56 protein-coding genes (1 of these 56 cut by a window edge) are annotated in these 57,391 nt (G+C 50.8%); 29 read left to right on the top strand and 27 right to left on the bottom strand.

Translation table 11 applies throughout. From position 1 onward, the window contains the following. Both McpAg1_RS01995 and McpAg1_RS01990 read left to right on the top strand, forming a co-directional pair. Positions 1-420, top strand: partial view of an ABC transporter ATP-binding protein gene (locus McpAg1_RS01995; RefSeq protein WP_338093615.1) — the 3' portion only. Its footprint begins 354 nt before the window's first position; 420 of the gene's 774 nt are visible here — the last part of the coding sequence; the start codon falls outside the window, past its left edge; its stop codon occupies positions 418-420. A gap of 65 nt (positions 421-485) precedes the next feature. After that, on the top strand, positions 486-1,514 hold the full coding sequence (locus McpAg1_RS01990; protein ID WP_338093614.1) for an ABC transporter substrate-binding protein: 1,029 nt from the start codon (positions 486-488) through the stop codon (positions 1,512-1,514). A gap of 188 nt (positions 1,515-1,702) precedes the next feature. Here the strand turns inward: McpAg1_RS01990 and amrS are convergent, their stop codons facing one another. Beyond that, on the bottom strand, positions 1,703-2,704 hold the full coding sequence (amrS, locus tag McpAg1_RS01985; RefSeq protein ID WP_338093613.1) for an AmmeMemoRadiSam system radical SAM enzyme: 1,002 nt from the start codon (positions 2,702-2,704) through the stop codon (positions 1,703-1,705). Positions 2,705-2,762: 58 nt separating this feature from the next. Between amrS and McpAg1_RS01980 the strand changes: the two genes are divergently transcribed. Next, positions 2,763-3,044 carry a DUF3795 domain-containing protein gene (locus tag McpAg1_RS01980; protein WP_338093612.1) on the top strand — a complete coding sequence of 94 codons (282 nt, stop codon included), beginning with the start codon at positions 2,763-2,765 and terminating at the stop codon, positions 3,042-3,044. Here the strand turns inward: McpAg1_RS01980 and McpAg1_RS01975 are convergent. Together McpAg1_RS01975 and McpAg1_RS01970 are read right to left on the bottom strand one after the other, a co-directional pair. After that, complete coding sequence (locus McpAg1_RS01975; protein ID WP_338093611.1) at positions 3,031-3,777, bottom strand: TrmB family transcriptional regulator; 747 nt, start codon at positions 3,775-3,777, stop codon at positions 3,031-3,033. The genes McpAg1_RS01980 and McpAg1_RS01975 overlap by 14 nt on opposite strands. Continuing rightward, positions 3,778-5,160 (bottom strand): MATE family efflux transporter, encoded by a 1,383-nt coding sequence (locus McpAg1_RS01970; protein WP_338093610.1) that lies wholly within the window; start codon positions 5,158-5,160, stop codon positions 3,778-3,780. Positions 5,161-5,255: 95 nt separating this feature from the next. On the opposite strand from McpAg1_RS01970, the gene McpAg1_RS01965 reads away from it, so the two are divergent. Then, entirely contained in the window at positions 5,256-6,434 is a 1,179-nt protein-coding gene (locus McpAg1_RS01965; protein WP_338093609.1) for an MFS transporter, read from the top strand. 23 nt (positions 6,435-6,457) lie between these two features. Further along, positions 6,458-7,126, top strand: a complete 669-nt coding sequence (locus McpAg1_RS01960) for a metallophosphoesterase family protein (protein ID WP_338093608.1) — start codon at positions 6,458-6,460, stop codon at positions 7,124-7,126. A 318-nt stretch (positions 7,127-7,444) separates the two neighbouring features. Here the strand turns inward: McpAg1_RS01960 and cyaB are convergent, their stop codons facing one another. Beyond that, positions 7,445-8,011 (bottom strand): class IV adenylate cyclase, encoded by a 567-nt coding sequence (gene cyaB / locus McpAg1_RS01955; RefSeq protein WP_338093607.1) that lies wholly within the window; start codon positions 8,009-8,011, stop codon positions 7,445-7,447. A 114-nt stretch (positions 8,012-8,125) separates the two neighbouring features. Here cyaB and McpAg1_RS01950 point away from each other — a divergent pair, with 114 nt between their 5' ends. The 7 genes from McpAg1_RS01950 to McpAg1_RS01920 all read left to right on the top strand — a co-directional run bounded on the left by McpAg1_RS01950 (position 8,126) and on the right by McpAg1_RS01920 (position 13,586). Further along, positions 8,126-8,416: a hypothetical protein gene (locus tag McpAg1_RS01950; protein WP_338093606.1), complete on the top strand. Its 291-nt coding sequence runs from the start codon at positions 8,126-8,128 to the stop codon at positions 8,414-8,416. Next, positions 8,413-8,691 carry a hypothetical protein gene (locus McpAg1_RS01945; protein ID WP_338093605.1) on the top strand — a complete coding sequence of 93 codons (279 nt, stop codon included), beginning with the start codon at positions 8,413-8,415 and terminating at the stop codon, positions 8,689-8,691. The genes McpAg1_RS01950 and McpAg1_RS01945 overlap by 4 nt, the downstream gene beginning before the upstream one ends. 151 nt (positions 8,692-8,842) lie before the next feature. Further along, on the top strand, positions 8,843-9,535 hold the full coding sequence (locus tag McpAg1_RS01940) for an FKBP-type peptidyl-prolyl cis-trans isomerase (protein ID WP_338093604.1): 693 nt from the start codon (positions 8,843-8,845) through the stop codon (positions 9,533-9,535). A 313-nt stretch (positions 9,536-9,848) separates the two neighbouring features. Next, on the top strand, positions 9,849-10,307 hold the full coding sequence (locus McpAg1_RS01935; protein WP_338093603.1) for a hypothetical protein: 459 nt from the start codon (positions 9,849-9,851) through the stop codon (positions 10,305-10,307). Between the two features lie 246 nt (positions 10,308-10,553). Continuing rightward, positions 10,554-11,192, top strand: coding sequence for a winged helix-turn-helix transcriptional regulator (locus tag McpAg1_RS01930; RefSeq protein ID WP_338093602.1), 639 nt, complete (start codon positions 10,554-10,556; stop codon positions 11,190-11,192). A gap of 143 nt (positions 11,193-11,335) precedes the next feature. Beyond that, positions 11,336-12,067, top strand: a complete 732-nt coding sequence (locus McpAg1_RS01925; protein ID WP_338093601.1) for a winged helix-turn-helix transcriptional regulator — start codon at positions 11,336-11,338, stop codon at positions 12,065-12,067. A 112-nt stretch (positions 12,068-12,179) separates the two neighbouring features. Then, complete coding sequence (locus tag McpAg1_RS01920; protein ID WP_338093600.1) at positions 12,180-13,586, top strand: RNA-binding domain-containing protein; 1,407 nt, start codon at positions 12,180-12,182, stop codon at positions 13,584-13,586. A 4-nt stretch (positions 13,587-13,590) separates the two neighbouring features. Here the strand turns inward: McpAg1_RS01920 and McpAg1_RS01915 are convergent, their stop codons facing one another. The 3 genes from McpAg1_RS01915 to McpAg1_RS01905 are packed head-to-tail and all read right to left on the bottom strand — an operon-like array spanning position 13,591 to position 15,990. Beyond that, positions 13,591-13,782, bottom strand: a complete 192-nt coding sequence (locus McpAg1_RS01915; RefSeq protein WP_338093599.1) for a hypothetical protein — start codon at positions 13,780-13,782, stop codon at positions 13,591-13,593. Continuing rightward, positions 13,769-15,754: a ferrous iron transport protein B gene (gene feoB, locus McpAg1_RS01910; RefSeq protein WP_338093598.1), complete on the bottom strand. Its 1,986-nt coding sequence runs from the start codon at positions 15,752-15,754 to the stop codon at positions 13,769-13,771. The genes McpAg1_RS01915 and feoB overlap by 14 nt, the downstream gene beginning before the upstream one ends. Continuing rightward, entirely contained in the window at positions 15,751-15,990 is a 240-nt protein-coding gene (locus tag McpAg1_RS01905) for a FeoA family protein (RefSeq protein ID WP_338093597.1), read from the bottom strand. The genes feoB and McpAg1_RS01905 overlap by 4 nt, the downstream gene beginning before the upstream one ends. Positions 15,991-16,189: 199 nt before the next feature. Between McpAg1_RS01905 and McpAg1_RS01900 the strand changes: the two genes are divergently transcribed. Together McpAg1_RS01900 and McpAg1_RS01895 are read left to right on the top strand one after the other, a co-directional pair. Continuing rightward, on the top strand, positions 16,190-16,597 hold the full coding sequence (locus McpAg1_RS01900) for a metal-dependent transcriptional regulator (RefSeq protein ID WP_338093596.1): 408 nt from the start codon (positions 16,190-16,192) through the stop codon (positions 16,595-16,597). Between the two features lie 41 nt (positions 16,598-16,638). Beyond that, on the top strand, positions 16,639-16,935 hold the full coding sequence (locus McpAg1_RS01895; RefSeq protein ID WP_338093595.1) for a hypothetical protein: 297 nt from the start codon (positions 16,639-16,641) through the stop codon (positions 16,933-16,935). 208 nt (positions 16,936-17,143) lie between these two features. Here McpAg1_RS01895 and McpAg1_RS01890 read toward each other — a convergent pair whose 3' ends face one another. Together McpAg1_RS01890 and McpAg1_RS01885 are read right to left on the bottom strand one after the other, a co-directional pair. After that, complete coding sequence (locus McpAg1_RS01890) at positions 17,144-17,824, bottom strand: small multi-drug export protein (protein WP_338093594.1); 681 nt, start codon at positions 17,822-17,824, stop codon at positions 17,144-17,146. A gap of 24 nt (positions 17,825-17,848) precedes the next feature. Beyond that, on the bottom strand, positions 17,849-18,604 hold the full coding sequence (locus McpAg1_RS01885; RefSeq protein WP_338093593.1) for a small multi-drug export protein: 756 nt from the start codon (positions 18,602-18,604) through the stop codon (positions 17,849-17,851). A gap of 109 nt (positions 18,605-18,713) precedes the next feature. On the opposite strand from McpAg1_RS01885, the gene McpAg1_RS01880 reads away from it, so the two are divergent. After that, the gene (locus tag McpAg1_RS01880; protein ID WP_338093592.1) at positions 18,714-19,199 is read left to right on the top strand and encodes a GNAT family N-acetyltransferase; all 486 of its coding nucleotides are present in this window, start codon (positions 18,714-18,716) and stop codon (positions 19,197-19,199) included. 4 nt (positions 19,200-19,203) lie between these two features. On the opposite strand, the gene McpAg1_RS01875 is transcribed toward McpAg1_RS01880, so the two are convergent. The 5 genes from McpAg1_RS01875 to McpAg1_RS01855 all read right to left on the bottom strand — a co-directional run bounded on the left by McpAg1_RS01875 (position 19,204) and on the right by McpAg1_RS01855 (position 22,927). Next, a complete protein-coding gene (locus McpAg1_RS01875; protein ID WP_338093591.1) occupies positions 19,204-19,614 on the bottom strand; it encodes a bactofilin family protein in 411 nt (136 codons plus the stop codon). A gap of 69 nt (positions 19,615-19,683) precedes the next feature. Beyond that, complete coding sequence (locus McpAg1_RS01870) at positions 19,684-20,544, bottom strand: geranylgeranylglycerol-phosphate geranylgeranyltransferase (protein WP_338093590.1); 861 nt, start codon at positions 20,542-20,544, stop codon at positions 19,684-19,686. 40 nt (positions 20,545-20,584) lie between these two features. After that, a complete protein-coding gene (locus McpAg1_RS01865) occupies positions 20,585-21,163 on the bottom strand; it encodes a hypothetical protein (protein WP_338093589.1) in 579 nt (192 codons plus the stop codon). A 1-nt stretch (position 21,164) separates the two neighbouring features. Continuing rightward, a complete protein-coding gene (locus tag McpAg1_RS01860) occupies positions 21,165-22,169 on the bottom strand; it encodes a TFIIB-type zinc ribbon-containing protein (RefSeq protein ID WP_338093588.1) in 1,005 nt (334 codons plus the stop codon). Continuing rightward, positions 22,166-22,927, bottom strand: coding sequence for a TFIIB-type zinc ribbon-containing protein (locus McpAg1_RS01855; protein ID WP_338093587.1), 762 nt, complete (start codon positions 22,925-22,927; stop codon positions 22,166-22,168). The genes McpAg1_RS01860 and McpAg1_RS01855 overlap by 4 nt, the downstream gene beginning before the upstream one ends. Before the next feature lie 265 nt (positions 22,928-23,192). Between McpAg1_RS01855 and McpAg1_RS01850 the strand changes: the two genes are divergently transcribed. Together McpAg1_RS01850 and McpAg1_RS01845 are read left to right on the top strand one after the other, a co-directional pair. Beyond that, the gene (locus McpAg1_RS01850) at positions 23,193-23,723 is read left to right on the top strand and encodes a hypothetical protein (RefSeq protein ID WP_338093586.1); all 531 of its coding nucleotides are present in this window, start codon (positions 23,193-23,195) and stop codon (positions 23,721-23,723) included. 308 nt (positions 23,724-24,031) lie between these two features. Next, entirely contained in the window at positions 24,032-24,964 is a 933-nt protein-coding gene (locus McpAg1_RS01845; protein WP_338093585.1) for a tetratricopeptide repeat protein, read from the top strand. 22 nt (positions 24,965-24,986) lie between these two features. Here the strand turns inward: McpAg1_RS01845 and yciH are convergent, their stop codons facing one another. The 4 genes from yciH to tes all read right to left on the bottom strand — a co-directional run bounded on the left by yciH (position 24,987) and on the right by tes (position 30,026). Beyond that, the gene (gene yciH / locus McpAg1_RS01840) at positions 24,987-25,292 is read right to left on the bottom strand and encodes a stress response translation initiation inhibitor YciH (protein ID WP_338093584.1); all 306 of its coding nucleotides are present in this window, start codon (positions 25,290-25,292) and stop codon (positions 24,987-24,989) included. 81 nt (positions 25,293-25,373) lie between these two features. Further along, on the bottom strand, positions 25,374-26,006 hold the full coding sequence (locus McpAg1_RS01835) for a DUF2115 domain-containing protein (RefSeq protein ID WP_338093583.1): 633 nt from the start codon (positions 26,004-26,006) through the stop codon (positions 25,374-25,376). A gap of 1 nt (position 26,007) precedes the next feature. Next, the gene (locus tag McpAg1_RS01830) at positions 26,008-28,155 is read right to left on the bottom strand and encodes a Tex family protein (RefSeq protein ID WP_338093582.1); all 2,148 of its coding nucleotides are present in this window, start codon (positions 28,153-28,155) and stop codon (positions 26,008-26,010) included. 386 nt (positions 28,156-28,541) lie between these two features. Then, a complete protein-coding gene (tes, locus tag McpAg1_RS01825) occupies positions 28,542-30,026 on the bottom strand; it encodes a tetraether lipid synthase Tes (protein ID WP_338093581.1) in 1,485 nt (494 codons plus the stop codon). A gap of 100 nt (positions 30,027-30,126) precedes the next feature. Between tes and McpAg1_RS01820 the strand changes: the two genes are divergently transcribed. The 4 genes from McpAg1_RS01820 (at position 30,127) to argF (ending at position 33,644) form a co-directional block, all read left to right on the top strand. Next, positions 30,127-30,684, top strand: a complete 558-nt coding sequence (locus McpAg1_RS01820) for a CDP-2,3-bis-(O-geranylgeranyl)-sn-glycerol synthase (RefSeq protein ID WP_338093580.1) — start codon at positions 30,127-30,129, stop codon at positions 30,682-30,684. Between the two features lie 194 nt (positions 30,685-30,878). Further along, positions 30,879-31,391 (top strand): orotate phosphoribosyltransferase, encoded by a 513-nt coding sequence (pyrE, locus tag McpAg1_RS01815; RefSeq protein WP_338093579.1) that lies wholly within the window; start codon positions 30,879-30,881, stop codon positions 31,389-31,391. A 46-nt stretch (positions 31,392-31,437) separates the two neighbouring features. Then, on the top strand, positions 31,438-32,730 hold the full coding sequence (gene purD / locus McpAg1_RS01810) for a phosphoribosylamine--glycine ligase (protein WP_338093772.1): 1,293 nt from the start codon (positions 31,438-31,440) through the stop codon (positions 32,728-32,730). Then, on the top strand, positions 32,727-33,644 hold the full coding sequence (argF, locus tag McpAg1_RS01805; RefSeq protein ID WP_338093578.1) for an ornithine carbamoyltransferase: 918 nt from the start codon (positions 32,727-32,729) through the stop codon (positions 33,642-33,644). Before purD ends, argF begins: the two co-directional genes overlap by 4 nt. Before the next feature lie 480 nt (positions 33,645-34,124). Here argF and McpAg1_RS01800 read toward each other — a convergent pair whose 3' ends face one another. Both McpAg1_RS01800 and McpAg1_RS01795 read right to left on the bottom strand, forming a co-directional pair. After that, entirely contained in the window at positions 34,125-35,273 is a 1,149-nt protein-coding gene (locus McpAg1_RS01800; RefSeq protein WP_338093577.1) for an energy-coupling factor ABC transporter ATP-binding protein, read from the bottom strand. After that, a complete protein-coding gene (locus McpAg1_RS01795) occupies positions 35,270-37,075 on the bottom strand; it encodes an energy-coupling factor ABC transporter permease (protein WP_338093576.1) in 1,806 nt (601 codons plus the stop codon). The genes McpAg1_RS01800 and McpAg1_RS01795 overlap by 4 nt, the downstream gene beginning before the upstream one ends. A gap of 178 nt (positions 37,076-37,253) precedes the next feature. Between McpAg1_RS01795 and McpAg1_RS01790 the strand changes: the two genes are divergently transcribed. After that, positions 37,254-38,585, top strand: coding sequence for a cobyrinic acid a,c-diamide synthase CobB (locus McpAg1_RS01790; protein WP_338093575.1), 1,332 nt, complete (start codon positions 37,254-37,256; stop codon positions 38,583-38,585). Between the two features lie 193 nt (positions 38,586-38,778). On the opposite strand, the gene McpAg1_RS01785 is transcribed toward McpAg1_RS01790, so the two are convergent. The 6 genes from McpAg1_RS01785 to McpAg1_RS01760 all read right to left on the bottom strand — a co-directional run bounded on the left by McpAg1_RS01785 (position 38,779) and on the right by McpAg1_RS01760 (position 47,582). Next, positions 38,779-40,236, bottom strand: coding sequence for a radical SAM/SPASM domain-containing protein (locus tag McpAg1_RS01785; RefSeq protein ID WP_338093574.1), 1,458 nt, complete (start codon positions 40,234-40,236; stop codon positions 38,779-38,781). A 373-nt stretch (positions 40,237-40,609) separates the two neighbouring features. Continuing rightward, complete coding sequence (locus tag McpAg1_RS01780) at positions 40,610-42,112, bottom strand: glutamine synthetase family protein (protein WP_338093573.1); 1,503 nt, start codon at positions 42,110-42,112, stop codon at positions 40,610-40,612. Between the two features lie 114 nt (positions 42,113-42,226). Beyond that, positions 42,227-43,894 (bottom strand): cache domain-containing protein, encoded by a 1,668-nt coding sequence (locus McpAg1_RS01775; protein ID WP_338093572.1) that lies wholly within the window; start codon positions 43,892-43,894, stop codon positions 42,227-42,229. A gap of 357 nt (positions 43,895-44,251) precedes the next feature. Beyond that, on the bottom strand, positions 44,252-45,922 hold the full coding sequence (locus McpAg1_RS01770) for a cache domain-containing protein (RefSeq protein WP_338093571.1): 1,671 nt from the start codon (positions 45,920-45,922) through the stop codon (positions 44,252-44,254). Positions 45,923-46,018: 96 nt separating this feature from the next. Next, positions 46,019-47,002 (bottom strand): GTP 3',8-cyclase MoaA, encoded by a 984-nt coding sequence (gene moaA / locus McpAg1_RS01765; protein WP_420847089.1) that lies wholly within the window; start codon positions 47,000-47,002, stop codon positions 46,019-46,021. Further along, positions 46,968-47,582 (bottom strand): RlmE family RNA methyltransferase, encoded by a 615-nt coding sequence (locus McpAg1_RS01760; protein WP_338093570.1) that lies wholly within the window; start codon positions 47,580-47,582, stop codon positions 46,968-46,970. Before McpAg1_RS01760 ends, moaA begins: the two co-directional genes overlap by 35 nt. 426 nt (positions 47,583-48,008) lie before the next feature. Here McpAg1_RS01760 and McpAg1_RS01755 point away from each other — a divergent pair, with 426 nt between their 5' ends. The 7 genes from McpAg1_RS01755 to McpAg1_RS01725 are packed head-to-tail and all read left to right on the top strand — an operon-like array spanning position 48,009 to position 55,480. Beyond that, on the top strand, positions 48,009-48,803 hold the full coding sequence (locus McpAg1_RS01755; protein WP_338093569.1) for a 2-amino-3,7-dideoxy-D-threo-hept-6-ulosonate synthase: 795 nt from the start codon (positions 48,009-48,011) through the stop codon (positions 48,801-48,803). A 5-nt stretch (positions 48,804-48,808) separates the two neighbouring features. Next, a complete protein-coding gene (locus tag McpAg1_RS01750) occupies positions 48,809-49,846 on the top strand; it encodes a 3-dehydroquinate synthase II domain-containing protein (protein WP_338093568.1) in 1,038 nt (345 codons plus the stop codon). Then, positions 49,843-51,261 carry a shikimate dehydrogenase gene (gene aroE / locus McpAg1_RS01745; protein ID WP_338093567.1) on the top strand — a complete coding sequence of 473 codons (1,419 nt, stop codon included), beginning with the start codon at positions 49,843-49,845 and terminating at the stop codon, positions 51,259-51,261. Before McpAg1_RS01750 ends, aroE begins: the two co-directional genes overlap by 4 nt. Continuing rightward, positions 51,258-52,106, top strand: a complete 849-nt coding sequence (locus McpAg1_RS01740) for a shikimate kinase (protein ID WP_338093566.1) — start codon at positions 51,258-51,260, stop codon at positions 52,104-52,106. The genes aroE and McpAg1_RS01740 overlap by 4 nt, the downstream gene beginning before the upstream one ends. Further along, on the top strand, positions 52,103-53,365 hold the full coding sequence (gene aroA / locus McpAg1_RS01735; RefSeq protein ID WP_338093565.1) for a 3-phosphoshikimate 1-carboxyvinyltransferase: 1,263 nt from the start codon (positions 52,103-52,105) through the stop codon (positions 53,363-53,365). Before McpAg1_RS01740 ends, aroA begins: the two co-directional genes overlap by 4 nt. Next, positions 53,362-54,435 carry a chorismate synthase gene (gene aroC, locus McpAg1_RS01730; RefSeq protein ID WP_338093564.1) on the top strand — a complete coding sequence of 358 codons (1,074 nt, stop codon included), beginning with the start codon at positions 53,362-53,364 and terminating at the stop codon, positions 54,433-54,435. The genes aroA and aroC overlap by 4 nt, the downstream gene beginning before the upstream one ends. Next, a complete protein-coding gene (locus tag McpAg1_RS01725) occupies positions 54,428-55,480 on the top strand; it encodes a prephenate dehydrogenase/arogenate dehydrogenase family protein (RefSeq protein ID WP_338093563.1) in 1,053 nt (350 codons plus the stop codon). Before aroC ends, McpAg1_RS01725 begins: the two co-directional genes overlap by 8 nt. Positions 55,481-55,798: 318 nt before the next feature. On the opposite strand, the gene McpAg1_RS01720 is transcribed toward McpAg1_RS01725, so the two are convergent. Then, positions 55,799-56,767: a replication factor C small subunit gene (locus McpAg1_RS01720; RefSeq protein ID WP_338093562.1), complete on the bottom strand. Its 969-nt coding sequence runs from the start codon at positions 56,765-56,767 to the stop codon at positions 55,799-55,801. Between the last annotated feature and the right edge of the window lie 624 nt (positions 56,768-57,391).

The raw sequence follows: 57,391 nt of genomic DNA, 5'->3' as shown, positions 1-57,391 counted from the left end.
AAAAGTCTTGCAACGATGCATGTCACTGATCTTGCCGACAGGTTCGTGAACGAACTCTCAGGCGGTCAGCGGCAGCGGGTGTTCATCGCACGGACGCTTGCCCAGCAGCCGGCATTTTATCTTTTTGATGAGCCGACAAGTTCTCTTGATCTCCGTCACCAGCTGGAGACCGCATCAACAATGCAGAAGATTGTTCATGAAGAGAACTCCTGTATGATCATTGCTTTACATGATCTGAATCTGGCTCTGCGGTACACAGACAAGGTGGTGATGCTCAAAGACGGCAGTATCTATTCCTGCGGAACACCTGAGGAGGTGCTGACCGAAGAAGCTGTCAGGGATGTGTATGGTGTTTGTGCGGAGATTGTAGAGAACGATCACGGCAGATTTATTTTGTCGTACGCTCCGTCGAATGTGTGAGAAGACCTGATTTTCGTAACACTGAAATAGCGTGTCCTACCACTATTTACTCAGGAGTGTGTACGATGAAAAAATATTCTCTTCTCTTTTTCTGCTGCATTGCGGCAGTGGCAGTGATCTGTTCAGCAGGTTGTGTAACAACTGATGTGCCCGCGGGTGCAGTGGTGGTGAATCAGACGAACGGCGAGCCGTTCACGCTTGCTCATGAGGCTGAGCGGATTGTTCTGATGAACTCAAATGCTGCTGAGATGCTGTATGTGATGGGGGCTGCAGGCAAAGTGGTTGGTGTGTCCCAGTCGATTTATGATCATGCTGAGCTTGGGCCGCTGTTTCCGAATGCGGTCAGTGTCGGTAAGTGGGATGTACCGGATATTGAGACGATCAGTTCTCTGTCACCTGATGTGGTGATTGCATTTTCTACTTCCAGGCCGCTGAATGCTGATGCGATTGAGGCAGGAGGTATTCCTATCTGCTATATTGACTGTTACAAGCCGACGACGATGGCAGCTGATGTTGAGGCGCTTGGTGTTCTGACCGGCAACTCAGACAAAGCCGCAGAGTTTGTTTCCTTCTATGAGGGTGTGATGGACTCGGTGAAAAACAGAACAGCACCAGTTTCGTTTTCACCGTCGGTCTACTGCGAGGGGTACACGGACTACTCAGGTCAGGCGAAAGGGTCAGGGATGGATATGCTGATAGAGTTTGCCGGCGGCAGAAATGTGCTCACGCAGGAGATGGGCGCAACGTCTCCGAAGGTTTCGCCTGAGTGGCTGGTTGCGGAAAATCCTGATGTGATGATCAAGATTCTCTCGGTGAAGAATATGGAAAGTGCAGAGGATCAGTATGCCGGATTTACCGGACGATATGGTTTTGCCAATCTGGACGCAGTTTCAGAGGACCGGACGTACATGATCCGAAATGATATCGCATATGGTCCCAGAACATTTGCCGGAGCGGTGGCAGTTGCAAAGATGCTGCATCCTGAAGCTGCATCAGATCTGAGTGTGCGTGCGGTGCTGGATGAGTATAATGCCAGGTTTGGTCTGAATGTTTCTGCCGGGCAGGTTGTCTACCCCGCCTCGCCGAAAATCTAATGTGAGGATTCATCCGCCCGAAGCGGGCGAAAAATCCTCACAGATTTTCTCACGATTGACTGAATTGAAACCGAATTTGTAAAAAATTGTTATTGGCGATTTTTTTTATTTGCGCTATTTTCACGAAACTGCAAAGCAGTGAGCACGACAAAACATCGTGTGAAAGGTATGCGATTCGTGTTCCGATCTCACATAATCCCCTCAAACGGTCTCCCGCATTTCCGGCAACATCCGTCAATAATTCCCGGAATTTTTGCAACATAGCCTGCCCGAAGAATCAGCAGTTCCCCGCACTCAGGACACAGCGTCTGTGATCCCGCGGCATGCATGATGTTGCCGATGTAGGGATAGTAGAGGCCGTGATCTTTTGCCTGCAAAAAGATCCGGTCCAGCGTCTCTTTTGGTGTAGGTGTCTCGCGATTCATCCGGTACATCGGAGTAAACCGCGTGAAGTGATGGGGAACCGCGAGTCCGAGATTCTCCACCTCCCACTCAAGCATCGAATCGATCTCTTCAGAACTGTCATTGTAACCGGGAATCACCAGCGTCACCAGCTCCAGATGAAGACCAAGCTCCTTTGCAAGGAGAATCGTATCCAGCACCGGAGGTAATCGTGCCCCGCAGACTTTTTGATAAAATTCATCAGTGAAAGCCTTCAGGTCCACACGAATCGCGCCAAGATGCAGAGCGGCAAGCTCGCGGAGCGCCTCCTCGCTGAGGTATCCGTTTGTGATAAATGCCGAGCCAAGGCCTGCCGGTCCTGCAAGCCGCAGCGTATCCAGCACGTACTCGCAGGTGATCGTCGGCTCGTTGTAGGTAAACGAGATGCTTTTTGCTGAAGTTGCCGTCGCCTCTTCAACCAGCTGTTCCGGCGAAACGTACGTCGCCGGCAGCTCCCGCACCTGCGAGAGCGTAAAATTCTGGCAGTGGCTGCAGGTGAAGTTACAGCCATAACTGCTCACAGAAAACGTCTGTGTTCCCGGAAGATAATGATAAAGAGGCTTTTTTTCGATCGGGTCAAGGCCAGCAGCCGTCAGATGACCATAGTTTCTTGAGTACAATACTCCGTCGACATTTTCCCGCACCCCGCAAAATCCCTGCTCACCTTCTGCAATCAGGCACTGACGCTGACACGCAGTACAGATAACCGCATCATCACTGACTGGTCGGGAGAGATACGCCTTATGCATATACTCAAAGTATAGTGAGAGAATCTATATCAAAGAGTGCATCAGAAAAAAATAGATTATGAGATTAGCATGCTGCGGCATGGACTGCGATGCCTGCACGTATCCCGGCAACTGTCCCGGATGCCGCGAAGTTTGCGGAAAACCGTTCTGGACCGCGTATGCAAACATACCGGTCTGTAAAATCTTTGACTGCTGTGCAAATGAACATGCCTGGGCCAACTGTGGAAAATGTCCAGAGGTTCCCTGCGAGCGTTACTTTGCCAACCCTGACCCGTACATGAGCGAGGAGGATGCAAAAAAGACTCTGGAAAAAAAGATGGAAAATCTCAGATCGGTTTGATCTCATCCAGGATGCAGTGATAGAGATAGCCTGAGAAGAGATCGTTCGAGAGAAAAATTCCCAAAACATCTCCGCTGTCCTCCACAATCTGGAGAAAATCACGCCGGTCAGCATAAATTGCGAGCCTGAGTTTAATGCTCCTGTCATCAGGGACATGCGGAGAGAAAAATCCGTTCTCAATCTCACGACCACCAAGATAGCACTTGAGGCTGGTATTTTCTGCGAGTTTTCTGTTTCGCAGAACTACATAGAGATCGAGTCGTTTCTGAAGATCCACCAGATCAAATGCGTAGCGTTTGAGAAACTCGGCGTCGTCGCAGAAGATGATCATCTCTGACTTCGCCCGCTGAAACATCAGACGAATCTGTGACTCGATTGCATGAGCATTCTGCAGTTCATATGCCTGCGTCAGTCGTGCGGGGCGGTCGCGTTCCAGATCCGTCAGATACTCGCTCAGCTCGTTCAAGGCTGACATGGTATCGGTCTTGATGTGTTCAAAAGTTTTTGCGACATCATTCACATGATACCGGACGGGTGATGCCCCCGAACAGCCGACGAAACGTTTTTCCATCAGACGATCCAGCGTTTCGTAGACACGTCCGCGGGGGATGGAGGTGAGGTCATGGACCTCTCTTGCGCTTGCAACCCGTAGTTCGAACAGGGACGAGTAGACTTTTGCTTCATACTCGTTCATGCCGAATTTTTTTAAGCGGGATACAAGCTCCTCGTTCATTTACGCGTCTTCTCCACCAAGGTCCAGCTTTTTTCTCTTCCAGTCGCCCTTGCGGTAGAAGTAGTAGTCGCAGATACACATAACAATGGAACCACAGACGATCGCATACCAGATGTACTGGATCGGATAGCCAAGGTAGGCAAACATCGCGGAAAGTGCAACCTGTGTACAGATCTGTCCGGCGATTGCCGAGTACATCCCGGGACGCGTCATACCTGCACCATTCATTGCAAAGCCGAGCGTCATTGCCGCTGCAATGATGAAGTAGGAGAACGGGATGATGTGCATGAAGAGGATGCCGTCAACAAGCGCCTCGCCTTCCGCGCCGAAGAATGCCAGCAGCATCTCTGCGTTGAAGAAGTAGAAGACGGCAACACATGCCATGAAGATGGCGTTGATGACAACTGCGTACTTCACTGAAAGTTCAGCACGATCAGTGCGTCCTGCACCAAGATTCTGACCAACCATCACAGCAATTGCAGTACAGAATCCCATCACAATGATGAGACCAAGCATGTCCAGACGAATCGAGATTCCATACGCTGCAACTGCTGCAGTTCCGTAGAACGTGGTAACAATTGCGGTCATCATCAGAAAACCAAAGCTTCTCACTCCGCTCTGGATTGCACTCGGGATTGCAATGAACACAATTTGTTTGATGAGATCAGTCTCAAAGGTCCACTTCTTCGGCAGTCTGACCGGACTGTTTTTGAATGACGGGTGAAGGTAAATGATGCCAAGCAGCAGGAAAATTCCTGCACCACGTGAGAGAAGGGATGCATATGCTGATCCTGCGATGCCGAATGCGGGAAATCCTGCAAGACCCTGAATAAGGGTGGGGTTGAGGAGAATGTTGACGATGTTTACCACGATCATGGCAAACATCGGCGTGCGTGAATCGCCGCTGCTCTGAAATGCAGTGACAAGGGTCATTAAGATAACCATCACAAACAGACCCATCAGCATCGGCTGGAGAAACTTCACTCCTTCAGCAAGAGCGCCAGGGTCTGCCCCAAGCAGCAGAAGGAGTTGTTCAGACCAGAAGAAACCGATAACTGCAATTATTGCGGAGATGATTAAAGCCAGATACAGAGAGTGAGCGAGAATTACCTGAATGCGTTCATACCGCTGCGAACCGTAAGCTCGTGATATGAATGCGGCGGTGGCGGTGACAATACCAAACAACACGGTTGTGAGAACCATGATGATGGAGATACTCATCGTTCCCCCAGCAATTGCATCCTGCCCGAGGTGTCCGATGAAGTACATGTCCACTACTTCAAGAACACTCTGCAAAATGTTACTGATGATGATTGGGATAGCGATGATAATAAGGGCTTTTGTGATACTGCCCTCGGTGATGATGTTTTCCCTTTCGGTCATGAGACTATACATGTGTGGTCTGTAAGGCAATAATAGTACTGCTACTGAGTTCAGGTGCACCACGCATTTATGAGAGATGGCTTTAATGAGTAAAGATGAAAAAGACGTTTGTTCCAACGAGATGGACATTGGTATTTCTGCTGTGCGCAGCAATGCTTACTTTGATGGGAGGAGCAGCGGTCGCTCCGGCACTTCCTTTGATCAGTCAGGTTTTCCCTGACGTGCCAGAGTATCTGATCTCGATGATCATTACACTGCCAAGCCTCGCAGTTGCCTGCACCGGATATTTAGTCGGGATGGCATGCGACCGGTTTGGAAGAAAACCGATTCTTCTTCTGTCGCTGGTGATCTTTTCGGTTGCCGGGTCTGCGGGATTTTTCCTTGATTCGTTTCCGGCAATTCTTGCAAGCCGCGCCGTTCTCGGTATTGGTATTGCAGGTCTTATGACGGCAACGACCGCACTTATCACCGAGTATTATACCGGTGCATCCAGAGTAAAGGTGCTCGGCTACCAGTCGGCTGCGATGGGTCTTGGCATTCTGATTCTTGAAACCGGAGGAGGAACTCTTGCGGAGATCTCATGGAGAGAGCCGTTCCTGATTTATCTGGTGGGTTTTGTGATCCTCCTTGGAGCTATCTTTGCAATCAAGGAACCTGCCCGTGAGCCGACTCACGGTCTGCGCGACAGCTCGGTGAAGCTGAACATGCGGGCGCTTCTGCCGATTTATGTAACAATTTTTATCGGGATGGCGATTATTTTCCTGATGCCGACCAAGCTGCCGTATCTGATCTCAGCGGTCAGCAGTACTTCTCTGATGGGAACCGGAGTCCTGCTTGGTCTGATGGGTTTTTGTGCAGCGGTTACCGGAATTTTTTACGGCCGGATTGCAGCAAGGATGCCAAGAATGCAGGTGATGTTTTTGTGTTTCCTCGTGCTCGGCGTGGGATGCTGTCTGATGGGTTTTGCAGAGTCGGTCGCGGCGATTGCTGTTGCGGTAATTTTAGTCGGAGCAGGAAACGGCGCATTGATTCCGACAATTGTAAACTGGATCTCAAATGAAGCACCGATTCGGGCGATGGGAAAAGCGACCGGAATTTTTTCGATGTCGCTGAACCTCGGACAGTTCGGCTCGTCGCTTCTGGTGGTGCCAATTCTGGTAATCGTCGGGTCGTACAGTAATCTGTTTCTGGTTACTGGCCTTTTTGCAATTCTGATCTCCTTAATCTATGCGGTTGTGTGGCGGCGGGGCGGACAGTCTTCTGAAACTTCATAACCTCTAAGACGAAATAGATAGTCATGACCGATATTGTATTTATTACTGATGTACATGGGAAGTATGAGGTAATTCCTAAAATTTTTGAGGAGGAGGAGCCGGATTATGTTCTCGTAGGCGGGGATCTGACGGACTTCGGACCTCTGGACGGAGTGATCCCGGCGCTTGAGGAGATCCCTGCACCAACTCTGGTGATCCCTGGCAACTGTGATCCAAAAGAGATTGTGCAAATCATTGAGGCGTCGGACGCTGTGTCGCTGCATCTGAAGAGTATTGATCTGGGGACAATTACGGTCACGGGTCTTGGCGGATCAAACACGACTCCGTTCAATACGTTGTTTGAGTTTTCTGAGGAAGAGATTGCAGCGGCTCTTGCCGGTGTTCTTGCAAAGATGAAGAAAAACCGATGGAATATTCTGGTGACGCACGCTCCGCCAAAAGGAGCACTCGACGGAATTGGCGAGGACGGATCGGTTCACGTGGGTTCGGAGTCGGTGGCGGCTGTTGTCCGCGAGTTTGATATCATCTGCTGCGGACACATTCATGAACAAAAAGGCGTCGTTGAGTTTGAGCGGCGCATCTGTGTGAATCCGGGACCTGCGTCCGAAGGAAACTATGCGGTGATCACTCTCACTGATGAGGATGAGCCGGTCATTGTTCTGCGCAATGTGCATGATGAAAAAAATGAGTGAGAAAATTCTCGCGAAATTTTTTTGAAAATTTTTTTTGAATAGGATTTACGCGGTGTGAGTTCTAAAACGCGAATATCGCGAATAAAAATCGCCAATGGCGATTTTTAAGAAATTATCAAAATTATTTTTATGGACACATCCATCCATTTAGAGATGCATAGGAATTTTTTTTGAAAAATCGCCATTGGCGATTTTTTATTCCGCGAAGCGGTGAGCAGGCCAAAGGCATGCGATTCGCGCTATTCGTGTTATTCGCGTTTCGAAATATTCACCACCGCGTAACTCCTATTTGAAAAAAAATTTCGAGCCGCTTGGCTCTCAAACTTTTTTTGCTGCCTGAGCATCAAGCAGGATTTCAAGATAGGATTTGGTGAGCCGTTCACCCGTGATGCCTGCCGCTGCCGCGACGCTTTCGATTGCAGCGATCGCTTCATCTTCGGTGAGAGAAAAGTCTGCTTCGATCTCAGAGAAGGTGCCAACACCAGCAACATTGTCAAGGGTGACGATGGCTTTTTCGCACTGATAGATCTCACGGTGCTTGACAACCTCTGCGGTTTTTCTGAAGTTGAGCCGTTCAAGAATTACGCCGAACTCTTCTCCTGAAGAGAGGTCAACGATTACCTCTTCGCGTGCCTTGAATCCTTCGTGGCCGACTTTCGGGCCTTTGTAGGTGACGTTTGGCGGCATGATTTTTCCGCAGGTCTGGTTTTTGGTGTACCGGACACGGAGGGCTTCGTCGGTCTGGGCGAAATCTTTGTGCGGGGCATTGTAGTAGATGTCGTGCTCGTCCTGTTCGGCGATGAGGACTGCTCCGTATTTTTCGAGATTGTTCCTTATGGGTTCGAGTGCCGGGACTTTGACTTTGATCTCAATCTCCAATGCCATGATGTTGTAGTATTCGGACTTGAGGGGATATAAGGGTAGGGGATTTTGCGGAGGGGAGAGGAATCGACCGTGACAACAAAACCTATTATCTCATCACCCCTATTATCTGATATCATGCAGGTTCAGGAGAAAAACGGAGGGAAAAAAACCATAACCGTTACTCCGGATATTCACCGGAAAATTGTATCCCTGCGACGCGGAAACCAGACGTACGGAGATGTGGTTGCTGCATCAATTGCCGCACTGGAAAGGGAAAGGGAACGTCCCGATATTTCATGTATTGACGATATCGATATGAATGAGCTGGACAAACAGGTTGATGAGTGGGATAAAGAACCGGATAAACACTACATCACCCTCGAAGAGTCCAGAATACGGTACGAAAAGAAACACAAGATAGCGTGACATTTACGATTTGTGTTTCCAATATCGTTCAGGGAGAGTTGGAAAAACTTTCGCAAACAGATTACGACTTCTGTATTAAAAAAATCAGGCGGGCACTGGAGGAGAAACCTTACCCCGGGCATGGCGGGGATAAGGAAAAACTCGCAGAGAACAAATACCGCCTGCACATCAGTCGTACATACACGGCGTTATATCGAATTAACGAAGAGAAAAAAATTGTTCGCGTGTATCTATTCGGTACGATTGGTAAGATGCACAAACGTTACGACGACTAAGAATAATTCCTCCATTATAATTGCGGCCTGCCGCGTTTTTCGTTCTGATGATATGAGCAGGATCGAACTTTCCAAGAAAATAGATATATCATTGTCGGATGAATTCGCAAAATCTCTTAATGTATGAGGGCGCATAGTATAGGGAATTCGTATGGCTATTGAGAATGGCAACTATATTAAAATCAGCTACACCGGTTCTGTAAACGGTTCAGCTTTTGATACGACCGATGCTGAGGCAGCAAAGACGGCAGGAATTTTCCGCGAGAATGCGATGTATGGCCCGGCAGTGGTAAAGGTCGGCGCAGGTCATGTACTTGTAGGCGTTGACGAGGATCTTGCAGGAAAGGAAGTCGGCAAGGAGTACACAGTTGTTGTTCCGGCAGAGAAGGCATTCGGCGAGCACAAGAAGGATGAGCTGAAGGCTGTTGATAAAAAGGCTCTTCCAGAAAAAGTTTCCATGTTTGACCGCGTGACGGTTGAGGGACGCGAGGGTGTTGTGGTAAATAAGATCGGCAACCGCTATCTGGTTGACTTTAACCACCCGCTTGCAGGCCAGGACCTTACCTATGTCTACACGATTGAGTCGGTTGTTGAGGATCCGATCGAGAAACTCACCGGAACCATCCGCCTGTTTACCGGTCGCGAGATGAAGGTCAGCAACGCACACAAAGCGTTTGTGTCTGTTGAAGTCCCGCCGATGATGGCAATGTACAACCAGAACTGGATGATGACCGAGTACATGATCACGCAGGAAGCCTTCGGACTTTTCCCGGAGATCGAGTCGGTGAAGTTCGTCGAGACCTTCCCGCGCCCGAACCTCAAGACGGAAGAGAAGACCGAGTAATTTTTTTCTCATCAGACAGATCTCCGGAAATATCCGGATAACTTTTTTGTGATTTTATTGGTGAGAAGGTAACTTTGTCACGATATAAGAGTATTTATAGGAAAATTTGGACAAATATTAGGTTTTGGTAAGCCGAAACAGACGGTTTATCAAGAGGTTGGACATTCAGAAATTATTGATAAATAATGCCGTAAAATACTAAATACGTCGACATAAAAGGTATTTCAATTAAATTCCACACTGGTTTAGGAAAACCTAAACCTAATATTTGTCCAAAGTTAATATAACAGGATAACGAGAACAAACATATTGTATGAGAAAGAAATTAGTTGTAGTACTCGCACTGCTGTGCGTACTCGCATTCTGTATGGCTCCGGCCGCGGCAACGACGTCATCTGATCAGACGACAAAGAAAACCGGCATGACCGTGACACCGATTGTCGGGGATGTGATGTGGCCGAAAGGATCAAACTCAGGTACCGTCACGCAGGGTGAAACAAAAACCTATTCCTATACGGTACCTGCAGGATCAACAACACTTTCTGTAAAAGTTGTATGGGGAACCACTGCAAGCAATCTGGGACTTATCGTCCAGACTCCAAATAGTATAGGATATGGTGAGTTTGATGACGCAACCGATGGAAGTACGAATGGTAGCCTTGCACTGCAGTTTCAGGATAACCCGCTCCAATCCGGACAGTGGCTGTTCTTTGTCAGAGGGAAGTCAGTAACAGGCTCACAGTCATTCACCATCACCATAGTCAGCTCTTAACTGGAAAAATCTATGAAAAACATCAAACCAATTTTTATTTTACTGATTATACTATCACTACTGTGCACACCAGCCATAGCCGATGAAACTGTAATTTCGGATGGGAGCCTGATCATCTATACTATCCCAGACGATTTTGAAGATGACGGTGCGTTGGTTGTTGAAGATGTTTGGTTCGTAAATCCTACAGTAAAATTGCGAAACATTCTAACCATACTCTACACTGGAGCATGGGGTCTGCCTTCAATGCTCATTTTACAAATTCTTGGAACATGTACTCTTCTCCTCGGAGCCGGTGCTCTCGGTTTCCTCATCACCCGCAAGAATCTCCCTGATGATCCTGAATCCCGCCCGATGATCGTCTACAACGCAATCAAGGAAAATCCGGGAATGACCATGGCGCAACTGCAGAGACTCACCGGAATACCAAGAGGATCAATTAACTACACCGTTCATCGTCTGAGTCTTGCAGGCAAAGTCAAAAAGATCACAGACAATGGAGCGGGAAGTTATTATCCGGCCCACGTCCAGATAGAAGGACACGAAGAGTTCATGCACAAAGTTCTCACCGAAGAAAGGCCGAACAAAATATTTCAGACCATTATCGACCATCCAGAAATTTCCCAAAAGATCTTGGTCGAAAAAACCGGCATTCCTCAGACAACACTGCAGTGGCATCTCTCCCAGCTGGCAAAATACCAAGCAATTAAGAGTGTTCGCAACAAAAATACCATTCACTACACCGCAATTCCTGACTACGTCCTGCTGTACACTCAGTTTGTCGAAGGAAAAAAACAGGAAAACGAAACAGAAAATCATGAAAATGTCGACAAAATTTCCGAGGAAAAACAAACAAAAAACACAGGCAACACAAACGAGTCATAACCCATTGACCCATGGCTGAAAAAAAAATGATTGAAGGCAGTATGATCTTTTATCCAAAATTACAAAACAAAGCATTACCGCTGCTGACTATTTTCCTTGTATGTTCGGTTTTTTGTACCGGTGTCTCCGCAGAAATGGAGGAAATGTACTATCCTCTCTCAGGACTGACGATCTCTCCTCTGCCCGTGGACTTTGAGTACATCGATGACGGAATTCCCATCGTACTTGTGGAAAATCCTCCGTTCGATCTTATGGGAACGTTGCAGGAGTACGTTTTCATAACATACAGCCATATTTTTGGTCTCCCTCCCGTGATTTTCACAGAATTTGTGTGGATCATTTTCCTCTTTCTCACCACCGGTGCCCTCACCGGCCTTATGGCACGGGACCCGTTCTCCTTCAAACCCAACTCCCGGACAACAAAACTCTACAATGAAATAGTCGAAAACCCGGGGATTACCGCAGCCGAACTTGCAAAAATCATCGAGATCCCGCGGGGGACCATGAACCACCACATCAACAAACTCGAGACCGCAGGAAAAATCCGAAAAGTTGCAAGAAAAGGAATGACCTGCCTGTATGCGGGGACATGCAGTGAGGATGAAATCCGCGAGTTCATGCAGCGTCTCATCGTACGGGAAAAACCGCATAAAATATTCACCACGATTGCAGAAGCTCCGGGAATCTCCCAGACCGATCTCATAGAAATAACCGGCATACCGCACTCAACCCTCCAGTGGCACCTCTCACAGTTCGCACGCTACAATGTGCTGGAGACCTATCGGGAAAAAAATTTCACCCACTATATCATTCCCTCTGAATACCTCAGAATCTATCAGAGCCTCACGAGTAAAAACGAGAGCATCGCAGAATAATTTATCCTTAACACAGGAATCTGCACTCAACTGGCGAACAAAAAATATTTTCAGAATCCCACACCATGAACAATACTTATCATCGAAAAAAACAACATACTCTACAAGAATTGTGAATACATTACCCATTGCAGAGGACAACAGAACAGAGTTCAAGGCTATGCTCACCGAAAAACTCGAAAAAGAAGTTGTCGCATTTTTAAACTACAAAGAAGGCGGATACCTGTATATCGGCATAGCTGACGACGGAACAGTCTGCGGAATTTCTGATCCTGATGCAACACAGCTTACAATAATAAACAGAATCAAGGACAACATCTCCCCTTCAACTCTCGGATTATTTGATATTGAAACATACCATCACGACGAAAAAGCCTATTTGAAAATAACCATCTCCAGCGGACCGGAGAAACCCTATTACCTGACACGATACGGCATGTCTCCCCGCGGTTGTTACCTTCGCGTGGGTGCCGGCATTCAGCAGATGTCGCAGCAAAAAATCGATGAATATTATGCAAAACGAACCCACAACACCCTTGGACTCATGGTCTCACCAATCCAGACGCTGAGCTTTGCCCAGCTGAAAATATATTATGAGGAAAAAGGGTACACCATCAACGACACGTTTCTCAGAAATCTTGGTCTCATCAACCGCGATGGAGAATATAATTATGCAGCCTATCTGCTCGCAGACACAAACGGCGTATCCCTGAAAGTCGCACGATATTTTGGCTCTGACAAAATCGATCTCATCGAAAATGAAGAGCTGGGATACTGTTCGCTGGTAAAAGCCACAACCCAGATGCTTGACAAACTTGAACTGATAAACATCACCCGCACGAAGATAACAGGGAAAGAACGTATCGAAAAACGCCTTGTTGACTCGCGTGCACTGCGGGAAGCCGTGATCAATGCAATCGTACACAACGACTACTCGCGAGGTACAGCACCAACCGTAGAAATTTTTTCAGACAGAATAATGATCACATCAGCAGGAGGGCTCCCGCAGAATCTTACCGAGGAAGAATTTTTCGCAGGAATTTCTGCTCCCAGAAATCAGGAACTGATGAGAATATTCCGGGACCTGAATCTTGTAGAACAGCTTGGTTCAGGACTCAGGAGAATACTTGCAAAGTACGACAGATCCATATTCGTGTTCTCTCCAAATTATCTCCGTGTAACCTTCCGGTATGATGAACCTCAGGATGAGACTATAAATGAGACTATAAATGAGACTATAAATGAGACTATAAATGAGACTATAAATGAGACTATAAATGAGACTATAAATGAGACTATAAATGAGACTATAAATGAGTCATTACACAACGAGTCCACGCTGGAAAAACTGGTTTTAGACTATCTCAAGAAAAATCCGAAAGCAACCTATGCGGATATTGCCCGTGAAACAACCCTCAGTAGGAGTACTGTCGCCCGCCTGATTCAGATGTTACAAAAAAATGGTTCAATCATCAGAGTCGGCTCAAACAAAACCGGACACTGGCAAATAATCCCCTAAAAAATTATTCTTTTTTCAAAGAAGTTTCGCGGGAAGCCGCCGCACACTGGCAGCATCCCCCCTTCTCCTTCTTCGAACAACCGCAGCAGCATGACCCCTGAGTGAGGTTCCGCTTCAGCATCAGGCCGAACACCAGCAGAATCACAACCGCCAGCAGTACAAACAGCACCGTCCAGAGAGGATCACCCGAATCCAAGAAGAACACCTCCCTGATAGATGATGAAGGAAACAATCCAGGCAACTACGCACATCATCACAGCTGCGCCGACCGTAATTTTCCACGAGTTTGTCTCCTGCTTAATCGTCAGCATCGCCGCAAGGCAGGGCATATACAGAAGAATAAACACCATGAACGAGTAGGCGGAAAGCGGCGTGAACACATTCATCAGCACATCACCCAGAGCCTCATCGCCCACACCGAACAGCGTGCCAAACGTTGCTACCACAACTTCTTTTGCAATCAGTCCCATGATCACTGCAATTGCCGCCTCAGGAATACCAAAGCCGAGCGGTGCAAAGATGGGAGCAATCGCAGAACCTATCATGCCGATGATACTTTCAGAAGATCCGTACTCAACACCGAACGGCAGCGAGGCAAGCAGCCACATCAGAAGTACCGCCGGGAAAATAATCACTCCGGCCTTCTTCAGAAACAGACCCGCATGCTCGAACGAATGAATGAGGACACCTTTGATTGTTGGGATCCGATACGGCGGCATCTCCAGAACAAACGCCGAAGACTCACCCTTGAAGAGCGTCTTGCGAAGCAGGAGCCCCACAATCAGCGCAACGAGAATGCCCAGCAGATACAGCGAAAACATTACCAGACCCTGCACTTGCGGCACAAAGAAGATGCCGACCAGCAGAAGATAGACGGGAAGCCTTGCCGAGCAGGACATAAACGGTGTCAGAAGAATCGTCAGCAGCCGCTCACGCTCGGTCTCCATCGTACGCGTCGCCATAATTGCCGGAACGCCGCAGCCGAACCCAAGCATCATAGGAATAAAGGATTTTCCGTGAAGACCAAGCCGGTGCATAATCCGATCCATGATCACAGCAACCCGTGCGAGATATCCTGAGTCCTCAAGAATTGCCAGAAGGATGAACAGCAGAACAATGTTTGGCAAAAAGATCACAACTGATCCGACACCGCTGATCACACCATCACAGACAAACGAACTTACCCAGTCAGGAGCACCGCTCGAGGCAAGAGCGTCACCGGCAAATTCAGAAAGTGTGCCAAAGATGGTGTCGATCATATCCATGAACGGCGCACCGAGCATAAACACAATCTGGAACACCGCATACATCACCACAAGAAAGATCGGAAAACCGAGCCACTTGTTCGTCACAAACCGGTCGATTCGTTCCGACTGATTTTTTCCTCCAGAGTCTGCATGAAGACTCACCGACTCGTGAAGAATGCCTGCGATGTATCCGTAACGCTGGTCGGCAAAAACTTCCTGCGGGGTTGTGCCGAAAATTTCCTCCAGATGTTTTCTGGTCTTTTCAATTTTTGTTCGGATCTCATCCGAAAAATTTTCCGGAGCTCCATGGATCAGATACTGAATCAGATCCCAGCGGGAAACCTCAGGCAAAATATTGGAGAGCTCTGCAAGGTGCTGCTCGATCTCGTTTGAGTAATGAGGGAAGTTTGCAGTTGCCGCAGGTTTTTTCAGGATTTCCTGAATCAGCTGATCTTTTCCGGTGTCATCGATCGCTTCAATCCGCACGACCGGAACGCCAAGGGATGCGGAGAGTTTTTTGGTGTCGATGATGATGCCTTCAGCGTCAGCATATCGGTTCAGATTCAGCGCGAGAATCAGCGGGACGCCGAGCTCGATCAGCTGAAGGGTCAGGTAGAGGTTTCGTTCGAGATGTGCGGCGTCCACAATGTTGACCACGACGTCCGGCTTTTCGTGCAGGAGGTACTCAACGGTAATCTCTTCTTCGAGAGATCGGCTGCTCAGGCTGTAGGTCCCGGGGAGGTCAACGATCTCAAGGGTTGTTCCTTCATAGGTTGCCTTTCCTTCTTTTCGTTCGATGGTGACGGTTTTTCCCGGCCAGTTCCCCACATGGTGGCGCATGCCGGTAAGGTTATTGAAAAGAGTGGTTTTGCCGCAGTTCGGGTTTCCTGCAAGGGCGACGATGATTCGCTTTTCGCTCATGCAATCTCCATGAGAATATTTTTTGCTTCGTTTTTGCGGATTGCAAACTGACATCCGCGGACACGGACAATCATGGGGTCACCAAGTGGGGCGTTGCCAAGTACGGTGATGTCGGTTCCGCGGGTGATGCCGAGTTCAAGAAGGCGTTTGGTTATTTCTGCACCATGTTCAAGGGATGCGACCGTCGCAGACGAGCCGCAGGGAATGCAGTTTAGGGTTACGAGAGGTGATGTCATTTGCATACTACTTTGTTTGCGGTTAGGTGGGTATATTCCGCCGCCTAATTTTATTCGGGAGCGATGATGCAGCCGAAGATGTTTCGGGTTTTTTCAAAACATCCGAAAATTCGCAAAGCAAATGCTCATAATCTTGCGTGAGAAAACTTAGTAGCACATGGATGTGATCCCGCAAGCGCCACATTGTAAACGCCTGACTATGAAGGAGGAGGATTATCTTGAGGCAATCCTCAATGTTTCAGCAGAGAAGGGTTATGCTAAAACACGGGACGTCGCTGACGAGCTGGATCTGTCGCCTCCTTCGGTTGTGGAGATGTTTGCAAAGCTTGATCACAAGAAACTGGTGGTCTACCGCAAGTACGAAGGGGTCACGCTAACAGATTCGGGCCGGGCGATTGCTGAGCAGATCAAGTACCGCCATGATGTGCTGGTGGAGTTTCTCCGGCTGATTGCGGTGCCCGGGGAGATTGCTGAGAAGGATGCATGTTTCATGGAGCATGAGCTGAACGCGGTGACGATTCGGAAGATAAAACAGTTCGTTGAGTATGTGGGCAGCACGAAGTCCGCCCATGCAGAGCTGAAGCGGTTTACTGAGTTTTGTAAGTGATTATTTTTTGAAACGCGAAGAACGCTAATAGCGCGAATCGCATGCCTTTGGCCTGCTCACCGCTTCGCGGAATAAAAAAATCGCCAATGGCGATTTTTCAAAAGAAAAAAATCATCTGCATTTTTTCGAACAGAGAAATTTGTCTAAAAAATAATTTTGGTAATTTTTTAAAAATCGTCAATGGAAATTTTTCAAAAGAAAAAAATCATCTGCATTTTTCGAACAGAGAAATTTGTGCGAAAAATAATTTTGGTAATTTTTTAAAAATCGCCAATGGAAATTTTTCAAAAGAAAAATCATTTGCATTTTTCGAACAGAGAAATTTGTCTAAAAAATAATTTTGGTAATTTTTTAAAAATCGCCAATGGAAATTTTTCAAAAGAAAAATCATTTGCATTTTTCGAACAGAGAAATTTGTCTAAAAAATAATTTTGGTAATATTTTAAAAATCGCCATTGGCGATTTTTTATTCGCGCTATTCCGCGAAGCGGTGAGCAGGCCAAAGGCATGCGATTTGCGCTATTCGCGTTTCATCGCAGTTCCTCATCACGACCCGAACCGTTTCTGCGTGTACCGCTGCCAGAGTTTCCAGCACCCGACCGCAAAACCAATCACCACAATCACCGCAATAACCGCAAACAAGGGATTCATCATCCACAAATTGATGATGAACTGCATGCCAACAGCCATCGTCAGCGTTGCAAGAACACTTCCCACGAACACAATTGTTAACAAAATCCGCGGTGGCACAGACAACAGTCTTCCAACAATAGTTGTGTTGATCGCACTCGAACCCATGAATGGAATGTACATAAACAGAAACAGACCGATCAGCGACAGCCCTTCAATCCAGCGATGCTTCTGTAAAATCTCATTCGTCTTCTTCGTAAAGTATCGAAGAAGCCTGCCCAGAAGCGGAATGCGGAGCAGCAGATCAAAATTGTACGCGATAATTACTCCAAGCACCATATCGCTCGCAATAACACCGACCGTAATCTGCCACCAGGAGATACCAAGCGCCATGGCAATTGGCACGATACTTTCCTTGCCAAACCCGGGCATGATGTAGGCAGCAAGACATCCTGCCAACTTGTAGAACTCGCCGGCAGGCGACGTCAGATAAAGCAGCAGCAGCACAGCACCAAACACTGCCAGAACTCCGCCCGACATCAGCAGCCGAATACGCAGGGTCGGCTGATAATATGGAGTAATGGCGTCTTCGGTCATAGAATACTGACGTAGTATATGCGCTTAGGAAAGAAAATCTTCTTCATCTGCATCACAGCCGCATGCAGGATTTTTCGGGGAAAACCGCTTCGTATACCGGTGCCACAAAACCGCGAGTACAATAACAGCAGCTGCGATCAAAACAATTGCAAGCACCGCATACCATGGGTTAATCTGCCAGAGATCCAGAACCGCAGCCGAACCAAACGCGATCGTCAGCGTCGACAAAATACTGCCGAGCGTCACAATCCAGAACACCGTTATCCTTCGCATGCCAAAAAGCTGGCCGAGAATGGTGGAGTTCGTTGCGCCTGAACCCTGCAGCGGGATGTACATGAAGATCAGCAGACCCACATGCGACAGCTGTTCGATCCAGGGACTTTTCTTGCGGACCTTGTTCGCCCCTTCCGTGAATCGGTGAATAAGTCCGCCGACAAACGGAATCTTTTGCAGCAGATCAAAGTTGAGCGCAATTATAAGACAACTGCAGATGTCCATTAAGATAATGCCTGAGCTGATGATCCATGCAGGAAACCCAAGACCCATGGATATAGGAATGATTGTTTCCTTGCCGAACGGCGGCACAAGATAGGCGATGAGAAGCCCGGCAATTATCAGAAACTTTTCGCTCGGCTGACCAAGAAGGCCGCCTTCCGGCGGATACACAAACCACAGAAACACAATAAATGCACCGTAGAGAGCGAGCGGACCACCCAGAAAAACAAGCCGGCGAAGGATAATCCTCGCCCATTCCTGTGTAGTACGTCCTTCTTCAGCCATAAATGATACTTATATAGATGGCATGGCAGGCATAAAGGGTTATGGGAAAGGAAAAGCCCGGAACAATTTCCTGACACATATATACGAATCCTGACCAATAAAAAAAACAATGGAGATCATCTGCAAACCCTACACATCAGATGACGAAAACAAAGTCACCGCCATCTGGAACGATATAGTACTTGACGCAAACGCATTTCCTCAGGAAACTGTACTCACACAAAACGAAGCAGACACATTCTTCAGATCCCAGACCGCAACCTTCTGTGCATTCGCAGACAATGAGCTCGCAGGATTTTACATCCTGCATGACAACAATGTCGGACGCTGCTCGCACACCGCAAACGCGTCCTACGGCGTTGCCAAAAAGTTCCGCGGGTGCGGCGTTGGAAAAACTCTTGTTGCAGACTCACTTACAAAAGCAAAAGAGTGCGGCTATCATGGACTTCAGTACAACGCAGTCCTGAAATCAAACTACGGAGCAGTCACCCTCTACCTCAAACTCGGATTCAATGTGATCGGAACAATTCCGAACGGGTACCGCAAAAACGATGGAAGTTTTGAAGACCTGCTGATCTTCCACAAAACACTCTGAAAAATTAGTGATTGATCACGCGGGTGTTTCTACCCATCAGTTTCCCGCAGTGAACCTTGCCCATCACCAGAATATTTTCCCCATGCACCTCATCAGACACAATGCCTGGGCGGAGCAGCACATTGCCGTTTGACTTCACCACACGCACGCGGGCACCATCGCAGATCGTTACCTGTTCGGTATCTGACACCAGCTCCCCTTCCACCAGACAGCCGCGGGAGATAACAGCCCCGTTACAGGTAATATTTCCCCCGACCCGTGACCCCACACCAAGCGAAAGATTACCGGTGACCACAAGATCTCTCCAGAACTGGGTTTTTGGAGGCACGATAAAATCCCCGTCAATTTTAACAGACTCCTTAAAATAGGAACCTCGTTCTGCCAGATAAGTCCTGTCCTTTACAAAAACTTTCATCGATACCTCTGTTACGTATAATAACCTTCTTTTTCACGGTATTAATATGTTGTCCATTGCTCGGTTTCTTCAGAACAATGGAGAAATGATACCGTACCACAACTCCATCACAAGAAACAGAAAGAGTGCCGCAAACATTCCGTACTTGATCAGACTCGTGGACCGTGCGGCAATCAGTTCCGCTGGAGTTTTGCAGCGGACAGATTTTGCCGCAGCATACAAAATGAACAGATCAATCACCGCAATTGCCGCAAGATACAGGGCACCCCAGCGTGAATACGGAACAACGCTTGCACAGATCGCACACGCAATCAGGATGACTGAAACGTAACCGCTCTTCTGCACTCCAAGAATCATCGGAAGTGTGCGGGCCCCGCCCGCCGCGTCCCCCTCGATATCTTCGGCTGCCTTGAGAATCTCGCGGGCAAGCGTTCCAAAGAAGGTGATCGCAAACAGCGGCAGCGTAACAATAAACGACTCAGGGCCAACAAGAACTCCGCCGAAGAGGAAGATGCTTCCTGAAAGATATGCAACCGAAAGATTTCCCAGCAGCGGCATTTTCTTCAGCTTCGCCGCGTACGCAATCAAAAGAATTGTGTTTACCACAGCTATTGCAAGACACCAGAAGTTGGTTGCAAAGCTTACGAGAATACCAACGGCAAACAAAACTCCCGCCCACACCGCAGCATTGCGGGGAGAAAGTGCGCCTGATGGAATCGGGCGGTCGGGCCGGTTAATCGCATCGATATCCCGATCAAAGTAATCATTGAGCACATTGCCCGCACCACAGATTACGGTCACAATCACAAAAAGGGCAAGAGCGGAAAAAATATTGGTTCCTGATGCGATCAAGTAAGCAATGATCGCCGTAATACCGGAAATTACCGCGTTTGCCGGACGAATAATCGTAACGTAGGCGGAGAGGCTCATCAACTACTGTTTTGTTGTAGAACCTGAAAAAGGGAAGGTATCAGACTGCGGGACTCAGGTTGTCCCCGCGTCTGATGAAAGGAACATAATACAGCTCATGACCGCGAACCGCAAAATTGTACTCAATATCCTGCAGAGTTCCGGAAAGATCAACCTCATGCTTCAGGAAAAGAAACTCAGCATCCTTCTCCGCGATCTTGGAGTTTTTCACCGCAGGCAGATGAGGGACACGGCGGAAGTCCTGAATCTCTTCAGCTTTGGGCATTGATCTGCTGAACTCAAGGTTCCATCCGGCAGTCCTTCGCGGCATCAGATCTGCTGCGCAGACATAGAAACTGCATAAGCCCCGCATGGGTTTTTTCGTGATCCGCAGAAACCCGCCGACCGTATCACAGCGGGTGACCGTGATATCAGTGTCAATTCTCCAGAACGGAAGGTAGACAAGATCCTTGTTCTCAGACTTCGGCGCAAGAATGTGGGGAACAACTTCGCCCACATCACTGTCTAAAAATTCCATCGTTTTTCTGCATGCCGGACAGAAGAGGATGAGGTCAGCCTCTTTTGCTTTCAGCGGAGAACCGCAGGCGCGGCAGTACAGATTTTTTACCAGCAGTGCCATGTTATCGTGTAATCTCCCGGACAGTTTTCTGTCCAAATCTTTTGGTCGAAAGTGAGATGCCGCCGGTGAGTTTTCCTTCGGTGACTTCTGATCCAAATCTGAACATCCAGTAGCCGGCAAGAACGAGAATGAGACCCATCACTATGCCGCCTAAACCGGCGAGGGCGTAGTCAGAGCCAGAGTATAGGGCGTACGCAACTCCTGCTCCGGCACAGATTCCACCAAAGCCTGAACCAAGACCCGCGGCGAGTGCCTGATACGTCTGGTCGCCGGGCGCCCGACCGGAGACCGGAGTTCCCGCAACACCGTCAAGCACCACAAAATAGTCGCGTTCCCGGTACTGATACCGAATAATCCAGTAAGGATAGTAGAGAAGCGAGAACTCGCGGGGCACGCAGAATGTTTTGGAGAATGTCATGGTTTCAATGCCTGCTGATGCGCGGCGGTATGCTTCCATCCTGATGTCGGTGTCTGCCTGATCGTAGGCTTCATCACGCGATGAGGTTGTTTCAAAGACTGGTATATCACCGTCAGCGTACGGCAGAAGTTTTCCGTGCGGGTTGGGCGGAACTGCAATGCCGAGGTCACCGGTCTGACAGGCGATGACCGACCAGACATACTCACCGTCCGAGCTTTCTTCGTGATGCGTGGTATGCGTGTGGCCGTCTTTGTCGGTGTGCTCGGAGTAACCGCAGGCAATTGCTTTGCCGGTTCCAATCAATCGCCAGAACGGCAGGTACATGGGAAATATTTCGGTGATGACGGCAGACGCCGCAAGGTCGCGGGCTTTGGGGAATGTGCCAAACCATTTTCGCGCGAAAGTTTCGGCAGCGGTTTCGGTGACTTCCATTTTGTACATGAACCGCGTAATGCCGGCATCATCTGCGATTACCGCAAGTGCCGAGCTGCAGTACGGACAGAATGCGAGCCGGTTTCCTTCGGCGATTTCAATAGTTCCACCGCAGGCAGGACAGGAGAGGCCGACAAGGAGGTTTGCATCGCTCATTGTTTTGCTCCTCCGTCAGGTGTTTTGACAACTGCCCGACCGGTGAACATAGCAAGCGCAGCTCCGGCAAAAGCAAGCACATAGAATATCGGTGTTATGGTGAAACCGAGAATGCCGCCGATGAAGGCGAGAAGAAATCCTCCGCCGACGACAAGAGCGTAGGGCGCGGCAGATCTCCCGGGAAATCCTGCGGTGTAGACGCGGCCTGAGGTTCCTCCCATTACCGAGATGTAGTCCACGCCCTGATACCGGTAGTGAAACACGTAGAAGGGGAGGTAGAGAAGCGCCTGTTCTTTTGCAGTTCCCGGGAGGTCTGCAAGATAGGTCTCGACGCTGATCTCTGGAGTGATTATTTCTGCTCCTTTGGTAGAGATGGAGGAGTCAAACACCTTCACATCGCCCGGAGGAATGATCTGGCTCTGAAGACCCGGAAGTGTTGTTCCCTTTGCCGGTTTGATGATGGATTTTTCCTGGCCCTTGATTGTTCTGCGGAAGAGAAAGACCGGGAAGTAGATCTTTTCAACTGAAGTAATCTCCGCAGTCTGTTCAAGATCTTTGGCGAGCGAAGGGCCTGCGCACCAGCGGCGAAACACTGCACGGGCTTTTTCTTCGTCCAGAATGAAGGGCATGATGTAGTTGAAAATGACACTGCTTCGGTCGATGTAGATGACGGTCTGGCAGGAGTCACAGGTGACATACTGTTTGCCGTGTTCGGCACGTACCGGAGCGCCGCATTTCGGGCAGCGGAGTTGCGACATGATTAGAGTATGTTTGGACGGGATGTGTGGTTAAACTGTTGGATATTTTGAGAGAAATGTTCCATTCGAAACATCTCTTGCTTCAAAAACACCATAACAAATAAACCACATATTGATATACATAATTTTGACATCCAAACGATGCAGACCCGGCCAATCACAGGGAAAATCATGCCCAAACAAGAAGACGTATTAGTTGTCATGCCACACTACTACTCAATAGTACTCCAAACGAGTACAGATACAACAATGGAGATTTCAAATAATGACGCTTGACAGCAGCAGTGGAGACCCCTCAAACGGAAAAGAGGATAGCACACTTTCGTTGTCAGAAGAAACGAAGCTGCGGCAGGTTTTTTGCCCGGGATGCTTTGAAGAGATGGCAAAAGAGGAGCTGATCGGAAACAAATGTCCGCTCTGCGGATACCGGCTCGACCTTGAAGACCTCGACGAAGAGATCAGCGGAGACAGCGACGAAGAGCTCGTATGGATGCTGACACAAAATCTCCAGCGCTCGCTTCTTGAATGGCTGATGAACATGGGAGCAGCACCCCTCGCAGCATACAGAATTGCATCAAGAATCTGTGAACGCGAAGACATCCCGACTAAAAGCGGAAAAACAACAGCGTTCACCTTCACCGCACGCATGACCCCTGAAGAAAAAATGCAGGAAAAGCGATGCAAAATCTGCGGCAAAACATTTACCTCGGAAGGAAGGAAGATCATCTCCGGCGATCTCTTCGACCCGGAACCAACAGTCGAGTACTTCTGCAACGGCTGCCGGCCACAGAACTAATTTTTTTTTATTTTTTTCGAATACAGTTAATTCGGTGAGTGGTGCATTACGATTTTTTTGTGTTGCCCACGGAACACACGGAACACACGGAAATTTCACGGAAAAAACATCACGGAGCAGACGTGAACAACACGGAATTCAATTTGTTTTTATTTCTGTGATGTTCACGTCTGCTCCGTGATGTTTTTCCGTGAAGCTCAGTGTTTTCCGATTTTCCGTGGGCGGAGCTACGAAGCGGTAATGTGAGCGATTCAAAGTTAAGGTGAAAAAGGCTATCCCTCAGCGCCTCATAATGGTAAATCATATTCATGGGACTCTTTGACCGGATCAAAAAAACCGAAAGCACCAAAGATACACAAGCTGCCGACTCTGCCAGATACTACAGCGACGCAATCTCTTACCTTCGGTACGACCGATACAACGACGCCTTATGGTGTCTTGACAAAGCAATTACCGCAGACCCAAACAATGCTCCTGCATGGAACGACAAAGGACGAATCCTCGCCTCCCGCGGAAAACGCGACGAAGCAGTCCTCTGCTACGACAAAGCAATAGAACTGCGGCCCACAACCGCCGTCTACTATCACAACAAAGGCGACACGCTTGCATCCTTTGGAGAAAATGAAGCAGCCGACATATGTTTCACCGAGGCTCTGAAGCACGAACCAAACAACGTCGTCTACCTCACCAGCCATGCACGAATGCTTGCTGCCGCAAAAAATTACAAAGAAGCAGACGCCGTTATGGTCTGCGTCTGCGAACTTGAACCGCGGGCGCCCGAACACTGGTTCAACCGGGCGACAATGCTGTATGAAGCAGGAAAACTCGAAGACTCCATCGCCTGCTACTCGGCAGTCATCGAAATAGCTCCCGGACACGCAGTAAGCTACTTCAACTGCGGCAACGCATACCGCGAACTCGGCGACTATGAAAAAGCCGTCTACTTCTACGACCGCGCCCTCAAATATGACCGGACCATGACCGGAGCCATGAACAACAAAGGGCTTTCACTCAGCTGTCTTGGAAAACACCTCGAAGCCTACGACTGTTTCCGCCGGGTCCTCATCGCACTCCCAAACGCTCCTGACATCTGGTACAACAAAGGCTACGAACTTCTCATGCTCGGCGAAAAATCCGACGCAGTTGAAGCATTCAACACCGCCCTCTCGCACTGCACCGAACAAGACGCAGAGCTCATCACACGTATCCAGACGGAAAAACGCAAGGCCGAATCGGCCTGAAAAATATTTTTATTGATTCGGATCAGCTGATATTATCGATGCTGTATCCGCGGGTCGTTAAAAGTTCCTTGACCCGGTCTCGGTGGTTACCCTGAAGTTCAATGGAGTTTTCCTTGACCGTTCCACCGCAGGCAAGCCGGCCTTTAAGAAACTTGGAAAGATCCTCAAGATCGATCTCATACGGATCAAGGCCGTCAACAACGGTAACCTCTTTTCCGTAGCGTCTCTTGCTTACTTTTACGGTAATTCTTTGCTGTTCCTTTGCGACTTCTTCACAAATACAGAGTTCTTTTGGTAAACCACATTTCGGGCAGATGCCACTATTCATTGCATTACTAAGTGGTGTCCGTGAGTTAAAATAGATATTGTCTGGACCCAACGCAAAATGATCCCCGCACAACTGCCGAAATTATCCATGATAGTTGAAAAAATAGTTCTCCAACTTTTCCCCGCGTTCGACAAACTCCCGTTGTTCCCTGGTCAGCACAAGATCGCGTTCGCGACTCTGCACCGCAGGACAGAATCTGCAAAGCGTCGCGTCAACCTCTCCCTGAACCGCACGGACCGGGCAGTAATAGACGCCTTCATGCAACTCAACCGCGTAGCCGCCCGGAAACGGTGTTCCCACCGGATGAGCAGGCGAGTCTGCGATGTACATCGTGTAGGCGGCGATGAGATGCTTAAGCACGGCAAGCCGCTTTCCTGTGGTCCGGACCGCAGCGTCATTAGCAAACTCCTTCCATGACCCAAACAGACGCATGTTTGCATGAACGTCTGCGAGTTCGGCAGTCATCATCCGATGGTAGCCGTCCACAATCTGGATACGGGCAGAGTCAAGCAGAGCGTCTGCATAATCTTTCGGAACATAGGCAAGTTTCTTCGCATATCTGGCAAGCATCTCCTCCAGATCGTCGGGCGTGAACGAAGCCCCTGCGGTCTTCAGTGCAGCAAGCAGCTCGCCTTTGCGTGAGAGGAGGCTCAATGCTTCCCAGTCAACATTTTTGGTTGCGGCCGCCGTTCCTGAGCGGTTCCAAAATCCCAAATTACATCACCCGCTTGATGCTCATGCTGATCCGGCTGCGGGCAGCATCAACAGACAAAATCATCACGCGAACCTGTTTGCCGACCGAAACAATTTCGGACGGATGCGCAACAAATCTGTCGGCAAGCTCGCTGACATGCACAAGTCCGTCCTGATGAACGCCCACATCCACAAATGCGCCGAACGCGGTCACGTTGGTTACAACGCCGGGCAGCACCATGCCTTCGGCAAGATCGGAGAGTTCGTGAATCGACTGATCGAAGGAGAACTTCTCCTCGCCGGTGATGCGGATATCGCGACCCGGGTTTCCCAGCTCGTCGATGATGTCCTCAATGGTGACAAGCCCGCAGTCTTCGCTCACATACTTTTCCGGCTCGATGCGTTTGAGAAGTTCAGAGGCACCGGCAAGTCTGCCCGCAGACACGCCAAGATCTTTTGCCATACGTTCGACAAGAGAGTAGCGTTCAGGATGAATGCCAGTCATATCAAGCGGGTTGTCGCCGCCGATGATTCTGAGAAATCCTGCCGCCTGTTCAAAAGTTTTCGGACCTACACCCGGAACGTTCAGGAGCTCGCCCCGGTTTTTGAACGGACCGTTTGTTGTTCGGTAGACAACAATTTTTTCCGCGAGCGAAGGACCAATGCCTGAGACGTAGGAGAGGAGGGAGGCGCTTGCGGTGTTGAGGTTTACGCCGACTGAATTCACGATCTGCTCCACGATGTCGGCAAGTTTTGCGGCGAGCCGGTTCTGATCAACATCATGCTGGTACTGACCGACGCCCAGAGATTTCGGATCGATCTTGACAAGTTCGGCGAGAGGGTCCTGCACGCGGCGTCCGATGGAGACAGCGCCGCGAAGGGTGATGTCAAGGTCAGGGAACTCGCGTCGTGCCTCAGCTGACGCCGAGTAAACAGATGCGCCGCACTCGCTTGTGAGAAGCACCGGCAGCGGCCTGCCGAATGTGATGCCGCGGACGAACTTTTCAGTTTCGCGTCCTGCAGTTCCATTGCCAACAGCGATGATATCGATTGCATGGGTTTTGCAGAGTTGTATCAGCGCGGCTCTGGCGGCTGAAGGATTCGTCTGGGGATAGATGACGCCGGTCTCGACAACGTTTCCTGTTGCGTCAAGGCAGACGAGTTTGCAGCCGGTCCGGTATCCGGGATCAATGGCGAGCACCCGTTTTTCTCCTGCGGGTGCTGCGAGGAGAAGGTGACGGAGGTTGTCTGCAAACACAGCGATTGCTTCGGTGTCTGCACGCTCTTTGACGGTGTTGAAGAACTCGCGTTCGAGCGAGGGGAGGATTAACCTTCGGTAGGCGTCGGTTGCTGCCGCCGCGACCTCGGCGGAGGCTTCGCCGCGACCAGTCACCACCTGGGTGTGCAGGGATTTGAGGACAACATCCTCAGGCGGGGCGAGGTGAAGGCGGAGGACACCTTCGCGTTCTCCGCGCATGACGGCGAGGATCCGGTGCGATGCCGCTCTGGTGATGAGTTCGTCCCAGGCAAAGTATCCGGCATAGACTGAGGCGTCCTCAGCTTTTCCTTTGATGACGTCGGACGAAAGGTGTGCGGAGCCTGCAAAAATGCCGCGTATTTTTCCGCGGACGTCTGCGTTTTCAGAGATCTCTTCGGCAAGAATATCGCGTGCGCCTGCGAGGGCGTCTGCTGCGGTCGGTACGGCATCAGAGAGAAATGTTGCGGCGGCAATGCTCGGGGAGAGACGCGGGTCCTGCATTCTGAGGACTGCTGCGAGCGGTTCAAGCCCGCGATCTCTTGCAACACTCGCACGGGTCTGGCGTTTGGGTCGGTATGGGAGATAGATATCCTCAATTTCTGCGACGGTATCAGCTGAGAGCAGTTTGTTCTGCAGATCAGCGGTGAGTATTTTTCGTTCGCGCAGTGAGGTGAGGATGGTGCCGCGGCGGTCATCCACCTGTTTGATGCGAATTAATGCATCGCGCACTGAAGCTATGGCAACTTCGTCAAGAGAGCCGGTTGCCTCTTTTCGATATCTGGCGATGAAAGGAACGGTCGCGCCGCCGCCGAAAAGTGATGCGACTGCTGTTACGGACTCTTCTGATAGAGAGAGGGCGTCAGCAACTTTTCGGCAGAGGCGGGTTGAACCGGGTCCGGAGGAGAGGATCATAGGTGAGTACTATTTTGCACAAGGAACGGGATAAAGTTTGACAGAGAGGCAGTTTTGTTCGTAATGCCTGGGTGTTGCTCATAAATTCGTTTATTGGTGAACACGGTTTAAGATTGGACAGCTCCGCCCACGGAAAATCGGAGCACACGGAAAACACACAGAAAAAACATCACGGAGCAGACGTGAACAACACGGAACTCTCACTCGAAAAATATTATCGTACTCTCATAAAATAATTTTTGATTGTTTTTTAATTTCCGTGTTGTTCACGTCTGCTCCGTGATGTTTTTCCGTGAAACTCAGTGTGTTCCGTTTTTCCGTGGGCGGAGCTGATCAATCCCAAACGAATAAAAAAAAGAACAGCCAAATGGCTGTGATATATCAGATTACGCCTTCTTATCCGACATCGGCTGGGAATGCTTCTTCCAGACCTGCTCGCGGTAGACCGGACCGCTGTTGTAAGTACAGAACGGAATCAGTTTGCCCTCAGGTGTTGCATAATGGATGCAGCACCGCTCCACACGGTCTGTGTCGTAGTTGAAGCAGTCCATGAAATGCATCGTTCCAATGAAGAGCGCATTTTTGTGGAACTCACCGATTGAGTCGTAGTCGTGCTTGATCAGAGCATCATAAATCATCTTGTTCATATCGATCTTGACGCCGTCAACCTCGTCCTTCTCCACCATTTTCCGCATATTGTTGAGACCCGAGGCCATCGCAAGATATCTGCCGGTTTTTCCCGTGGTCTTGAACTTCTCAGCCATCGAGCTGACCTCAGTGAGGAACCTATCCACATCGATGAACCGGTTAACCGGGACAAGATCGCCTGCATCGTTCACAAACCCGTAGGTTGCCGCACCGCAGTGCGGGTGAGCGCAGAACAGAATCTGCGGCTGGTTGGTATAGGACTCAATCAGATCACAGACAGCCATCATCGACGGAACCGGATAGAAATCCGCCTGCTTGATTGCTCCGTTCGTCTGCGTTTCAATGCGTTTGGTTAGATCAGGAACGGTAACACGCTCGCGCTCGACATCATCGTTTTTCGCAGCTCCGGTAAATGCAACCGGCTGGAAGTTAATGCCGCGAATAACATCGATATTTTTGGAGGCGAACTTGATGATCTCACCAACCTCATGATCATTTTTGCCGTTGATAACGGTCGGAACAAGCACAATACCGAGATCTGCCTTGCGGCAGTTTTCGATTGCCGGAAGACTGGTCTTCTCCAGAAGCGGATTGGTTTCCCTGGTAACGCCGTCGAAGTGGAGGTATACCGTGGACAGTCCTGCGTCGCGGAGCTGTTTTGCCAGTTCAGGATTCTGTGCAAGCTTGACACCGTTTGAAGCCATCTGCACCTGAGAGAACCCGAGTTCCTTGGCCTTCCTGATGATATCAGCCAGGTCCTCGCGCATGGTCGGCTCGCCGCCGGCAAGCTGAACAGCCGGGCAGGGAACCGGCTCCTCACTTCTGAGAACCTCGAACATGGAGACGATCTGCTCAAACGTCGGCTCATATATATATCCGCAGGCGCGTGCGTTTGCAAAGCAGAATTCGCATTTCAGGTTGCAGCGGTTGGTGACATCAACATTTGCAAGGAGGGTTCCTGATTTGTGGTGAGCGCAGAGTCCGCACCGCTGGGTACATTCTCCGGGAGTGTCGCAGTTCGGGTTGTAGACGCCGCGGCCGGAGCGATCATACTGATCGAACCGGTAGTACATCGCCGCATCCGACCAGTAAAGAGAACGTGTTTCCCCATGATCCGGACAGGTCCGGTGGATCCAGACTGCACCGTCTTCTTCCGTGACGGTCGCAGGCAACAGCCTGCCGCAAGCAGGACATATGCTTTTTGTTTCTTTGATGATTTTCATAGACCCGCGTTTCTCCTTGGGTCTGACGGTTCGTCCGCCAGAATGTAAGTTATTATATCTTTCTGCTTTCTATTAAATAAACTATGGATAGTGTTAACGGATGATTGTAGAGACGGTTATTGCAATTTTGGCAACTTTCGTCTCTGCTTTCTGGATTATGGTGCCTGCGTATGTGGCGAATGCCGGGGCAGTGCCGTTCGGCGGCGGCACACCGGTTGACTTTGGGAAATGTGCAAAGGACGGGCGCAGATATCTGGGCGACGGAAAGACATGGCGCGGGCTTATCGGGGGCATTTTTGTTGGTGTGCTGTTTGGCCTTTTGCAGATTTTTCTGGCAACAACATTTCACTGGGACTGGCTGCCGCAGCAGACGATTGTGACGATTACAGCCCTTGCAACAGGTGCGCTTCTGGGGGACATGGTGAAGAGTTACTTCAAGCGCAGGTCAGGGAAGGGGCGCGGGGAAAAGTGGCCGATCGCAGACATGTATGATCTGGTCGCAGGGTCGCTGATTCTTCTGGTAATCTGTGCATGGCCGTGGGTAATGGAGTACATCACGATCTGGGTATTTATTGCAATTCTTATCTGGACGCCTCTGCTGCACCGCGGGGCAAATATTATCGGGTATCTGATTGGAATCAAACAGGTTCCCTGGTAATTACTTTTTTTGAGATATCTAAGGGAGCGGGATTTTTCTGTCTTTGGTTACCCCAAACACCGTCAGACTCAAAATCCCACAAACAAAGTTAATGACTTTTCAGACCAAATGATCAAACTCACAATCGTGCACAACACTGAAGTTATAGCACGACCAACAATTCACAATATTTGATCAGGAGATACACTGACATCATGGCAAATCCGGTATTAGAACTGTTAATTCAATATAAAGCTGTGGAATTCGGGGATTTTACTCTGGCATCCGGGGCCAAAAGCACATACTACGTAGATGTAAAAACAGCAATCATGCAGCCGGCACTGCTGGGCGAAATTGCAAAAGAGGTCGCAGAACGCTACGAGTTTGAAGTAGTCGCAGGCGTTGCGGTCGGCGGAGTCCCGCTTGCAGTCGCAGTCTCTCTTGCAAGCGGAAAATCATGCGCAATTATTCGTGCCGCGGCAAAAGATCACGGCAAAAGCGAGATGGTAATCGGTGACGTCGCAGGAAAACGCGTCCTGTTAATCGAGGATGTAACCACCTCCGGCGGCAGCTCAAAATATGGAGTTGACGAACTGCGCAAAGCCGGCGCCATAATCGACTCCGTAGTCTCGGTTGTCGACCGCGACGGCGGGGCAGCCGCACTGCTTGCAGCTGACGGCGTCGCCCTGCACCCGCTCGTAAAAGCAAACGAACTGCTGAACCACTGAAAATTTACCAGAAAATATTTTTGAGAACAAGAGGATGGATATAAAGATGAGAATACTTGTTGTGGGTGGCGGCGGACGGGAACACGCTATTGCTGCTGCACTGTCAAAAAATACCAATACTGAACTGTACTGCGTAATGGCCAAGAAAAATCCCGGAATCGCAAAACTCTGCCGTGAGGTTTTGATCCACCCGGAAACCGATGCCGAAGCAGTCGTAGCATTTGCAAAACAGCACAATATATTATATGCTGTAATGGGTCCCGAAGCACCGCTCGCTTCAGGCGTCTCTGACGCGCTGACAGCTGCCGGCATCGGCTGCGTCGGCCCGTCAAAAAATGCTGCACGCATCGAAACCGATAAAGGATTCTGTCGCAGTCTGATGCAAAAACATAAAATCGACGGCTGTCCGGCATACAAACTCTGCCAGACTCCTGAAGAGGCTGCCGAGTACATCAGAGCCTACTCTGGCGACCTCGCCGTAAAACCGACCGGTCTCACCGGCGGCAAAGGTGTGAAAGTCATGGGCGAACAGGTTGACCGCGAAGGAGCGGTTGAGTATGCAATGACCCTCAAAAATCAGACGATCATCCTTGAAGAACGGCTGCTTGGCGAAGAGTTCACGCTGATGGCGTTCGTGGACGGAAAAACTCTCGTCCCGATGCCGCTCGTGCAGGATCACAAACGCGCGTTCGACGGCGACAAAGGCCCCAACACCGGCGGCATGGGTTCCTACACACTTGCGGACCACAAGTTCCCGTTCGTAACCGATGCAGACTATGCCGCAGCGTTTTCGATCATGCAGGCAACCGTTGACGCGCTTGCCAAGGAAGGATGCCCCTACAAAGGAGTGCTCTACGGCCAGTTCATGAACACGGCAACCGGCCCGAAGGTGATCGAGTACAATGCAAGGTTCGGCGACCCTGAGGCGATGAACGTGCTGACCCTGCTTGAGTCAGACTTCGTAACCATTGCAGAGCACATTATTGCAGGAACGCTCTCGGCAAAGGACGTCTCGTTTGCAAAAAAAGCGACGGTCTGTAAGTATATTGTGCCGCAGGATTACCCGGAAAATCCGCATGCTGGTGACAAAATCACCGTCGGAGCACATGAAAACACCATTCTCTACTACGCAAATGTGGTTGAGGAGAACGGTGTATTAAAGACCCAGACCTCGCGAACGATGGCATTTGTTGGTGTGGGGAGCAGCCTTGCAGACGCTGAAGCAGCAGCAGAGGCTGCATGCAGAAACGTCTCCGGCAACGTCCGTCACCGGACTGATATTGGAACTGAGGAACTGTTTGCCAAGAGGATTTCGCACATGAAGGAGCTGCGCGGATGAAGAAGGATTTTCTGTCGATTACGGATTTATCCTGCGAGGAGTACGATGATATCCTGACGCTTGCGTCACGGATGAAGCGCCAGCGGTATGCAGGGGTTCCCCACCCGCTGCTTGCAGGAAAAACGCTCGCGATGATCTTTGAGAAGGCGTCGACCAGAACACGGATCTCGTTTGATGTGGGTATGTATGATCTCGGCGGGTATGCGCTGTATCTGAACTCGCGGGACACGCAGCTTGGACGCGGTGAAACGATTGCAGATACTGCACGGGTGATGTCTCGGTATGTGCACGGGGTAATTATGCGGACGTTTAAGCATGAGACGATCACAGAATTTGCGAAGTACTCGTCAATTCCTGTTATCAATGCACTTTCCGACAAGGAGCATCCCTGCCAGATTATGGCTGACTCGTTGACGCTGAAGGAGAAGTTCGGCGAGCTTCAGGGTTTGAAAATTGCATGGATTGGTGATGGGAACAATGTCTGCAACTCGCTGATTATGGCGTCGGTTCAGACCGGTATGGAGATTGCGGTGGCAACGCCGAAAGGTTATGAGCCTGATCCCGAGGCGGTGCAGTTTGCACGCGATAACGGCGGTAAAATTGTTACCTATGATGATCCAACCAAGGCTGTTGCTGATGCGCATGCAATTTATACGGATACTTGGATCTCGATGGGCGAGGAGGATATTAAGGATCTGAAGCTGAAGGACTTCAACGGTTTCTGTCTTGATATGCCGCTCCTGAAGCGTGCAGCACCCGATGCAATAGTGCTCCACTGCCTTCCGGCCCACCGCGGTGAGGAGATCACCGATGAGGTGCTTGATTCGATGCAGAGCGGTGTGTGGGATCAGGCGGAAAACCGTCTGCACGCACAGAAGGCAGTTCTTGTGCGGCTGATGGGACAAAATATCTAATTTTTTCGCAAAACAATCTTTGTCGTTTGTCGTTGATGATTTTTCAGATGAGGAGGATCTTTTTTTCGTTTTGTTGATTTTCGCCCGCGATGAGTGATATTTATCTGATGAGTTCCAAATATAAACAACATGGGTGCAGAAAGCAGCACATCAGTCAGGATCACGGCTGATGGCTGCGGAAGGTCGGGGTCGGTTTTTTTTCATGATGACAAACGACAAACATTTGAGTTTTGGTATGATGGGCAGGATATATATCTGAAACACGAATCGCACGCCGTTCCGTCGTGCTCACTGCTTCACAGAATAGCGCGAATCGCATGCGGCCTGCTCACCGCTTCGCGGAATAAAAAAAATCACCAATAGCGATTTTTTTATCTTTATGAGTCCCTGAATACCTCTATCTAAAAATAAGTAACTTGATAATTTTCTAAAAATCGCCATTGGCGATTTTTTATTTGTGCTATTCACGTTTCGAAATATTCACACCCGCACGACCGGCACAGAAATCCCGCTCTCCTCGGCAAACAGCCGTGCCCGCAGTTCCACGCGGTCCAGCATTCCTCCGCAGGTCAGAATCAGCGTATCTTCGCCGGTCATCGCCGCAAGCAGGCACTTATCCACAACACCGTACGTATAATCCGGTGAATGACCCGCATCATGGCAGAAACGCTTTGCCCGCGTCCCCATCGCTCCCATGCGGCGGGAAGAATGCTCAGCACACAGCGTGTCAAGCCCTTCTTTCGTGAGAACATCAGTATCTGCAACAAACACCGTGCCGAATTTTCTCTCCTTCGATGGAACACCCTCAATCAACTGCGTCATCTCAGGAATTCCCTTCGGCGGCACATCAGCATCCACCAGACTCCTGCGGGAAAGCTCCATATACAAATCCAGCAGAACCGGCGGCGTCAGCCGGGCAGACCGCATCAACTCGCGATCCGTAAACACCGCAGCGGGTGTTCCCTGATGCAGCAGCTCTCCGCCGCCCAGCAAAATCACCTCATCAGCCCAGCGGTACGCAAGCTCCACATCATGTGTAGACAACAGAATCGTTGTCCCATCCTCATGCAGCTCATCCAAAAGATCCATGATCTCAGCCGCAGTAGCAGGATCCAGCGACGCAGTCGGCTCATCAGCCACCAAAATCTCCGGCTTCATCGCTAAAATTCCAGCGATCGCCACACGTTTTTTTTCCCCGCCTGACAGATGATGCGGCGCACGCCGCTCATAACCGGCGAGACCAACCGCAAACAGCGCATCAGAAACACGCGATCGGATCTCATCTTCAGGCAGCCGCAGGTTCGCCGGCCCGAACGCCACATCAGCATACACACTCGGCGCAAACACCTGCGCGTCCGAGTTTTGAAACACCAGCCCAACCGCGATTCTGACACGCCGGAGAGACGAGCGGTCATACTCAATCTCAGCCCCATCGACTCGCACAGACCCTTTTTCCGGAACAAGCGTCCCGTTGCACATCAGAAGAAGCGTCGTCTTGCCAGCCCCGTTCGGACCGACAACAGCCACTTTTTTGCCGCGTTCAACCGCAAACGAAATCCCCGAAAGAGACGGGGGACGAGCAGGGTACGAGTACCACACATCATCAAACTCCAAAACATAATCGCTCATACAAACCTCCATTCAAAAATCAACAGCAGAAACGCCGCAACTAAAAACATCGTGACCGCGAACACGGACACGGGCGTCGCACGGCTCTCCTCTTCAGGCAGCACCATACACCCGTCATAACAGCGGGAGTCCATCGACAAAAATATCGCCTCGCCGCGATCCCAGCTGCGGATAAACAGCATGGATGCAAGCATCGAAAACGAACTGATCCAGTTTCTGAACGAACCATACCCGCCCCGCATCACCTGCGCATTGTGAATGCTGATGGCCTCCCCGATAAACACAAAGATGTATCGATAAATCAGCATCGCCAGATCCACAAACTCCTGCGGGAACCGCAGACTCTTCAGGACTTCAAACAGCGAGGTCATCGGTGTCGTGAGCGCCAGGAAGAAAAGACAGCACATGCCGGCAAGCGTCCGCGACAGCACAAGAAATGAGAGCGCAACAGAGTTGGTGGTGATCGAAAGATGCAGGGGACCAATCGTGAAAAGGTCCGCCAATGTTTCGCCGCCGCCGGTGATGAAAAGAATCACCAGAGCTCCGGTACCGGCAAATGCTACCGGAATCATCAGAAGAGATGCATACAGGTGCAGGCTCACTTTTGCAAGAATGAATGACGCGGCAATCATCACTCCGGCAATAAACAGCGGAACATACGGCAGCGGTGACGTCACGGCGATGATAATTGACGCAACGCACAGCACCAGTTTCAGCCATGCAGGAACATGCCGCAGAGGACTTGCCATTGCGGCATCGTCAAGGATGTGCTCGTCAAAGATGGTGTGTTTCTGTTCCCCACACCGTCCTTTGGCACAGCTGGTCCGGTAGCGCAGCCAGTAGAGACATGCGATCACAATCACAGTTCCAATAGCTGCCTGCAAAGCAAACAGCCAGCCGTGCATCTCTTCAGAGAACAGACTGCCTGCTTCAAACCAGGGAACAACGCCCGCCCCTTCAAGCGTGCCGGCAACAATATCATCAGTTCCGGGCTGGGTTCCATACACTGCAAACGAGAATGCGAGAATCGCTGTTATCAAAACAACAAGAATGCCGACCCACAGCCATTTGCGGGAGTTGGGCAGTGCGGCATCCGCGTCACAGACGCCGCCGAGTGTTTTGGTTTCCGTGCGGGAAAGGATGCCAAGGCTCACAAAAATCTCCGGCTTTACGGTGATGACCAGCCGCATCAGAAGAACGATAGCGATTCCTTCGACTACGGCGAGCGGAATCTGGGTGATGCCGAAAATTCCAATGTAGAGGAGAAATGTTGCGAGGATGCCGCCGTCAGCGGCAGGGTAGGCAAGGGCAAGCTGTAGCGAGGTCATCGCGTACGTTGCGAGGTCGGCAGCTGCGGCGGCAGAAAACATGGTTATCGTGAAGCTCCGCACCGAAAACTCAGGAGTGATCAAGTGCCCAAACCGGAATATCATGCAGGCGGCGAGGGGTCCTATGATTCCCATCGCAACAATGTTTGCGCCAAGTGTTGTGAGACCTCCGTGCGCAAGAAACAGTGCCTGAAACACGAGAACGACCGTGCAGAAGACAGACGTGATGGCAGGACCGAACAGGACGGATCCAAATCCGGTTCCGGTCGGGTGGGATGATGAGCCCAGGGATGGTATTTTAAGTGATGAGAGGATAAACACAAATGCACCGGCGAGTCCGAGAAGAGGAAGGGTTTCCGGACGCTGCCGTACGAGCTTTGTGAAGGCGGCAATGCCTGCAACGACGCAGACGGCGGCAATGATTGTCCAGATTTGCCACCAGGGCCCGGGAAGAAAGCCTTCCATGATATGCATAGATCAGAAACACCAATTTATTTGCCGTAGCAAAACATTACTATAGTAATTTCAGACACAATGATTTAAGGTATGCGATTATGAGGGATGATGCAGGCTCAATGTTTTTGAATACAACAGAACATCCAAAGGACGACCGCACAGATGAGGCGACACCAAAAATGCGTGGGGAGAAAAGATGACAACTATTCCAAGAGTTGTGATTGCCGGAACGCACAGCGGATGCGGGAAAACGACAACAACTTCAGGCATTATGGCGGCGCTTGTTGCCCGCGGTCTGGTGGTACAGCCGTTCAAGGTCGGCCCTGATTTTATCGATCCTTCGCATCATGCGATTGTGTGCGGACGCGAGTCGCGGAATCTTGATCCGTTTATGATCGGGGAGGAGGGAGTACGCGACTGTTTTGTGCGGGCATGCGAAGGAGCAGATATTGCGGTTATTGAAGGGGTGATGGGGCTGTATGACGGAGTAGACGGGTCGGACTGTTCGAGTACAGCACACGTGGCGCGGCTGCTTGATGCACAGATTATTCTGGTTGTTGATGTGAAGGGGATGTCCCGCAGTGCTGCGGCGTTGGTGAAAGGTTACGCTGAGTACGACCCGCGACTGAAGTTTGCCGGCGTGATTATGACGAAGGGTGGGTCTGACCGGCACCGCGCCATGGCAACGAATGATATCACGCTGCCGCTGCTTGGATGGATGCCGAGAACGGATGATCTTTTGGTGGAGAGCCGGCATCTTGGTCTGGTGATGGGGGAGGAGGATGCTCGCATGAGATTTGTCGGAGAGTTTGTGGAGGAGCACTGCAATCTTGATGCGATCCTTGCGGCGGCAGAAGAGACGAGCGAGATCTCTTCGTCAATGCAGGAGCCGGGTGGAGCACGGGATGCCAGGGTAAAGATCGGGGTGGCAATGGATGCAGCGTTCTGTTTTTATTACCGTGACAACTTTGATTTTCTGCGTTCCGCAGGAGCCGAGCTGAGATTTTTTTCGCCAATCAGTGACGCGCTGCCGGAGGCGGATCTCTATTATTTCGGCGGCGGGTATCCTGAGCTGCATGCTGAGGCGCTGTCTCGTTCACGGTGCAAAAATGATCTTGTGCGTGCGGCTGATGCAGGGAAACCAATATTTGGTGAGTGCGGCGGTCTGATGTGGCTGTCTCGCAGTATCACGACAGCGGACGAAACGGTTCACAAAATGGCAGGACTGATTGATGCAGACGCGGTGATGGAGAAGCGGTTTGTTGCCCTGAACTATGTGGTCGGGAAAACGGTTGCAAATTCAGCAGTGTTTCCGGCGGATATGCGGTTCCGCGGCCATGAGTTCCATTACTCGCGAACCACACCAGATGCGGACGTGCGGTATCTGTTTTCTCTTGAGCGGGGAGCAGGCATTGACGGACGCGGGAACGATGGGATGATCGCAGGGACGACGGTCGCGGGGTATACGCATATGTACTTCGGGAGAGGTGTTGCTGAGGCGCTCTGCCGGGTGGCTGGGAAAGAGTAAAGGGTTGGTTAATAATTTCATTGATGGGAAATTTCTGTATGTGGTTTCGCTTTGGGTAACCACGGAATGCACAGAAATATCACGGAGCTTCACTGAAAATCGCATACCTTTGGTCTGCTTGCCGCCTCGCCATGGTTACTTCAAACGAGACCAAAGACAAAACCACTATCACACAAAAAAAGAAGGAATGAATTCACCCGCGGTTTACCGGAGGATCAGACACCGGCGGAGTCCGCATCACCTTCAAAGCAGTATAATACTCCATATTGTTCACACAGCCCGGATCTGGGGCAAGATGGTTGCCGAAGTAGCCGTAAGCACGGGCACGGCATCCCCCGCAGTGATACCGGTACTCGCAGGAGCCACAGCTGCCCTCAACCTTATCCTTGTTCCGCAGATCAGTAAGCAGCGGATCGTGCTTCCAGAGCTCCTCGAAGTTCGAGGTCCGCACGTTCCCGATTGTTTTTGGGAAAAACACACAAGGATCAATATCCCCGTTCGCACGAATCGCCATATAGAACCTCCCCGCACCGCAGCCGCCCACAAACTCAGTCAGCCCGAACAGAGCACCATCCACCTCCTGATTGCAGAAATGTGTTGGAACCATTATCTGACCTCCGCCACAGGATTGCTGAAGCGCGACCCTGGCAAACTGCGGAGCGGTTGTTAACACCTGACAGTTTGAACTCGCATTCTTTTCAAACAACATCCGCAGCATATCCTCGCGCTCATGCGGACTCAGATCCTTCTCAATCATATCCTGACCGCGGCCGGTCGGTACAAAATTATAGGCCATCACCCAGTTTACGCCAAGCTCCTCACAAAGATCAATGATTCTTGGAATCTGATCATAGTTGGACTTGGTTGCGGTCGTGGAAATATTCACAAAAAATCCGGCATCAACCGCATTTCTAACACCCGCTATAGTTCGGTCAAATGCGCCAGGGATTCCGCGGAACTCATCATGTGTCCGGGCGTCTGCGCCGTCAATACTTACCTGCACATACTCAGCACCCGCATCCCGCAGCTCCTTTGCACGGACCTGGGTAATCAGCGTACCGTTCGTTGCCAGGGCAACATACATTCCCTTTTCACGTGCACGGCGGATCAGATCCAAAATATCAGGACGCGACAGCGGCTCACCGCCGGAAAACGCAATCACCGAAACACCAAACTTTGCTAAGCGATCAATCAGATCCAGTGCCTCAGCTGTCGTCAGCTCATCATCAAGCGCTTTGCCAGCAGACGCGTAACAGTGGCTGCATCGGAGATTACACCGGTGAGTTACATCCCACACAACCTGAAACGGTGCGCCCGGAACAAACGGGCGGCGGACACCAAACTCTGCAATGCCCTTCATCACCGACACAAGCCCCCTGCGCCAGTACGCATCCTGAAAGGTTTTTTTCAGATCGCTCTCAGTCACGCCAAAATTTCTCGCCCCGGTCTTAATAATAAACGCTGCCTCACGGGAAGCCCTCCGGCACTTCGGACAGGCATTATCCCGCAGGCCAAGATACTGTTCAAGCGCAATCTCCATGCGGTTTCCGCCGCACTCCTCACACTCTCCGCTCATTCCGGCAATTATTTTCCTCGACAGAGGATTACCGATCAACACGCTGAGGATATTGATGCTTGTATCGGTTTCCATAAGCAATCACTGTACCAAAACATCAGTTTCACAGTAATAAATATCGATGGAAAGTGACAAAAATTAGAAAAATAAAAATATTCATAAGAGATTTTTGCGTTTTTCTCACCGCATATCAATATTTCGCAAGTGACAGCGTCGTCTATTAAGTCCTACCACCCACGGAAAAACGGAAAACACAGAAATTTCACAGAAAAATATCACGGAGTAGACGTGAACAACACGGAATCCAAAACAATTCATTTCTGTGATGTTCACGTCTGCTCCGTGATGTTTTTTTCAGCGAAATTCAGTGTGCTCCGCTTTTCCGTGGGCGGAGCGACAAAACGGCGAAACGATAGGTAAAACCCGAAAAAAAAGAAAAGGAAAAAATTCAGGCAACGTGGATGTACTGCGCAACAAGCTCTGCAAACGCCTTGGTATTGCCGAGCAGCTTATCCGAGAGCCCCTTATCATTAAACGCCTTCAGTTTCTTTGCCTGGGAATCAATCACACCTGCCGGGAAAATACCATCCATCTCGAACAGTGCGCGTTTTGCAAGAAGCACATCTGCAGACTCAGAGCAGGAAGCAGGAAGCTGTTTTAACGTCTTCAGGAACGCCGCATACTCCTTGTTGAAGATGTTGCCGCTTGCATACAGCTTCTTTGCCTGTTCCAGCGCATCCGGCATAGTAAGACCATGCATCGCACCAACAATCAGGCAGGCGACCGTCTCATAAATATCTGCCGCACCATCAGCAACCCGGTACTCAAACGTCTGCTTGGACGCCTTGCTCGCCTTGCGGTGGATACCGAAGTTTGCCTCAGCTGCCATATCAGTTGAACCAGTCCAACCGAGCGGCACACGGACCACAACAGACCGGTTGCGGTCGCCCCAGCAGATATAGGTCGGTGCCTCCTGATGCGGAACAAGTCTCAGATATGAAGTTGGAATCGGATTGCCGAACGCCGTAACCGCATCGCCGACATCGAGAATGCCTGCAATCATCTGCTTGGCAATGTCTGAAAGCGCGCCGTCTTTTACCATCATATTTTTGCCGTTCTTTTCGGCAAGCATGTGGAAGTGCAGACCGGAACCTGCTTTGCCGACGGTGATCTTTGGTGCATACGAAACCTCAACACCATACTTGTATCCAAGCATCCGAAGCGCCCACTTCGCAATCACAATCTGCTCAACCGCAAGGATCGGATCGGTTGGCAGGAACTCAATCTCATGCTGCTCATAGTAGTAACCGTCTTTGGTGAAGCAGCCGACTTCCGAGTGGCCGTACTTGATTTTACCGCCGGCACGGGCGACCATCAGCATGGCTTCGGTCCGCATCTCCTCAAACTTACAGAACGGACCGGACGCATGATACCCTTTCTGATCAAGGCCGGGATACAGGGAATCCTCTGGACAGATCACATAATACTCAAGCTCGCCGAGACACTTAAAGTCCATGCCGGTGTTTTTCTTAAACGCATCGCGGGCACAGCGGAGGATGTACTCAGGTGACGAAGCAAGAGGTCTGCCCTGATTATCATAATAGGAACAGAGGATATCAAGCGTCGGCACCTCTGCAAACGGATCCATAAATGCAGTGCTGTAACGCGGAACAACGTAGAGGTCGGAGCTGCCTGCCTCGATAAACGGAAAAATATTGCTGCCGTCAACACGCTCTCCATCCGAAAGGATAGTATCCAGATACTCTTTAGATGAGATGACAAAATTCAGCGTCTTCAGTTTTCCGTCGCCGGCAACATACCGGAAATTCACCATCTCAATGGCCATTTCCTCACAGAAACGGATGATATCTTCTTTGGTAAATTCAACAGGATCTTTTTTCAGGAACTGTACCAGATCACTTGGATTCATCAGTATTTCTGAGTCGTTCATTGGGGTAAATATTCGAAGGGACGACATAAATATTCAACCATGTGAAAGTGAAACCGGTCATGAAAAAAGGCAGATACTGTCGAAAAAAATAGTGAGGGGTGATGACCCCGCACGTCAGGACTCTGCAGTGATGGTGATGCCTGATGCAAGGAACCAGGTGTCATCAATCGGCAGAACATACATAAGTGTTATATCATTTTCGCCGGTGTACCGGTTGGGATAATATTCATACACCATACCGCCGCCTGAGTTTCCCAGCACCATCAGGTCGCGGCCAAATGATCCGCCGTAGATATCGACAGCGGCCGCGGCATCGTTGCCGATAAGCTCCGTGTCGTAAGGACGGGCAAGAACGATACCTGTGGAGTTAATCGCAATAAGCCGGATATTTTCAGAGTAAAACGGGCCGTTCGGAGTATTCAGTGCCGTAATTGTCGCATCTTTACCGTTGACAGCAGCATACTGGGCAACCTGGCGGGTGTACTCAATCATGGCATTATTAAGCTCCGGATCCACGTACCTTGCTTTTTCCTTCATATAGCTGCCGGCAGAAACGAACCAGGTGTCATCAATCGGCACGACATAGGAGAGTTTTACCTCGATCTCCTGATTTTGCATATGGTTGGGGCAGAGATACATTCCATAGCCCCCTCCCTGTTTTGCCCGCTGAACCAGCGTCCGAATGGTTGGAACACCGTTTCCATCCGTGTCAGCGATCAGATTTTCGCCGATATCGCCAGGCATCATTGCGCTTGCAAGGAGAGTTCCGTTGATGTCGATTGCGGTGATGGCGTACTCTTTTGTAACAAACTGACCGTTCGGATCATTGATGGCGGCGAGTGTTGCATCTTTGCCGTTTTTGACCGCATACAGATATGCGGACTGGACAAATTCTTCGAGGGTTTTGTCTGTGTTTGACGTGGGACTTGGAACAAGCTGTCGTTCAGCAGTTTGTATGCCGACCACGACGGTGAGGGGACCAACCCTTGTTTCAAGCGTATCCCATGCCGCGGCAAGGGTGATGTACCTCAAACTGCCATAACTGTAGGTGGAGTAGGTCGCAGTACCATTTTTGGTGGAGATCATTTTCTCAAGCACGGCAGCCGTTTCATACTGACCGGATGCATATGCCATCGAAATTGCATTTCGTCCGATGTCTTTGGAATCATCAGAGAAGAGAACAACACCATTTTCATCCATAATCATGGCAAAAACCTCGTCACGCGGCAACTCTGAACGTGCCGGAATGACAAGTATTTTGGACATAGGATCAAGGAAATACCAGAGGAAACCATCGTAGGATCCGTTTCTGGTGTAGACCGGAACTATGACAGACATCTGGAATTCACCGGTGTCTCTCTGGCAAATATTCTGATATGCCGGATAGGAAAAATTTTGCGGGTCAAATTCCAGTGAGGGTATCTGATAGCCTACCGGAAACATTGCAGTTTTGGGAGCGGCGGCAGCCACGACGTTGTCAGCAGTGATTCGGTACACGGACAAGGAGCTGGGACTATGTACATACAAGTTACTGAGACTGGCGGCGATTTCAGGGCTGTCGGCAGCAAAATCAGCCTGATAGTCTGCTTCGGCAAAGAGGGAACTGCCAAGCGCGGTGATATCATTGCCGACGCTTTGAACAAATGTGTGCACGAGCTCTATCTGTTCAGTATAATCGCTTGGTTTGTCAGACTGGTCTGACGGTAGAGGAAAAATGCAGCCTGCCATGCAGACTGACAGTATCATACAGATGCCAAGCACCAGATATATCAGATATTTCATGCCGTTATTTACCCCCAATGATAATATTTATCTCATTGGTTGTGGTTCTATATAGTAATTGGCACCGGGTATTTTTGAGTGAGAAAAAAAGATGATAATTATAATTTCTGAGTGAAATATAGGAGACGGTGCTGAATTTTTTTGGCAATAACTGTCTTCAGCTCATCGTCGTGCAGACCGTTATCTTTTTTGGTAAATTCAACAGGATCTTTTTTTCAGGAACTGTACCAGATCGCCTGGATTCATCAGTATTTCTGAGTCGTTCATTGGGGTATATATTCAACCACATGAAAGCAAAATCGGTCATGAAAATAGACAGATACTACGAAAAATAATGGAAGCCAGGAACCCCGCACGTCAGGGTGCCTGCTTCATGGTAATACCTGAGGCAAGGAACCAGGTATCATCGATCGGCAGCACATACATGAGCGTCATGTGATTTTCATTGGTGTACCGGTTTGGATAATACTGATATATCATGCCGCCGCCCGAGTTCGCCAGCACCACCAGATCACGGCCGAGCGATGAACCGTAGATATCAGTGGCGCCAAGGAGACTGTTGCCGATCAGCTCGGGATTGTAGGGACGGGCGAGGATGGTGCCTGCGGAGTCGACCGCAACAAGCCTGATATCTTCAGAGTAGAACAGACCGTTCGGCGTGTTCAATGCATCAATTGCTGCATCCTTGCCGTAAGTCTGAGCGTACTGGGCAACATGGCGGGTGTACGCAACCATGGCATTCTGAAGCTGGTGATCCACGTACTTTTCGTCAGTATCTGTGTAGATACCGGCAACAATGAACCAGTTTTCATCAACCGGCATGACATACGAACGTTTCACCTTCATCTCCTGATTATCCATCGGGTCAGGATGGAGATACAGGGCATACCCTCCTCCCTGTTTTGCCCGCTGAACCAGTGTTTTAACAATTGGGACACCGTTTACGTCTGTGTTGGCGATCAAGTTCACGCCGACGTCGCCCGGGAGCATCGGATTTGCAAGGATGGTGCCGTTGATATCAATTGCAGAGATGGTGTACTGCTGAGTAACAAACTGACTCTTAGGATCATTGAAGGCTTCAATCGCTGCATTTTTGCCGTATTTGACCGCATACAGATACGCGGACTGGACAAACTCTTCGAGTGTCTCGTCGGTGCTTGACGAAGGACGCACGACAGTCTGATAATCGGTGATGGGTTTGCCGACCGCGATGGTGAGAGGTCCTGATCTCGTCTCAAGAGTTTCCCATGCAACGGCAATAGTGATATACTTCATGTTGCTGAAGCTGTAAGCGGTGTAGGTTGCAGTGCCGTTTTGTGTCAAGAGCATCTCTTTTATTACAGCAGCCGTTTCGTTTTCACCTGCGATCTGTGCATTCAAAATTGCATTCTGTCCAATCCGTTTGGTGTTGTCAGCGTACAAAACATCCCCGTTCTCATCCAAAACCATCACAATAACTCCTTCACGTGGTATCACTGAACGAGACGGGACGACGAGTACTTTGGACTTGGGGTCAATGACATAACAGAGGAACCCGTCATAGATTCCATCACTGGTGTACACCGGAACGCAGAACAACAGATGAGTTTCGCCGGTACTTTCTCGTACATAGGTGCTGTGATATATGGGGTATGCAAGGTTGAACGGATCAAATTCCAGGAGAGGTATCTGATAACCAACACGGTGCGATGCAGATTCAGGAACTGCGGCTACCACAACGTTGTCGACGTTTACCCGATAGATGGACGTGGCACTTGGGTTGTGCATATACAAGTCGCGGAGGCTTTCCAAAACCTCGGGACTGTCAGCAGAAAAGTTTGACTGATACTCTATCGCGGAAATGAGAGCATTGCCAAGAACGGAGGTGTCATTGCTGATACCAAGAGCAAATTTGTGTGCGAGCTCCACCTGTTCGGCATAGTAGTCTGGTATATCGGACTGCTGTGTCGGCAGGGGAAGGACACAGCCGGCAGTACAGACTGACAGTACAAGGCATATACCAAGTATCAGACTGAATAAGTATTTCATGATGTTATTACCCCCATAATACTAATAATTACATTTTTATCTGTATTTGTATATAGAAATTGGCACTGAGTACTTCAGAAAAAGAAAAAAAGTAGATCATTCTGTATTCTGGGTGAAATACGGTGAGCGGTGTTGAACTGCTTTTGCAATCGCTGCCTTCAGTTCATCGCCATGGAGACCGCGTATGTCCACTTCGTTGTCGGAACGGAGCAGACATGGTTTGAGTTTGCCGTCTGAAGTGACACGGAGCCGGTTACAGTTTGCGCAGAACTCAAGATTGTGCATCGGGCGCACCACTTCAACCTCGGCACCGTCAAGACAGTATTTTCTGCGGTGGTGCATTCTTCGGGTGATAATCTGGGTGGACTTTTCAGCGATGCTTTTTTCTAAGTCACCGACAATTTCTGCGTCACCTCTGATGACGTCGTCGACATGGTCGATGTGATCAGCCCATCCATTGACGTCCATGAGTTCGATGATCTGAAGTATGAGATTTTTCCGGTTTCTGACATAGGAGAGGAAATCTTCAACTTCATCGTCATTGATACCTTTGAGTATGACCATGTTGAGTTTTACCGGAATGAGTCCTGCGTCAAGTGCGGCCTCGATTCCGGCAAGAACGTCAGGCAGCAGGTCACGGCCGGTTATTTTCAGGTACCGGTCGCGGCGCATGGTGTCAAGGCTGACGTTGACCCGCGAGAGTCCGGCGGCTTTGAGATCCTTTGCCATTTTTGCAAGAAGTGTGCCGTTGGTGGTCATGGAGGACTCAACGTCTGGAGGAATGGATCTGATGATGTCAAGGAGGTCAGGCCGCAGGGTTGGTTCGCCGCCGGTGAGTTTGAGGGTGGTGACGCCAAGTTCGGTAAAAACGCCGATGAGTTCGGCGATCTCTTCTTTGGTCATCTGGGCACGGCTGTTGTCTACCGTGCAGCCGTTGATCTCCTCGCCTTCGTGGTGGCAGTAGATGCATCTGAGGTTGCAGGCGTTGGTGAGGGCGATTCTCACGTTGGAGATGGTCCGGCCGTAGGTGTCGGTGAGGATATCGTCATTCAGTGGTTTGTTTCCGGTCATCATCAGCATCTCCGATAAAGTTCTTTGCAATGATGTAGCACTCGGTGCTCCCTCTGCGGGTGGCAGTGGATCTGATTACTTTGACTGAGTAGAAACGCTCTTTGACAAGGTCAACGAGTTCGTTGAAGTCAACGCCCTGAAAGGATTTCATGACAAAGTTGCCGCCCTGTTTGAGAAGTTTTTCGGTGAGACGGAGGGCTTCTTCGTTGAGTGCCATGATGCGTGCCTGATCATAAGCTTTGGCACCGGAGAGGTGAGGAGAGGCGTCGCAGACGACGACGTTGACGAGCGGCATGAGTTCGAGAATTTTTTGCTGGATGTCAGGGGCGGTGAAGTCGCCGGTGACGGTGATGACGTTTTCCATGGGGACGATGGGGTTGAGGTCGACACCAAGCAGCTGGCCGTCGGTCATGGTGCGGAGGACCTGGAGCCAGCTGCCGGGAGCGGCGCCAAGGTCGACGACGTTGTCGGAGCGGCGGATGATGTTGAACCGTTCGTTGATATCGATGAGTTTGTAGGCGGACCGGGCACGATAGCCGTCACGCACAGATTTTTTGTATATTTTATCTTTTGTCCACTGCGACCCCATTGCGGCTGCCTCCGTTTGTGTATTATTATAGCGTATTGAAGAAATATAATGTAGCCGGTTCAGCCGAGTTTGCTCCAAACGTGTTCATGAACTTCGGCAGGATTCGTTTTTGGGATAGGAGTTGTGCGGTGATATTTTTTGAAACACAAAACAACATGAAAAAAATGTAAGCGGGTGGAGGGAGAGAGTGGCCTCACTTAGGGTAACCACGGAATGCACGGAAATTTCACGGAGCTTCACTGAAATCGCAGGCCGAAGGCATGCGCCACGTGGTTACTCCAAGCAAAGCCGCATGTCACAGAATAGTAGCACCCCACTCCAAACAAAACACATAGCCTCCAAAAAAACGAATACCGCCACCCATCGCAGAAAAAAACCAACCAAACACAAAGCTTAATGTGCGTCCCGTGCTAACACTTAGCACACATGTTCGGAAAACAAATCCGTATGGAAAGAGTCATAGACCGCAACTCCGGAAGAGTTGTCGTAGTCCCACTGGATCATGGAATCTCCATGGGGCCCATCCCCGGTCTCGTAGACATGCGGGACACCATCAATAAAATCTCCCTCGGCGGCGCAACCGCTGTTCTGATGCACAAAGGCATGGTACCCTACGGCCACCGCACTTCAGGAAAAGATATCGGACTCGTCGTCCACCTCTCCGCAGGCACCGGCCTTGGCTGCGACCCAAACTCCCGCGTCATCGTCACAACTGTTGAAGAAGCCCTCACCCTTGGAGCCGACGCAGTCTCCATTCACATCAACCTCGGTGCCGACACCGAACCTGAGATGATCCGCTGCGCCGGAGAAATCTCCCGCAAATGCCAGCAGTGGGGAATGCCGCTCCTTGCAATGGTCTACCCCCGCGGCAAAAACATCAAAGACCCATTCGACGTCGACGCACTCAAAACCTGTGCCCGCGTTGCCGCAGAGCTTGGAGCTGACCTTGTCAAAACCAGCTACACCGGCGACATCGACACCTTCAGAGAAGTCGTAACAGGAGCCCAGATTCCGGTCGTCATCGCCGGCGGACCAAAAATGAGCTCTGACCTTGAAATGCTCCAGATGGTCCGCGACTCACTGGACGCAGGAGGCAGAGGAGTCTCCATTGGAAGAAACATTTTCCAGCACAAAGACATCGTCGGCATCACCTCCGCAGTCTCCGACATCGTCCTAAAAGATGTCTCGGTCGAAGAAGCAGCCAAACATCTCAAGAAGTGAAGATAATGTCAGTAACCCTCCCTCCAGTCATCGTCCGTGCCGACCGTGCCCAAAACTACAGCGACCGAAAAGCAATCGTCGCCGCAGCACTTGAAGCAGGCTATACCAATATCATACTCAAAGAAGAAGACGCAGCCCTTACCCAGCTTGGCAGATACACCGCAATCACCTCCGACGGAAAATATCTGTCAGTTGCGGGCCAGCGGATCGGCGCAGACCTCACCCTCAAAGGGGCTGAGGACATGGAGGAAGCATACAGCATCAAAAACACCCTTCCCTATCTGATAATAACCCCCTCAGATTGGAAGGTAATCCCTCTGGAAAACCTCATCTCCAGATTCCAGAGTTCCGCAACCTCGGTTTACATCTGTGTGAAAACGCCGGATGAAGCAAAGCTCTCATTTGAAACCATGGAAGTAGGAGCAGACGGTGTCTGCATCACCCCCGACTATCCTGCTGACATCGCAGGATTTTCCCGCGTCTCCGCAACCGAGTTCCCCGAAGCAGAGCTTAAGCCGGCAGTGGTCACCAAAATAGAGCCGCTCTCCCTTGGAGACCGCGTCTGCATCGATACCTGTTCGCTTCTCGCGCCAGGCGAAGGAATGCTGATAGGCTCGCAGTCCTCCTGCCTGTTCCTCGTCTGCTCGGAAAGTTTTGAAAGCGAGTACGTGAACGCACGGCCGTTCCGCGTCAACGCCGGAGCCGTTCACTCCTACCTCCTCTGTCCCGATAAAACGACCCGCTACCTCTCAGAGATCGCCGCAGGCTCTTCAGTCCTCACACGAAAACCGGACGGAACCCTGCGGGCGGTAAGCGTCGGCCGCGTGAAGATCGAGGTTCGGCCCATGCTTCTGATCGAAGCAGAAGCAGACGGAAAAACCTACTCAGTGGTTTTGCAGAACGCAGAAACCATCCGTCTTGGAACCCCGTCGGGTGCTGTGTCAGTGTCGGCGCTTATGATCGGTGACGAAGTCCTCGTCAGACTGGAAAGCGGAGGCCGCCACTTCGGTCACGCAATGGCGGAGACCATCTGCGAGAAATGACCCGTATTTGTGCAGTAATCGCCGCCGCATCAGCTGATGTGGCAAAAACCATGGCAGCAAACGCAGTAGCCAAAGGTGCTGAGGCACTGGAGTTCAGGCTTGACGCCCTTGCCAACATCCCAAAAGACCTCTCGTTTGTCTCAGGCGAAACACTTTCAATCGCAACGCTTAGATCAGAAAAGGATGCGGAGCGAAAGGATATTTTTTCCCGCGCTCTTGCATGTGGTGCAACATATGTGGACATCGAGTCAGACTCGGTCCTGCGGAACGAGTTTCCAAAAGACCGCGTGATCTGTTCGTACCATGATTTCGAAAAAACACCTGCAGCTTTTGAAATTCTGAAGATCTTCAAAGACCTTGAAAACTCAGGCGTCCCCAAAGCCGCGTTCATGGTACAGGGGCCAAGCGATCTCCTTGAGATCTGGAAGGCAGGCCTTGTTCTCAGACAAACCGGACGACCGTTCATTCTGATCGGTATGGGAGCCGCAGGCGAGGTAACCCGCGTCCGTGCAGCAGAGATTGGATCCATGCTGACCTACTGCGCAGTAACGCCGGAACTCGCCTCGGCCCCGGGGCAGATAACCGTTGATGATGCGGTCCGACTTGGCAAAAACCCAATCGTCACCGCAATCACCGGCTGGCCGCTCACACACACCCGCTCTCCAAAAATGCACAATGCTGCGTTTTTGGATGCAGGAATCAAAGGCAGATATGTAAAAATTCCGTCAAACACGGACGAACTGCCCCTGATTCCAGAAGTTATCCGCTGCTACAACATCACAGGCATGAACGTGACCATCCCCCACAAACAATCGGTTATACCGCTCCTTGCAAAGGTTGCAGAAACAGCACGGTCCGCCGGAGCAGTCAACACAATCTGCAACAGCGACGGAAAACTCAGCGGTGCCAACACCGACATTGCAGGAATCAAAGCAACCATCGCCGCCCTTGGCATCAACCCCTGCGGCGCAAAAATTCTCATCATCGGCGCAGGCGGTGCTGCAAGAGCAGCGGCCGCATGCCTGAGCGGGACCTGCGCACAACTCAGCATCACCAACCGCACCAGAGAAAAAGCCGAAGCCCTTGCAGAAGAGTTCGGAGGGGCTGCCGCAGATCTGGACAGTCTTGCGCCTGAGTACGATCTCATCATCAACTCAACGCCTGCCGGCATGAGCGGATTTTCTGACAGCCTGCCGGTACCAGCATCCATCCTCACGCCTGCTACCGCAGTATTTGACATGGTGTATGAGCCGGAGAACACGGTTTTGCTTGCCGCAGCACGCGACCGCGGCGTTCGTAAAACCGCAGGCGGAAAACAGATGCTCATCGAGCAGGCAAAAGCCTCCTTTGCGCTCTGGACCGGTACCATTCCTGACACCGCAGTCATGACCAAGGCATTTGAGGAACAGCCATGATCGGTCGCGGCATATCGTATGGAGCACTCTCGGTCATCAACGCAGTCGCAACCGGCAAAGGTGCCGCGTTCGGTATCGACCTCAAGACCGAAGCAACCGTTGAGTTCACCAAAGAGCCGGGATTTTTCGTAACAATCGATGGTCATCCAACCGAAAACACCCTGCTTGCCGAACTCTGCGCACAGGAGATGCTGAACCGGTGCCCGGAGTCAGGGATGAACGGAGCAGTGATCAAAACGGTCTCAGACATCCCGATATCCATGGGACTGAAAAGCAGCAGTGCCGCAGCAAACGCCATGCTCGCAGCAGCAGCCGACGCGCTCGGCATTGCCGCAGACCCCCTTGAAATCAGCAGGCTTGGATCAAACGTCGCAATCGCCGCAGGCGTCAGCATCACCGGAGCATTTGACGATGCATGTGCCTGCATGCTTGGAGGCCTCGTCTTTACCGACAACTCTGCACGGGAACTGATTCACCGCGTCCCGATGCCGGAAACCTGTACCGCAGTCATCCACCTGCCTGAGTTTCAGATCAGAAAAATCGCATTCCCCAAAGAAAAAATGCGGGAAATGGCGGCCACCGTTGCCAAAGCCTACGACAGCGCACTCGCAGGCGACGTCTACTCTGCCATGTACATAAACGGCAGCTGTACATGCCGGGCGCTGGGAATAACCCCTGAGATCGCAGACCGTGCCCTCGGTTGCGGGGCAACAGCCGCAGGTCTCTCAGGCACCGGTCCTGCGACCGGAATTCTTGTTCCAACAGCCACACTGGACGAATTTCTCGACAAATTCGGGCGAGACAATATTCTCATTGCAAACATCAGAAACGGAAACTTCGCATGAAACTGATCGTATCCCATTCAAAACTGCGCGGAATCGCCGCAGCCCCGCCGTCCAAAAGCCACACCCACCGCGCCTTCATCCTCGCAGCACTTGCCGAAGGAACATCGGTAGTCTCCTCCCCGCTGTTTGGCGAAGACACCAACGCGACGCTTGACGCAGTGGAAGCACTCGGCGCAGGAGTTTCCCGCGCCAAAGACTCGGTCATTATCAGCGGCGGTGCACTTCACCCGTCGGTAAAAATCATCGACTGCAAAAACTCAGGGACTTCTATACGGATTCTGGCAGGAACTGCTGCACAGCTGCACGGGACAACCAGTTTCACGGGCGATGCATCCCTCTGCTCGCGGCCGATGAAACCGCTGCTTGACGCGCTCGCTGAACTTGGAGTTGCAGTCTCCTCACAAGACGGCTGCGCACCGTTCAGCGTAACCGGCCCCGTGTCGGGAACCGCGGTGCATATCAGAGGCGATATCAGCTCGCAGTTCATCTCTGCACTTCTGATTGGTGCTCCTTTAAGCAAAAATGAGCTCACCGTTCACCTGACAACGCCCCTGACCTCACGGCCGTATGTGGAGATGACGATCGCCGCAATGGAAGAGCACGGGGTTTCTGTTGTAACAACCGATGACGGATTTTTTGTCCCGGGAAACCAGAACTATCTCCCTGCTGACGTAAGAGTCGGTGGCGACTACTCGTCGGCCGCATTTTTGTTTGCCGCAGGAGCCCTTGCAGGCGACGTCCTCGTGACCAATCTTGATCCCAGAGACCCGCAGGGCGACAAGATGTTCATCGATCTGCTGGAAAAACTCGGTGCAGGTATCACCCGCTCCAGTCTGGGGGATGTTCGTGCAGTAAAAGGAACGCTGCACGGAACAGACGTGAACCTTGCCGACGCGCCTGATCTGTTCCCGATCGCAGCGGTGCTTGCAACACAGTGCGAGGGAACCACCCGCCTGTTCGGTGCGGCTCATCTGCGGTTTAAAGAGAGCGACCGCATCAGATCGACCGCTCTGTTTCTGCGAAGCATGGGTGCCGACATCACCGAGACCGATGACGGCTGTATTGTGAACGGGCCGTGCACGCTTTCGGGCGCAAACGTTACGACCTTTGGCGACCACCGGATAATGATGGCAGCAGCAATCGCAGGACTTGTGGCAAAAGGAGAGACGGTTATCGATGATGCAGAATGCTGCGCAGTGTCGTATCCGAACTTTGTTGCAGAGATGCAGGCGCTCGGCGCACAGATGAGGTTGGTATGAATACGATCGGGTCCGCGGTGCGGGTCACCTTGTTCGGGGCAAGCCACGATAGCCGGATCGGCTGCGTGATCGACGGCATTCCTGCCGGAACGCCGGTGGACACTGCCAAAATCGAGGCTGACCTTGCGCTGCGCAAACCAGTGCCCGGGATTGGAACGCCGCGAGTGGAGGCTGACGCTCCTGAGATCTCGGGTGTTGTGAACGGATGCACCACCGGTGCTCCGCTGATGATTACGTTTGCGAACACGAATACGAAGAGTTCTGATTACGAGGCACTGCGGAAAATGCCCAGGCCCGGACATGCCGATTATCCGGCAGTGTGCAAATACGGTGCAAGCCACGATATCCGTGGCGGCGGAATGTTTTCCGGCAGAATGACGACACCGCTCGTTGCGGCTGGAGCAGTCATGCGGGGAATCCTTGAGCCGCTCGAAATTACCGTAGGCTCGTATGTTTCCCGGATCGGAAGAGTCGAAGACACTGCTGAGTACGCGCCTGCGGCGCTGTCTGCGTCCCGGACGAATTCTCTGCGGGCGATGAGTGAGGAGCTTGAGGGTCTGATGCGTGAGGAGATTCTTGCGGCAAAGGCGGACGGCGACAGTGTCGGCGGTGTTGTCCGGTGTATGGGAACCGGTCTGCCGGCTGGTCTTGGCGAGCCGTTTTTTGATACGCTGGACGGCGAAATTGCAAAAGCAGTGTTTGCGATTCCGGGCGTGAAAGGAGTGATGTTTGGCGCAGGGTTCGCCGCTGCGGCATCACGCGGGTCGGAAAACAATGACTTTTACCGGATGGGGGGCGACGGTGCGGTCCAGACGTTGACCAATCATGCGGGTGGTGTTTTAGGCGGGATGGCGAGCGGTCAGACGCTGGACTTTTCGGTTGCGTTCAAGCCGACGCCGTCGATTGCACGGCCACAGCAGACGGTGAATCTGGAAGAGAGGACTGATGCGGAATTGTCCGTTCACGGCCGCCACGACCCTTGTATTGCGAACCGCGGAGCGATTGTGGTTGAGGCGATGACTGCTCTGGTGATTGCAGATCTTTTGATCCGGGGAGGCTACTATGGCTGAGCTGGACGCGCTGCGGATGCAGCTGGCAGACATTGACCGCGGGATTATGGAGTTAGTCGGCAAGCGGAACGCGATTGCAAAAATAATCGGCGAGCGAAAGGCTGCGGCGCATGAGGAGGTCGTGGTGCCATCGGTGGAGACGGTGGTGGTGAAGCGGTATGTGGATGCAGGAGCTACCGCGGGCGTGAGTGCTGCGGCAGCGACCCGCATTGCGCGTGCGGTAATCGATGAGTCGGTTGAGGTGCAGGGACAAATTCCGCGGCATGCTGAGCCGAAGAAAATCTGTGTTGTCGGCGGAAACGGTGCGATGGGACGGTGGCTGTCGGCGTTTTTTGCAGGACGCGGCCATGCAGTTTCTGTTGCGGTGCTGGACCCCGCGAACGCGAAATATCCGGTGATGACGGTTGCCGAGGCTTGTAATACTGCTGAGGTGATTGTGGTGTCTACGCCGGTGACGACTGCAACAGCCGTGCTGGCTGAGATTTTTGCATCAAAAACGTCTGCACTGGTGTTTGATATTTTGTCGGTGAAGTCGCCGGTCGCTGAGATTCTTGGAAATATGGCTGGTGCCGGGATGAACGTATGTTCGGTGCATCCGATGTTCGGGCCGTCAGCGCCTTCGGTTGCCGGAAGGAATGTTGTTGTTGCGGACTGCGGTTGTCCGCCCGCGGTGGAGGAGGCAGCGGTGCTTTTCAGCGGGGGAACGATTCTGCGGATGCCGCTTGAGGAGCATGATCCGGCGGCCGCTTATGTCCTCGGACTTTCGCATGCGGTGAATCTCGCATTCTCAGAGGCACTTGTGCGCAGCGGGTTTTCTGCTGAGATGCTGAATGCGGTTTCGTCTACGACGTTCCGAAAACAGGTTGCGGTGTCAAGGGAGGTTTCAGGCGAAAATGCTGCTTTGTATTATGCGATTCAGCGGGAAAATCCCTATAATGATGCGGCGGTCGGGCATCTGGCGGACGCAGTGTCTGAGCTGCGGACTCTTGGGAAAGAGGAGTTCTGCGAACGGATGGCTGCTGGCGCTGCGTGGTATCAGGCGTGAGAAGGGAAGACAAGAAAAATAGAGTTGAGAAAAGATGGATGATCATGAATCATAAATCATGAATTGATCACGGTTTCAGGGAGAAGACAGTCCCTCTATATTTTATTTTTTTATTTTTTTTATTTTTCAATCAGGAAATTATGCAGGTTTATTATAAATGAGTTCTATAAATAAACAACAAGACAGCGGGAGTTCATCACTCCTCGGGCGAGGAGGAGACGCGGGCTGCCAGTCAGATTTTTTTATTGGGTGATCAATTCATGATCTATGATTCATGATCTATGATTCATGATTCGTGATCTATGATCATCTGCCGGATTATTTAGAAGACAGTCCTGTTTTTACAAACCGTGCGAGGAGTGCGTCCATCTGAATATCAGCATCCGCTCCTTCGCTTAAGCGGAAGTCGGTCTCGCCCAAGTGATCGATTAACTGGACCTTCATTTTGCGGTCAATGGTATTGCTGGACGAGAGCGTCCGGTAAATCTGGTTCAGCAGCTCGTTTGGTGCGATGCCGCGGTCGTACATGAGGGTGCGGAGTATGCGTTCCGCGGTTTCAAAGTCGCCTGAGAGTGCGACTTCAACCAGCTCATCGATCTCTTCAGGCTTTGCGTTGGAGGTGATGGCATACACGTTCTCGGCGGTCACCGTAGGCGACACAATTGCCGCTCCCTGGAGTGCGTTGATTGCTTTACGCATGTCGCCCTGCGACACATACGCAATCGCATCGTAGGCGGCGTCCTGAATCGTCAGCCCTTCCACTCCTGCGATGCGGCTCATCTCGTCCCGGATAGCGGCATCGTCCAGCGGACGGAACCGGTAGATGGCGCACCGGCTCTGGATTGGATCGATGATTTTTGATGAGTAGTTACAGGAGAGGATGAAGCGGCAGGTCTCTGCATAATTTTCCATCGTCCGGCGAAGAGCTGCCTGCGCATCCTGCGTCAGGGCGTCTGCTTCATCCAGAAATAAGATCTTAAACGTCGCGTCTCCAAGAGGTGACGTCCGTGCAAACTGTTTGATCTGATTGCGGACCACGTCAATACCGCGCTCGTCGGATGCGTTGAGTTCGCGGAAATTCATGCTCCACGTATCACCGAACATCTCGCGGGCAAGAGCGATCGCGCATGTTGTTTTGCCAACGCCTGCAGAGCCGGTGAACAACAGATGAGGGAGTGCTTTGCTTTTCACATACGACTGCAGCCGCTCAACAATCTCCCGCTGTCCAGCAACCTCCGATAGATTGCGCGGACGGTACTTCTCGATCCAGATGCCGGGTGACTCCATAGTAGCGTACTTGTTGGAGTTGTAAGAGAATAATTTCTTGTATTCTTGGGGTGGGTCTGCCTATCGCTTCGTAGCTCCGCCCACGATTCGCATGCCTCCGGCCTGCTCACTGCTTCGCAGGAAAAACGGAACGCACGGAGCTTCACAGAAAAAACATCACGGAGCAGACGTGAACAACACGGAATCATAAATGGGAGTTACACAATGCGATTTCAGAAGATTTATTTTTCAACCTAATACCATTTTGAAAATATTCGCCGCCAAGTAAATCCATCATAAAATAATTTATTTCCGTGTTGTTCACGTCTGCTCCGTGATGTTTTTCCGTGAAATTTCGGTGTGTTCTGTTTTTCCTGCGAAGCAGTGAGCAGGCCGAAGGCATGCGAATCGTGGGTGGAGCTACGAAGTGATAAGTGGGCGAGGCAAAAATCCCACACGCCAAAAACTATCCATACCCAAAAAACCCACATAACTACCAACAATGGATACCCTGCCGCCCTCCGGCCTCCCTGCAGCCAGCTGCCTCTTCTCCTGGGAACTTGCCAAAGCCTCAGCCAAAGCAGACGGAGGCTTCCAAACCCCGTTCGGCACTTTTGGGAGCACCATATTCCTTTGCGGCACCCT

This window comes from Methanorbis furvi (assembly GCF_032714615.1).
Classification (GTDB): Archaea; Halobacteriota; Methanomicrobia; order Methanomicrobiales; family Methanocorpusculaceae; genus Methanocorpusculum; species Methanocorpusculum furvi.
The sequence above is the reverse complement of the archived record's forward strand: the minus strand, read 5'-3'. Positions and strand labels throughout refer to the sequence as shown.

Bases quoted from the DNA above. Each gene is read 5' to 3' on its own strand.
- purD (WP_338093772.1), top strand. From the start codon at position 31,438: ATGAGAATACTTGTTGTGGGTGGCGGCGGACGGGAACACGCTATTGCT.
- McpAg1_RS01820 (WP_338093580.1), top strand. From the start codon at position 30,127: ATGATTGTAGAGACGGTTATTGCAATTTTGGCAACTTTCGTCTCTGCT.
- McpAg1_RS01780 (WP_338093573.1), bottom strand. From the start codon at position 42,112: ATGAACGACTCAGAAATACTGATGAATCCAAGTGATCTGGTACAGTTC.
- McpAg1_RS01850 (WP_338093586.1), top strand. From the start codon at position 23,193: ATGACGCTTGACAGCAGCAGTGGAGACCCCTCAAACGGAAAAGAGGAT.
- McpAg1_RS01925 (WP_338093601.1), top strand. From the start codon at position 11,336: ATGTACTATCCTCTCTCAGGACTGACGATCTCTCCTCTGCCCGTGGAC.
- McpAg1_RS01750 (WP_338093568.1), top strand. From the start codon at position 48,809: ATGTCAGTAACCCTCCCTCCAGTCATCGTCCGTGCCGACCGTGCCCAA.
- aroE (WP_338093567.1), top strand. From the start codon at position 49,843: ATGACCCGTATTTGTGCAGTAATCGCCGCCGCATCAGCTGATGTGGCA.
- tes (WP_338093581.1), bottom strand. From the start codon at position 30,026: ATGAAAATCATCAAAGAAACAAAAAGCATATGTCCTGCTTGCGGCAGG.
- McpAg1_RS01935 (WP_338093603.1), top strand. From the start codon at position 9,849: ATGAGAAAGAAATTAGTTGTAGTACTCGCACTGCTGTGCGTACTCGCA.
- argF (WP_338093578.1), top strand. From the start codon at position 32,727: ATGAAGAAGGATTTTCTGTCGATTACGGATTTATCCTGCGAGGAGTAC.
- cyaB (WP_338093607.1), bottom strand. From the start codon at position 8,011: ATGGCATTGGAGATTGAGATCAAAGTCAAAGTCCCGGCACTCGAACCC.
- McpAg1_RS01790 (WP_338093575.1), top strand. From the start codon at position 37,254: ATGACAACTATTCCAAGAGTTGTGATTGCCGGAACGCACAGCGGATGC.
- McpAg1_RS01885 (WP_338093593.1), bottom strand. From the start codon at position 18,604: ATGGCTGAAGAAGGACGTACTACACAGGAATGGGCGAGGATTATCCTT.
- McpAg1_RS01860 (WP_338093588.1), bottom strand. From the start codon at position 22,169: ATGAGCGATGCAAACCTCCTTGTCGGCCTCTCCTGTCCTGCCTGCGGT.
- McpAg1_RS01970 (WP_338093610.1), bottom strand. From the start codon at position 5,160: ATGACCGAAAGGGAAAACATCATCACCGAGGGCAGTATCACAAAAGCC.
- McpAg1_RS01900 (WP_338093596.1), top strand. From the start codon at position 16,190: ATGAAGGAGGAGGATTATCTTGAGGCAATCCTCAATGTTTCAGCAGAG.
- McpAg1_RS01800 (WP_338093577.1), bottom strand. From the start codon at position 35,273: ATGAGCGATTATGTTTTGGAGTTTGATGATGTGTGGTACTCGTACCCT.
- McpAg1_RS01720 (WP_338093562.1), bottom strand. From the start codon at position 56,767: ATGGAGTCACCCGGCATCTGGATCGAGAAGTACCGTCCGCGCAATCTA.
- pyrE (WP_338093579.1), top strand. From the start codon at position 30,879: ATGGCAAATCCGGTATTAGAACTGTTAATTCAATATAAAGCTGTGGAA.
- McpAg1_RS01975 (WP_338093611.1), bottom strand. From the start codon at position 3,777: ATGAACGAGGAGCTTGTATCCCGCTTAAAAAAATTCGGCATGAACGAG.
- McpAg1_RS01845 (WP_338093585.1), top strand. From the start codon at position 24,032: ATGGGACTCTTTGACCGGATCAAAAAAACCGAAAGCACCAAAGATACA.
- McpAg1_RS01890 (WP_338093594.1), bottom strand. From the start codon at position 17,824: ATGACCGAAGACGCCATTACTCCATATTATCAGCCGACCCTGCGTATT.
- McpAg1_RS01990 (WP_338093614.1), top strand. From the start codon at position 486: ATGAAAAAATATTCTCTTCTCTTTTTCTGCTGCATTGCGGCAGTGGCA.
- McpAg1_RS01865 (WP_338093589.1), bottom strand. From the start codon at position 21,163: ATGGCACTGCTGGTAAAAAATCTGTACTGCCGCGCCTGCGGTTCTCCG.
- McpAg1_RS01940 (WP_338093604.1), top strand. From the start codon at position 8,843: ATGGCTATTGAGAATGGCAACTATATTAAAATCAGCTACACCGGTTCT.
- McpAg1_RS01785 (WP_338093574.1), bottom strand. From the start codon at position 40,236: ATGGAAACCGATACAAGCATCAATATCCTCAGCGTGTTGATCGGTAAT.
- aroC (WP_338093564.1), top strand. From the start codon at position 53,362: ATGAATACGATCGGGTCCGCGGTGCGGGTCACCTTGTTCGGGGCAAGC.
- McpAg1_RS01830 (WP_338093582.1), bottom strand. From the start codon at position 28,155: ATGATCCTCTCCTCCGGACCCGGTTCAACCCGCCTCTGCCGAAAAGTT.
- feoB (WP_338093598.1), bottom strand. From the start codon at position 15,754: ATGAGCGAAAAGCGAATCATCGTCGCCCTTGCAGGAAACCCGAACTGC.
- McpAg1_RS01880 (WP_338093592.1), top strand. From the start codon at position 18,714: ATGGAGATCATCTGCAAACCCTACACATCAGATGACGAAAACAAAGTC.
- amrS (WP_338093613.1), bottom strand. From the start codon at position 2,704: ATGCATAAGGCGTATCTCTCCCGACCAGTCAGTGATGATGCGGTTATC.
- McpAg1_RS01740 (WP_338093566.1), top strand. From the start codon at position 51,258: ATGATCGGTCGCGGCATATCGTATGGAGCACTCTCGGTCATCAACGCA.
- McpAg1_RS01755 (WP_338093569.1), top strand. From the start codon at position 48,009: ATGTTCGGAAAACAAATCCGTATGGAAAGAGTCATAGACCGCAACTCC.
- McpAg1_RS01770 (WP_338093571.1), bottom strand. From the start codon at position 45,922: ATGAAATACTTATTCAGTCTGATACTTGGTATATGCCTTGTACTGTCA.
- McpAg1_RS01895 (WP_338093595.1), top strand. From the start codon at position 16,639: ATGCCTTTGGCCTGCTCACCGCTTCGCGGAATAAAAAAATCGCCAATG.
- yciH (WP_338093584.1), bottom strand. From the start codon at position 25,292: ATGAATAGTGGCATCTGCCCGAAATGTGGTTTACCAAAAGAACTCTGT.
- McpAg1_RS01905 (WP_338093597.1), bottom strand. From the start codon at position 15,990: ATGACATCACCTCTCGTAACCCTAAACTGCATTCCCTGCGGCTCGTCT.
- McpAg1_RS01795 (WP_338093576.1), bottom strand. From the start codon at position 37,075: ATGCATATCATGGAAGGCTTTCTTCCCGGGCCCTGGTGGCAAATCTGG.
- aroA (WP_338093565.1), top strand. From the start codon at position 52,103: ATGAAACTGATCGTATCCCATTCAAAACTGCGCGGAATCGCCGCAGCC.
- McpAg1_RS01950 (WP_338093606.1), top strand. From the start codon at position 8,126: ATGCAGGTTCAGGAGAAAAACGGAGGGAAAAAAACCATAACCGTTACT.
- moaA (WP_420847089.1), bottom strand. From the start codon at position 47,002: ATGCTGATGATGACCGGAAACAAACCACTGAATGACGATATCCTCACC.
- McpAg1_RS01960 (WP_338093608.1), top strand. From the start codon at position 6,458: ATGACCGATATTGTATTTATTACTGATGTACATGGGAAGTATGAGGTA.
- McpAg1_RS01775 (WP_338093572.1), bottom strand. From the start codon at position 43,894: ATGAAATATCTGATATATCTGGTGCTTGGCATCTGTATGATACTGTCA.
- McpAg1_RS01930 (WP_338093602.1), top strand. From the start codon at position 10,554: ATGCTCATTTTACAAATTCTTGGAACATGTACTCTTCTCCTCGGAGCC.
- McpAg1_RS01875 (WP_338093591.1), bottom strand. From the start codon at position 19,614: ATGAAAGTTTTTGTAAAGGACAGGACTTATCTGGCAGAACGAGGTTCC.
- McpAg1_RS01980 (WP_338093612.1), top strand. From the start codon at position 2,763: ATGAGATTAGCATGCTGCGGCATGGACTGCGATGCCTGCACGTATCCC.
- McpAg1_RS01760 (WP_338093570.1), bottom strand. From the start codon at position 47,582: ATGGGGTCGCAGTGGACAAAAGATAAAATATACAAAAAATCTGTGCGT.
- McpAg1_RS01870 (WP_338093590.1), bottom strand. From the start codon at position 20,544: ATGAGCCTCTCCGCCTACGTTACGATTATTCGTCCGGCAAACGCGGTA.
- McpAg1_RS01725 (WP_338093563.1), top strand. From the start codon at position 54,428: ATGGCTGAGCTGGACGCGCTGCGGATGCAGCTGGCAGACATTGACCGC.
- McpAg1_RS01965 (WP_338093609.1), top strand. From the start codon at position 5,256: ATGAAAAAGACGTTTGTTCCAACGAGATGGACATTGGTATTTCTGCTG.
- McpAg1_RS01855 (WP_338093587.1), bottom strand. From the start codon at position 22,927: ATGTCGCAACTCCGCTGCCCGAAATGCGGCGCTCCGGTACGTGCCGAA.